The following is a 57,671-nucleotide window of genomic DNA, read 5'->3' as shown; positions in this document are numbered from 1 at the left end:
TGCGCGATGCATGCGCGCGGCCATCGAGCGATGCCGCTGCGACCCAGGCCGAGGTGGCGATATTGCAGCCCATCCTCGGCGGCGACGCGCATCTGCAGCAGGTGCTTGCGGCAAACCTGCAGGCACTGCCAGAGGCACACTTCATCTGGCTGCTGGATGCGGAGGATCGTGCAGGAAACACGGTTGCCGATGCATTGGTGATGCTGTATCCGCAGCGACGCATCGAGCGTGTGCTGGTGCCTCCGGCGCCACCTGGCATCAATCCGAAAGCATGGAAACTCGACTACGCGCTGCCGCATGTGCGCTCACCGATCAGCCTGATCCTCGACGACGATGCGCAGCTGAGCAACAGTGCGCTTGCCCGGTTGTTGCAGGATCTGACCCACGCCGATGTCGTCACTGCGCTGCCGTATTATCAGGACAGCGCAACGCTGGCTGGCCGCCTGTTGTCGCAGTTCGTCAACAACAATGCGGCGCTCGCCTATCTGGGCTGGCTGCCATTTGCCGCGCCGCTGACCATCAATGGCATGTGCTATGCCGCCCGCACCGAACAACTGCGCGCCTGGGGCGGTTTTGCCGCGTTGCTGGAGCAGCTGACCGACGATCTGGCGTTCGCAACACTGGTGCGTGAGCGCGGTGGGCGAGTGTGCCAATCCACCGCGCCGGTAGCCATGCGCACTGCGATGCCGGATCTGGCCAGTTACGCACGCCAGATGCATCGGTGGATGTTGTTCGCACTGATCCTGCTGCGCCGTCAGACGTTGGGCGTACGCAGCGCAATTTTCGTACTGCAGGGGCTGCCACCGCTGTTGCTGACGGGCTTGCTGCTGTGTGTTTGCGTGCAGCCAAGCTGGCTGGCAATGACCTGTGCGCTCACCACATTGCTGCTGCGGGCCTTGCTGCTGTGTCTGGTGCAACGGCGCGTCAGCGGAGCGATTCGTCACCGGCCATTGCTGTCGATTTGCGCCGAAGTTCTACAGCCGCTGCATCTGCTGCACGCAGCTGTGGTGCGCACGATCCGCTGGCGCACGCGTCGTTACCGCGTATTGCCGGATGGGCGTTTCCGTGCCGATTGACAGCGCTACGCTGCATATCGCCTTCCTTACCGGGCAAAGCGATCCGCAGCGCTGCGCATTGAGCATGGAACAGCAGCACTTCTTGCAGCAGCTGCAAGGCCGGGGCCGGCAACTGATCGACTGCAATTATCCGTATCGCCCTGATAGCGCTGTGCATCGACGCATGCCGCTCTGGCGCGCCAGTCTCTCCAACGCGCGGCAGTACCTGGCCGCACGCGCCGCACGTATCGTGGATGCCGATCGCATGCGTGTTATGGCGCTATTGGAGCGGGCGCCGATCACGGTAGTGCTGGCGGGCAGTTGCGGCCTGCAGTTACTCACCGCGCTGCAGCTTCCGCAGGCACTACGTACGCGCCTGGCAGTGTTTGCCTACGGTCCGGTCTGTAACGCACCTGCCTCGTTCGCACAGTTGCGCGTGTTGCAAGGGCAGCGTGATTGGATCTCGCGCGCGCTGTTCGGTGCTGCGATCGATCTGAGGCCCGCGTGCGGGCATATGGATTACCTGCGTAATGCGGCGGTGCTCGCCGATTGCCAGGCGTTCATCGCGCGGCTCGAATACGCCGTGCAGGGGAGGGCAGATGCGCATCGATCTGATCGCGCCGCCATATAGCGGACATCTGCATCCGATTCTGGCCATTGCCCGTCAGCTGGCGCCGCATCACCAGGTGCAGGTCATCAGCACGCCAGCGGCGCAGGCGCGCATCCGTGCATGCGGGCTGAGCGCAGTCAGCGTGCTGGATGCGCAAGCCGACCGGCTGTTGCTGGAGATCGCCAACCCACCGCACGCGGTGGGCCACAACCCGTTGCGCTTGCGTCGACAGCTGCACAACGCGCTTGGGTTGATGGCGCGGATGGGGGATGTGCTGAAAGCGCGCTGGCGCGAGCGCAGGCCGGACCTGGTGATCGTCGATTTCACCTTGCCCAGCGCAGGACTGGCGGCGCAGGCGATGGACATCGCGTGGTGGACCAGCATGCCGTCGCCGTGCGTGATCGAAACAGTCGACGGGCCTCCGGCGTATTTCGGCGGTCTGCTGCCGGCGACCTCAGTAACGCAGCGGATCTGGCATGCGATCGCGCGGCGTTTGACGCGTGGATTCAAACGAAGCGTGCATGTCTGTTATCGGCGCCAGATGCATGCCTGCGGATTGTCGGCGATGTATCGCAGCGATCGTAGCGAGGCGGTGTATTCGCCGCAGTGCATCCTGGCATTGGGTCTGCCGTCGTTCGAGTTGGCGCAGCGCTGGCCTGCGGCGGTGCGCTTCGTCGGGCCGCAGTTGTGTACGCCGCCATCGGCAGTTGCGTCGCCTGAGTTCGTGGCCGGGCGTCGGCATGTGCTGGTGACGCTGGGCACGCATCTGCACTGGGTCAAACACCGCATGGATGCGGTGCTGCGCGCGCTGGCGCCGCAGTTCCCGGAAGTGATCTTTCATTTCAGCGATGGCGATACCGCAGCGCCGCAGCAGCAGGCGCACGGCAACTATCAACGTCTGCCGTATGTCGACTATGCGCAGCACCTGCATCGCTACGCGCTGGTGGTGCACCATGGCGGTGCCGGCATTCTGTACGCCTGCCTCGCCGCAGGTTTGCCATCGATCGTGTATCCGCTGGACTACGACCAGTTCGACCACGCCGCACGCCTGCAGGTCGCCGGAGCAGCCTGGTGGTTGCGCGCGCTGGACGAATTGCCGGCACTGTTGCGCGAGGCGCTTGGCACGAGCGAGCTGCCGTCAGGCGTGCATCGATTGCAAACGGAGCTGCACGCCATCGATGCGCAGGCACGCATCCTGCGGCTGGTGAATGCGTTTGCGCAGACCGGTGTGGTGCCGCAGGTCTGATGCGTCGCCACGCGAGATCGGTCGCGCATTGCGTCAGCGCAGCCGCGTCAACACGACGCGTGGGTCGCGGTTGATACGGGCAGGCGAATCTCCAATCGCCTGCCGGGACTGAACATCCAAGAGTGGCTCACAAAACTGCCAAGTGTGCGCAGCCGGCTGATCTGCAGCTTGGTTGCAGGGCCCTTGCCCGCCCACCATCGCGGGACACGCCGCAAGTACGTCCGTGTAGGCGCTTACGCGGCATCCATGCCGCGTAAGGTCCCGCGCCGGTTGGCGGGCAAGGGCCAGTCGAGAGGGTCGGTGTGCGTGGTTGCGGGCAGTGCGCGCGGCGCGACCGTCCGATGCGGTCATGCTCGGCTCCTGTCGATCCGAGCAATGGCATTGCCATTGCCGAGATCGCTCCAGTGTCCAACGAAGGCGAGTGCGACCATCACGTTGTCGCCATCGATAAAGCGTTCGAGAGGTTTTGTTAGCCGCCTCAAGTCGCTCTAGCTATCGCAGGCCTCAGCCCGCAGCAGCGTTCAACGACGGCGTCTTGCTGGCCATCAGCTGCGGCCAGCGCTTGAGCACGGCGGCACGGATACCGGCCTGATCGATGCCAGCGTCGGCCAGCAGGTCTTCGCGGCTGGCGTGGTGCTGGAAGCTGTCGGGCAGGCCCAGGTGCAGCATCGGCATGGTGATCGCTTCGGCATTGAGCAGCTCTGCCACGCCCGAACCTGCGCCACCGGCAACGACGTTGTCTTCGATGGTGACGAAGCCTTCGTGGCTTTTGGCCAGTTCCAGCAGCATGGCTTTGTCGAGCGGTTTGACGAAGCGCATGTTGACCACGGTCAGGCCGAGTTCGCGCCCGACCGCTTCTGCCGCATCCACGCTCGCGCCGAAGCCCAGCAGCGCGATGCGTGCGCCGCTATGACGCAGCTGCGCCTTGCCGATCGGCAACGTGGTGAGCGATGTGTCGAGCGCACTGCCCGGGCCTGTGCCACGCGGGTAGCGCACTGCCGCCGGGCCGTCGTAACGCACGCCAGTGGTCAGCATCTGGCGGCACTCGGCTTCGTCGGCCGGCGCCATCACCACCATGTGCGGCACGCAGCGCAGGAAGCTCAGATCCAGATTGCCGGCATGGGTGGCGCCATCCGGGCCGACCACGCCGCCGCGGTCGATCGCGAACAGCACGTCGAGCTTCTGCACAGCTACGTCGTGCACCAGCTGGTCGTAGCCGCGCTGCAGGAAGGTGGAGTAGATCGCCACCACCGGTTTTGCGCCCTGGGTCGCCATGCCGGCGGCCAGCGTGACCGCGTGCTGCTCGGCAATCGCCACGTCGAAATAGCGCTGCGGATACTCCTTGCTGAAACGCACCAGGCCCGAGCCTTCGCGCATCGCCGGAGTGATCACCAGCAGCTTGGACTCGGCCGCGGCCATGTCGCAGACCCAGTCGCTGAAGACATCGGTATAGGTCGGCTTCTTGGCGCCGGCCTTGGCAATCAGCCCCTTGCTCGGATCGAACGGGCCCACCGCGTGGTAGCCGATCTGGTCGCCTTCGGCCAGCTCGTAGCCCTTGCCCTTGGTGGTGATGACGTGCAGCAACTGCGGGCCCTTGAGCGTCTGCAAGGTCTTCAGTGCGCCAACCAGGCTGGACAGGTCGTGGCCGTCGATCGGGCCGGTGTAGTGGAAGCCCATTTCCTCGAACAGCGTGGACGGCACGAACATGCCTTTCCAGTGTTCTTCCCAGCGCCGCACGAAGCGCGCGGTGGGGTTGTTCTTCTTGTCGCCGAGGATCTTCTTGCCGCCCTCGCGGATCGCGTTGAGCGTGCGGCTGCCGCTTGCGCGGCCCAGCATCTTGGTCAGCCCGCCGACCGCTTCGGAGATCGACATGCGGTTGTCGTTGAGGATCACCAGCAGGTTCGGTTCCGGGTCCATGCCGCCGGCGTGATTGAGCGCCTCGTAGACCATGCCGGCAGTCATCGCGCCGTCGCCGATCACCGCCACCACCTTGCGCTCGTCGCCGTTGCGCTGCGCGGCGATCGCCATGCCCAGCGCGGCCGAGATCGAGGTCGACGAATGGCCGACGCCGAAGGTGTCGTAGATGCTTTCTTCGCGCTTGGGAAACGGCGCCACGCCGTCCTTCTGCTTGACCGTGTGGATCTGGTCGCGACGGCCAGTGAGGATCTTGTGCGGGTAGGTCTGATGGCCCACGTCCCACACCAGCTGATCGACCGGGGTCTGATACAGGTAGTGCAGGGCGACGGTGAGTTCGATCACACCCAGGCCAGCCGCGAAGTGCCCGCCGCTCTTGCCCACCGACTCGATGAGGTAGGAACGCAGTTCTTCGGCGATCGCCGTGAGCTCGGCCTCGTCGAAGCTGCGCAGATCGTCGGGGGTCTGGATGCGCGACAGGCGCGGATAGCGGGTGGAATCGATCATCATCGTGTCAATGTTCTGAAGCCATATTGTCCTCCCCATGCGAAGGCCCGGCAAGCAAACCGGTTCAGCTGTCAGCGGGAAGTGATGGCTGCGCTCGCCGCCATTGCTGCCGGGCGCGGTGAACGCCTGCGCATGCGGCAATCTGCCGCACCCATTTGGACGTGCGAATGCACGCTGGGCGCGCGAACGCCAGGTGCTGGGAGTGCTTGGCTATAAAGACGGTGTGCTCGTCAGCCAGCATGATGGATGCCTGGCTTGCGCGTGCCCATTGCTAAGTTATCGCTCGGGCGTGGACCCAGGTCCACTTAGTCGCTCTTGTTGAGCCCGAACACCTGCAAGCCCGCGCGATCTGCGCAGGGATGGATGACACGCGCTACAGCGACAGCTTGGAGCGCTTGGGCAGCTGCGCGCGCAGGAACGCCATCTGATCGGAGAGGATATTGCGGTTGGAGAGGATCAGATGTTCGATCCAGCTCGGCCGATACGGCACCGCCAGCAGCGGCATATGCGCCTGTTGTGGCGTGCGGTTGGCCTTGCGCGAGTTGCACTGGAAGCACGCAGTGACCACGTTCTCCCAGGTGTCGCGGCCGCCCTTGGACACCGGCAAGACGTGGTCGCGGGTCAGTTGCGGGCGGCTGAAGTGCTGGCCGCAATACAGGCACAGCTGCGCATCGCGTGCGAACAACGCGGTGTTGCTGAGCGTGGGGGTCGGGTCCAGTGCGCGCGAGCGTGCGTGACCACGCGCGGCGATGATGGGATGCAATTCCAGCACGCTGCGCTCGCCGGTCAGCCGCGAGATGCCGCCATGGATCTGCATGCACGGTTCGCCCAGCGTCCAGGAGACCGCACCGCGTGCGTACAGACAGGCGGCGTCTTGCCAGTTTATCCAGTCCAGCACCCGGCCGTGCGCATCGAGCGAGAGCAGGCGCAACGCGGGAAGTTGCCGAAACGCAGCGACAGAGCTGCCCGCGACCGGGGCATCGAAGCCGCCGGGGACGATCACACCACGTGCGTGAGTGTCTGTCTCCATCGGGAAAACAGCTTATACCCGATCGTTGACAGTTTGTGTATCGCAGTGAACGGCTTTGGCGCGTGTCTTGCAACGAATAGCTCATCAAGTACTGGCTCGGCCGCAATGCCGCCGTGCTGAGTGAGCAATCTTCGGGCGCATAGAAGGCCGTAGGAGCGCACCCGGGCGCGACGTCTTTCCGTTCGATGCTGCTTCGTCGCGGCCAGGTCCGCTCCTACAACGGCGGCAGACCCCGGCTATGCGATGTCGCTCAGCCCTCGCCGAACAGCTCCGCTTCCAGTGTCATCAAGGGCGCGGCGCCGCTGCGGATGGTGGCGGCATGGGTCAGCGTGCGTGGCAGCACGCGGGCGAAGTAAAAGCGTGCGGTCTCGCGTTTGGCTCGCTTGAAGTCCTCGCTGTGCGCGGAGGCATCGGCAGCGGCCACGCTGCGCGCCCACCAGTAGGCCAGCACCACGTAGCCGGAATAGAACAGATAGTCGTAGCTGGCGGCACCGAGTTCGTCGGGGTTGCGGGCGGCGCGATCGAGCACGTCGCGGGTCAGCATCGCCCACTCGCTGGCCTTGTCGCGCAGCGGTTTGATGAACTCGGCCAGCGCCGCGTTGCCTTGCTGGGCATTGGCGAAAGTTTCCACATCGGCCAGGAACAGCTTCAAGCCCGCAGCCTGGCTGGTGGCGGTCTTGCGGCCGATCAGGTCCAGCGCCTGGATGCCGGTGGTGCCTTCGTAGATGGTGGTGATGCGGGCGTCGCGAGCCAGTTGCTCCATGCCGTATTCGCGGATATAGCCATGGCCACCGAAGCACTGCAGCGCGTGGTAGGTGTTCTCGATCGACCACTCGGTCTGGCAGGCCTTGGAGATCGGGGTGAGGAAGCTCACCAGGGTCTCGGCGTCGGCGCGTTCCTGTTCGGTCTCGCCGCGATGGGTGACATCGACCAGGCTGGCCGCGTGCAGCGCCAGCAGGCGGCTGCCTTCGGTCAGCGACTTGATGGTCAACAGCATGCGGCGCACGTCCGGGTGCACGATGATCGGGTCGGCCGGCTTGTCGGGGAACTTGGCACCGCTGAGCGCACGCGATTGCAGGCGCTCGCGGGTGTAGCGCAGCGCGTTCTGGTACGCGCGCTCGGACAGGCCGATGCCCTGAAGGCCCACGCTCAGGCGCGCGGTATTCATCATCGTAAACATGGCCTGCAGACCCTTGTGAGGCTGGCCGACCAGATAGCCTTGCGCGCCTTCGAAGTTCATCACGCAGGTCACCGAGCCCTTGATGCCCATCTTGTGCTCGATCGAGCCGCAATGCAGCGCGTTACGCTCGCCCACATTGCCGTCGCGGTCCACCTTGAACTTGGGGGTGACGAACAGCGAGATGCCCTTGGCGCCGGCCGGTGCGTCCGGCAGTTTGGCCAGTACCAGATGCACGATGTTGTCTGTGAGATCGTGCTCGCCGGCAGTGATGAAGATCTTGGTGCCGGTGATGGCGTAGCTGCCGTCGGCGTTGGGCTCGGCGCGGGTCTTGAGCAGGCCCAGGTCGGTGCCGCAATGCGGCTCGGTCAGGCACATGGTGCCGGTCCAGCGGCCATCGATCAGCGGCTTGAGGAAGACGTCCTGCTGCCAGCTTTCGCCATGCTGGCGCAGCGCTTCCATCGCGCCATGCGAGAGCAGCGGGAAGTTGCCCCAGGCCAGGTTGGCAGCGTTGATCATCTCGCTCAACGGCACGCCCAGCGTATGCGGCATGCCTTGACCACCGAATTGCGTCTCGGCGGTGAGCCCGTTCCAGCCGCCTTCGACGAACTGGTTGTACGCCGCGCGGAAGCCGGGCGGGGTAGTCACAGCGTGGGTACTCTTGTCGAACGCGCAGCCGATCTCGTCGCCGATGCTGTTGAGCGGCGCCAGCACCTGCGAGGTGAAGCGACCGGCTTCTTCGAGCACGGCGTCGATGATGTCGGTGCTGGCATCGGTGTAACCGAGCCGGGCGAACAGGGCTTGCGCACCGAGCACGTCGTGCAGGGCGAAGCGGAAATCGGTCAGCGGGGCGGTGTAGCTGCTCATGCGGAGTCCTTCAAACGAGTGCGGGAAGGCGTGCGCGTCAGCGCAGCACGCCGTTGAGGCCGGGGGCCGGGCTGAGCGTATTGCGCGACTCGACCGCGAAATCGCGCCGCTTCTTGTCCTGCGGGGTCGCCCATACCGTGCCCTTGAGCGTATACGGCAGCGAGCGGCCGCTGGCGAGCACGTCGGCGACGGTGAGGCGGCCCAGCGAGGTCGGCTGCAGGGTGACAGTCACCACGTCGGCGGTCTCCGGGCCGATCGAAATACCTACGGCCTGGTCGAGCTTGCCGGCCAGCTGGTCGCCGGCGGAGATCTCCAGCGCCACGCGCTCGAACTGCATCGGGATGCTGCTGTAGTTCTGCAGCCGCAGGTCCACCGACCAGGCGCCATCCGGGCGCACGGTCAGCTGCTGGATGCGGGCGGCCGGCTCGGACACGCGGCGCACCGCACCGCCGCAGGCGCTCAGCAGCAGGGCGCAGGTCAGCGACACAATCACAAGGCGATAGGCACGACGCATGTACTCGGATCCTTGGCTGGGTAAGGCGGCGCCAAGAATACTACGCAGTACGGTTGCTGCCTTGCTGCGGCAACGGGGACTGAGGGCGTGCGGTCAGGGCGCTGCACTCACAGCAATGGCGCCGCCACAATCAGCGGCGACAGGTCGTAGCCCATCTGCGTGGCCTGGCGCTTGAGTTGCTCGAACTGCGCGCGCTGCATCTGTGGCGAGCGCGACAGGATCCACAGGTACTTGCGATCCGGCTCGCCGACCACCGCCCATTGGTAGTCCGGGTCGAGCGCGATCACCCAATAGTCGGCCCACACCAGTGGCAGCCAGCTCAGCCATTCCGGGGCGAAGCGCACCTGCAACTGGCCGGGTTGCCCGGAGACAGGTCGCGCTACACCCTCGGCCTGGGTCAGGGCGCCTTCGGCAGTGCGGCAGCCGTTACGCACGCCGATCAAACCATCGTCGCGCAAGGTGTAGCTGGCGGTGATATCGCTGCGGCACTTCTTCTGGAACGAGACCGGCAGGTGCGCGATCTCGTGCCACTGCCCGGCGTAGCGTGAGATGTCCAGCTGCGGCACCGCGCGTATCGGCTGTTGGGCAATACCGGTCAATGGCAGCAGCAAAGCGAACGACAGCAGCAGGCGGGGCAGGCGCATGACAATCTCCTCGGGACGCGCGCAGGCTAGGCCATGCCACCCGCCGCGCGGCGTGAACCGGCGCAAGAAACCCGGCTGCCGGCACCGGCCCGCAACAAAGTTGCGCGCAAGGCTTGCCCAAACTGCGCCTGCTCGCTATGATGCGCGTCCTCGCAACGCAGGCATCGCGTTGCAGGTAGTGGCCGAGTAGCTCAGTTGGTAGAGCAGGGGATTGAAAATCCCCGTGTCGGCGGTTCGATTCCGTCCTCGGCCACCATTTCCAAGCCTTCATTCGCAAGGCTTTCCGGCAATAGCCGGGTTTTCAGACTCTTGTTGTGTTTCCTTTGAGCCAGACCTGCATACAGATTGGCGGGCGGTTTTGTCGTGTCTGTCGATGAGTGCTTTGACGATAAGGCTGTGTCGCGGATCGTGTTTGCAGATCGAATCGAATGACGCCGCGGGCCGCTCTCTCAATCAATCTGCGCACTGTCGCGATGAGTGCTTTGCTTCCACGTCGTCTTCAACTGCGCGTGGCGATACTTGCGCGCATGACGCACAAGACACTTCGACGCACGTTGATTCATGGGTACTGCGGTGAGTTCCGCGTGGAGACGTTGGAAAGCCAGGCGCCTGGCGCGACGTTGTGGCTCTCGACCGCGTTCGTCTACCACCGCGACCGCGCGTCGCCAGTGGCCACGATCGAGGGCGCCGGGCAGGGCGAGTATCGCGGCGATGCGCGTGAGCAGGCGCTGCGCGTCGGCTCCTGCCTGGCGGAGTTTCTGGATCCGAAGGAATACCGGGTTCGCGAGACCTAGCGCCACCACAACGGTGTGTGAGTTGTTGGCTGTGCGCAGGTGGTGCTCAGTCGCCTGTGGCGCTGCAGCGCGTGGTACTCCGCAACGCATCACCGGTCGAGGAGCCTGCATGGCCGGGTATCCTTGTGGCCTTGATCGGACGAAGGAACGGCAATGACGAAACACCACTGGTGGTTGGTAATGGCAATGGCACTGGCTGCGGCCGTGCCGTGTGGCGCATCCACGCTGCCTGCGAATGCGTCGAAGTTGCTGCCTGCCGGGCAGACGGTGATCGGCGTTGCCACTGCGGATCTGACTGGAGACGGCCGGCAGGATTATGTGGTGGCCCTGCGCGCCGCGTCTGAAGGCACCTTGGATGCGCTGCGCTCCAGCGGGCGCGCCGCGCCTGCACGCACCTTGCTGGTGTTGGTGGCGAACGCGGACGGTGGCTTTGTCGAAGCCGGGCGCAATACGCGGGTGATCTTCAAGGCCGACGAAGGCGGCCAGTGCGATCCGTTTCTGGATGGCGAAGAAGGCTTGGTGGCGAAGGGCGCGTATTTCACCGTACAGAATGGCGTGTCGTGCGGGCAGCATTGGACCGACTACATCACCTTCCGCTACGACCGTGCGCGCGGTGGGTTCTTTTTCCACAAGCGTGTGACGGAAAGCTGGGAAATGAATACCGATGACAGGCCTGACGCCGATGCGATGCGGATGAGTGAGCACACCGAGATCAAGGCCGACCCGCGCAAGCCGGTGTCGCTGTCGGCGTACACGCCGACGCCGTGATGGCATAGCGCTGCGATCAGCCGCCTGCCGGCCACCAGTTGTCCATGTTGCGCCGATAGACGAACAGACGCGGTGCCTTGGCCACCTGCACCGAGGCCTGGCGATCGCCGGCAATCAGCGAAAACCCGATGTCTGCGAGCATGCGCGATAGCGCATTGGCATTACCGCGGCCCGGGTCGCTGATGACGATCTCGCACGAGGGCTTGGCAAGCGCGGGGATGAGTTTTGCCAGCATGGTGGCGTGGCGGGTTTCGTAGAGCACATCGCTGGCGATGATCATGTCGAACTGGCCCATGTTCGGCGCGCCGGTATCCCAGTCCAGGCGCCGGTACGGCACCGATTCCAGCGCATTGAGCGCAGCGTTGTAGGCCAGAAACACTTCGGCCAGCGGGTGGTGATCGCTGGCGACGACGTCGGCGCCGCGCCTGCGCAGCACCAGACTCGCCAGCCCCAAGCCGCAACCGAGTTCGAGGATGCGTCTGCCTTCGATCGGGCGCGTGGCCATCGCTTCGGCCAGCAGTTGCCCGGCCGGCCAGACTTGGCCGAACAGACTCCACTGCGCGGACGAAATGCCCGCGTCAGCTGCGCTTTCATCGGGATCGGCGTACTGCTGCTTGTCGGCCAGTGCGCGAATGACGTAGGTCAGTTGCCCGAAGGTCAACTCGTGAATCTGGGTCTGGTAGCCCGGCATGGTGATATCGCATGGGTCGCCAGACGAAGGCACTGGCGCGGAAAAGAATGCGCGCAACGGTGCCAGAAAGGCCGGACGCGGCGCAGGAGCTGCTTGCTGCCCGCGCATGCTACGGCAAAACCTTGCCGATGCACGTCTGCGGACGTCTACGCATGGCAGCCTGTGGCACCACGCTTGGCTGGCTTGCAGCAAGCGACCATGTCTGCGATGGCTCACAGCTGCGCGCTTGCATGCAAGCCGGCGCTGGCGGTTATGGTCGCCGGATTGCGGACGACAAGGTGGCAGCGATGAAGAACTGGGTGTTCCTGGCGGTGGCAATCTGCGCAGAAGTCACCGCGACCTCGGCGCTCAAATCCAGCGAAGGCTTCACGCGCTTGTGGCCATCGCTGCTGACGGTGCTCGGCTACGGCATTTCGTTTTATTTTCTGGGGCTCACATTGCGTGTCATCCCGGTCGGCATCGCCTACGCCCTGTGGTCGGGCGCGGGCATCGTGCTGATTTCGCTGGTGGCGTGGGCACTCCACGGGCAACGGCTGGATGCACCGGCGATGCTGGGTATGGGGTTGATCGCGGCTGGGGCAGTGGTGATCAATGTGTTTTCCAAGGTTGCGCCACACTAGCCTGCACGGGCGAGCGCTGCGGTAGTGGCAAAACGTACGCAGTGCATGTGAGGAGTCAACTGACCGCCTCCAACTAGACTCCGGTCATGAACATTGCCCTGCGCAGAAGATGCACTTGAACGATCCCGGTCACGGAGCGCCATGTGCGCCCCACATCAGCGGATCTCGCGGTCCTCCTGTCGAGAAGCAACGCTCGGATATCTTTTTTGCCGCGGTGGAAACCACGCGGATGCCGATGACGGTGACCGACCCGCATCTGCTGGACAACCCCATCGTGTTCGCCAACCGCGCATTCCTGGAAATGACCGGGTATTCGTCGGAAGAGGTCATCGGCCACAATTGCCGTTTTCTGCAGGGGCCGGATACCGACCCGGCCAACGTCAACGAGGTTCGCGATTCCATCGCCAACCGTCGCGCATTCGCCACCGAAGTGCTGAATTACCGCAAGGACGGTTCTCCGTTCTGGAATGCGCTGTTCGTCTCGCCGGTGTTCGATGACAAGGGCGAGCTGGTGTATTTCTTCGGTTCGCAGCTGGATGTGAGCCGTCGCCGCGATGCCGAGGATGCCTTGCGTCAGGCGCAGAAGATGGAAGCGCTGGGTCAATTGACCGGCGGTATCGAGCACGATTTCAATAATCTGCTGCAGGTGATGTCCGGCCATCTGGAAGTGATTCAGATGATGGCTGCGGACGGCGGTGGCAATGCCAAACGCATTGCGTTCAGTGCCGAGCAGGCGGCCGCTGCTGCGGCCAAGGCGGCCACGCTCACTTAACAATTGCTCGCGTTTTCGCGCAAGCAGAAGTTGCGCGGCGGCGTGGTGAATCTCAACGGTCTGGTGTCGGGCATGAACAACATGGCCGAGCGCACGCTGGGCGGCGACATCAGCCTGCGGCAGTCGCTGGAAGAGGGGCTGTGGAATTGCCAGATCGACACCACCCAGGCCGAGATGGCGCTGCTGAATGTGTTGATCAACGCGCGCGATGCGATGGCCTATGCCGAGCGCAAGGAAGTCACGGTACAGACGCGATCACCAGCCACGATCTGTCCGCGTATCACCAGTTGGCACCGGGCCGCTATGTGAGCATCGCAGTGCGCGACACCGGCTCGGGCATGCCGCCGGACATCGCCAGCCGGGTGATGGAGCCGTTCTTCACCACCAAGGAAGAAGGCCAGGGCACCGGGCTGGGGTTGTCGATGGTGTACGGCTTCGTCAAGCAGTCTGGCGGCACCGTGCGCATCCATAGCGAAGTGGGCGAGGGCACCACGGTACGGCTGTATTTCCCGGCATCCAGCGAGTATGCGGACGACGTGCAGGCGGTCAAACAGCGCGTGATCGGGCAGGGCGGTAGCGAGAACATCCTGATCGTGGAAGACAAGCCGGACGTGGCGGTGGTTGCCAAGCTCTTTTTGGAAGGTGCCGGCTACCGTGTCCTGTGCGCATCCAGCGGACGCGAAGCAATTGCAGTGCTGGAGCTGCATCCGGAGGTGGATGCGTTGTTCACCTATCTGATCATGCCGGGCGGCATGAATGGTGTGGTGCTCGCACGCGAGGCCTGCCGCATGCTGCCCAACATCAAGGTTCTGCTCATTACCGGCTACGCCGATGACGGCATCCAGCGCACCGACGCGGGTGGCGCGGAGTTCGGCGTGGTCAATAAGCCGTATACGCAGAAGGAATTGCTCAAGCGTATCCGCTTGTTGCTGGACGGGCCTGTTGGTGTCTGTTGATCGGTGTTTGCCGATGCAATGCAGATGCCTGGTTGAAAGTGTTGCAGCCAAGAGCGACTAATAAAACGTAGAGAGCGGTCGCCTGGCGGTGAGCGTAGTGGTTTTGTTGGTCGCCTCTTGTTGGATGCAGCCCAGCTCAAATGCTGAGTCGGTCGAGGGCGCGGTGCCCTCACCGCTCGCGGGACACGCCGCAAGTACGTCCATGTAGGCTCGGTGGCGGCATCCATGCCGCCACACGGTCCCGCAATCGGTGAGGGCACCGCGCCAGAAAGTGAGTCGGTTGCTTTGTTGAAAGCCTGCCTGTTAATCACATTGCATTTGGGAGCTGTAGGACACGCCGTCATCCAAACAACTTGCCTCTTACCTCATGCATTGCTTGCACCACGCACACCGACCATCTCCACTGGTCCTTGCCCGCCCACCGTCGCGGGACCTTACGCGGCATGGATGCCGCGTAAGAGCCTACATGGATGTACTTGCGGCGTGTCCCGCGAGGGTGGGCGGGCAAGGGCCCTGCAGCCAAGCCGCAGCCAAGCCGCAGATCATCCGCCCTACAGCGACGACCCAAATCATCCGCTCAGCAACGGACCGGCATGAAGTCGTTTTTAGCAGTTCTAAATCAGTGCTGCATTTAGAGCGACTAACAAAACTACTGCGCGGCCGCCAGGCGTGCGCGGATGGTGCTCGGAATCCTCATGTACCACGCTTACACTCCGGCCCCTGCGCGCCGTCCACGCCCACCTGACGACCGCTCGCTACATTTTGTTAGCCGCTTTTAGTCGGCAGGCTGCGCGCCCGCCTGGCGGTGAGCACAATGGCGCCCGATGGACGCGCTTACTCTTCGCTCATCGGCGCGACATAGCCATCCGGCTTGTCGGCATTGCGCTCGAACAGGAACTTCTGCAATTCGGCTTCGAGAAACGCGCGGTGCTTGGGGTCGCGTGGCGAGAGCCGGTTTTCGTTGATCAGCATGGTCTGATGCGCCAACCATGCCTGCCATGCGGTCTTGCCGATGTGTGCGAACACACGCTGGCCGAGTTCGCCGGGATACGGCACAAAATCCAGGCCGTCGGTGTCGCATTGCTGGTACTGGCAGAACACGGTGCGTGACATGCAAATTCCCTTGGATACGCGCTCAACGTGCGCGCTTGGAGTGTGAGTGCGCCTTACAGAGCGTCGAGCAGTTTGCGGATCGGCGCCGGCAGGCCCAGCGCTGCGAGATCGGCGCGGGCCACCCAGCGCAGATCGTCATTGTCGCGCACCGCTGTACGCAGCGCGACCTTGCGGATGCGCAACGGCTGCAGATGCAGGCGGTAATGGCTGAAGGTGTGCACGATCAGCGGCATCTCATCGGCGCGCTCGTAATCACCTTGGATATGGTTGGCGAACCATGCGCGCATGCCGCTGTCGGTCTCGGCCTGTGGCAGCGTCCATAACGAGGCCCAGATACCGGTTGGCGGGCGGCGCTGCAGCAGGATCTGGTTGTCTGCGTTTTCCAGCAGCAGCGCGGTGGCTTCGCGCTCGGGTAATTGTTTGCCGGGCTTGGGCGTGGGCAGTGCTTCCACCAGGCCATCGCGACGCGCCACGCAATCGTCCTGCAACGGACACAGCACGCACGCCGGTTTCGCGCGTGTGCACAGCGTGGCGCCGAAATCCATTTGCGCCTGTGTGTAGTCGGCCAGGCGGCCGGCCGGCACATGCGCGACATGCGCTGTGGCCAGTTGCCATAACTGCTTTTCGATCACCGGCAGGCCGGGATAGCCGGCAATGCCATGGAAGCGCGTCATCACGCGTTTGACGTTGCCGTCCATGATGGCAAAGCGGTCGCTCCACGCCTGGCTGAGGATGGCGCCCGCCGTGCTGCGGCCGATGCCGGGCAGCGCGAGCAGCGCATCGAAATCACGTGGCAAATCGCCGTCATGCAAGGCGACGCATTGCTTGGCGGCTGCATGCAGATTGCGTGCGCGTGCGTAGTAGCCCAGCCCGGCCCAATGCGCCATTACAGTGTCGTTGTCGGCTGCGGCCAGGTCGGCCAGGGTCGGAAAGCTGGCGACGAACTTGTGGAAATACGGAATGACCACCGCGACCTGGGTCTGCTGCAGCATGATTTCCGACAGCCACACCCGATACGGCGCGCGCGGATGTTGCCAGGGCAGATCGTGACGACCGTGGCCGTCGAACCAGTGCAGCAGGCGGTGGACGAAAGCGTCAGCGGTGGGCGTGGCGTGGTCGGCTGGCATGGGCTCTGCTGGCGATGACTTCATAACGGCGGCAGACGCGTGCAGGCGTCTGCCGATCAGCTGCCCAATGCTTCCGGCAGCAACGCATCGACGAAGGCGACCGGGTCGAACACGCGTAGATCTTCCGGGCGCTCGCCGATGCCGGCGAAGCGGATCGGAATATTGAACTCGCGCGCCAGTGCGAACACCACGCCGCCCTTGGCGGTGCCGTCGAGCTTGGTGACCACCAGGCCGGTGACGCCGACGGCGGCATGGAACTGGCGCAGCTGCGAAATGGCGTTCTGGCCGGTGGTGCCGTCGATGACCATCAGCACTTCGTGCGGTGCGGCGGCGTCGATCTTGCCGAGCACACGGCGGATCTTGCCGAGCTCGTTCATCAGCCCGGTCTGGGTGTGCAGGCGGCCGGCGGTGTCGGCGATCAGCACTTCGGTGCCGCGCGCCTTGGCCGCCTGCAGCGCGTCGAACGCCACCGAGGCGGCATCGGCGTTTTGCCCCTGCGCGATCACGGCCACGCCGTTGCGGTCGCCCCAGGCCTGCAATTGCGCCACCGCAGCGGCGCGGAAGGTGTCGCCGGCGGCCAGCATCAAGCTGTTGCCTTCGTCCTTGAAGCGCTTGGCGAGCTTGCCGATGGTGGTGGTCTTGCCAACGCCGTTGACGCCCACGGTGAGGATCACGAACGGCTTGACCGAGCGATCAATGACCAATGGTTTGGAGACCGGCTGCAGCAGCGCGATGAGATCGGCGCGCAGCGCCTTGAACATCGCCTGCGCATCGACGAACTCGCGCGACTTCATGCGCTTGCGCAGGCCTTCGACCAATGCGGTGGTCGCGCCGATACCGACGTCGGCGGTGATCAGTGCGGTTTCGATCTCGTCGAGCAGATCGTCGTCGAGCTTGGGGTTGCGCGAGAACAAACCGCCGAAGCTGCGCGCGAAGGTGCTGTTGCGCAGACGATCGCGCCAGCCCTGCTTGCCGGCCGGGGCTGCGGGTAGCGCATCGCGCTGGCCAGCGATGCTGTCGTTGTCCTGGGTCATCGGTAGCGAGGTGCTGACGACGACCGGTGGGGTGACGACGGGCGTGGCGACGGCGGGGGTTACGGTAACGGGCGAAGCTGCAGACGCCTGTGCGGCAGCAGGTGGTGCAACGACAGCGGGTGTTGCAGCTGGCGGGGCGGCAGGTGTGGCAGTCGTCGATGGTGCGGCAGGTGCAAGCGCAGGGGTAGCAGTCTGCGACGGCGCTGCAGGCGTTGCAGGCTGCGCGGGCACGGCAGCAGGCAGCACTGGCGCGGTGTGCGGCTGCGCGACAACCGGCGCCACCACCACTGGAGTGGGGGCTGCAGGCGTGACAGGCGGTTTGGGATCAGGCAGTGCCTGCAATGCCGAAGGCGCGGGCGTTGCCGGCGGGGCAGGCGCGGTGGGCACTGCCGCGATGCTCTGCGCCTGACCGGTACGCGCGGCGATATCTTGCGCAAGCTGCTCGGCCGGAGCGGCAGCGGGCGTGGGAGTCGCCGGCTCGGCCTGTGCGGGAGCAGGTGTGGCAACCGGTACAGCAACCGGCACCGCTGCTGGCGTGCCGCTCGGCGCAGCAGCTGGCATGGCCTCAACCGGCGAAACCGGGGTGGCGGCAGAAGGTGCGGTCGGAAATGCGGCTGCCAGTTCTTCCAGGCTGTAGCGCGAGGTACGCGCGCTGTCGGGCGTGGTTGGCTTGTTGCGGCGAAAGAAGCTGGCCATTGGCAACGCAGTTGGGGAAACCCGAAATTCTACCATCCGGGCCCTGGCTCGCCTTGACGCGACCTTCAGCGCCGCCTCATCCGGGGCAGCACCCGGCGCGCTGCATGGTCGCCGCCGGGACCGTGCAAACCGCATCGCAACGGCAACCCGAATCCTGCCGAATTCGGCATTTGTGCCAGCCGTATGTCAGCACCGAGTTTTCGTTTACAACTGACCCTTGAGTGCGCGGTAATCGCGCGGCGTCATGCCGACCGTGGCCTTGAATTGGCGTGCGAACGCGCTCTGGTCGGCAAAGCCGCAACGTTGCCCGATGCTGGCGATGCTGTCGTCGCCGTACAGCAGCCGCATCGCCGATTCGATGCGCAGCTTGGTCAGCAGTTGCTGCGGCGTCACCTGGAATACGCGGCGGAAATGCCGCTCCAGCTGCGCCACCGACAAGCCGGCCAGGTCGGCCAGACTCTGCACGCGCAGGTTGTCGCCGAAGTTGGCCTGCATGTGCTCCATCACCTGGCTCAAGCGTTCGTAGGCCGAGTGGCGGCTGTCGGGCTGGCCCAGATCGCGCGAAATACCCACGATGCCGATCACTTCGTCGGCTTCACACAGCGGGCGCTTGAAGGTCAGGCACCAGCCGGGCAGGCGATTGGGGTACAGATGCACCTCCAGTTGATTGTCGATGAGCTCGCCGCACAGCACGCGGCGGTCCTGCATCATGTAGCTTCCGCCCAGCGGCAGCGGGAACACTTCCAGCGGCGAGCGGCCGATGATTTCGCTGCGCAGCTTGCGTCCCAGCCGGCGCACGAGCGTAAGGTTGCAGTGGGTGTAGCGGCCCTGCCCATCCTTGATGAAGAACACCACGTCCGGCAGTGCGTCGAACAGCGTCTGCATTTCCAGCGCGGGAAGGTTGAGGTCCATCGGCGTCATGGTGGCGGTCACGATTGACGGCTGCACGAAAGGCGCGGCCCAGCAATGATCCTAGCGCAAACGCGGGGCTGTGAACCGGGTTGTCGATTGTGCAGATTTCCGCACTTGCAACTCGCATTGGACGCTAGTCGTCTGCCAGTCCGCAGTGGGAGCATGAGCCATGCACACCATCGACGTCATCGACTCCCATACGGCCGGCGAACCTACCCGCGTGGTCCTCTCCGGCTTCCCCGATCTGGGCGATGGCGATCTGGCGCAGTGTCGCGAGCGCTTTCGCCGCGATTTCGATCAGTGGCGCAGCGCGATCGCCTGCGAACCACGCGGCTCGGACACCATGGTCGGCGCCTTGTTGCTGCCGCCACGCGACCCCAGCGCCTGCACCGGGGTGATCTTCTTCAACAACGTCGGCTACCTGGGCATGTGCGGACACGGCACCATCGGAGTGGTGCGCACGCTGGCCGCGCTGGGGCGCATCGCGCCGGGCCAGCACCGCATCGAAACCCCGGTCGGCACGGTCGGCGTGGAGCTGGCCGAAGACGGCACGGTGTCGGTCGACAATGTCGAGAGTTATCGCTTTGCGACCGGCGTGGAGGTGGACGTGCCCGGTCACGGCCGCGTGCGCGGCGATGTGGCCTGGGGCGGCAACTGGTTTTTCATCACCGAGCAGGCGCCGTGTGTGCTGGATCTGGCGCATCAGCGCGAACTGACCGCTTATACCGAAGCGATCCGGCTGGCCTTGGAAGTGGCCGGCATCACCGGTGAGGCCGGTGGCGAGATCGACCATATCGAAGTCAATGGCCCCGCGCCCGATGGCAGCGGCCTGGCGCGTAATTTCGTGCTGTGCCCGGGGCTGGCCTACGACCGCTCGCCATGCGGCACCGGCACCAGCGCCAAACTGGCCTGCCTGGCCGCCGACGGCAAGCTGGGCGAGGGCGGGCATTGGGTGCAGCAAGGCATTCTGGGCAGCACGTTCGAAGGCAGTTATCGGTTGAGTGGGCGTGGCATTGCGCCCCGCATCAGCGGCCATGCCTACATCACCGCGCGCTCGCAGTTGTCGATCGACCCGGCCGATCCTTTCGCCTGGGGCATCGTGGCCTGATGCACCAGCTGCCGCGCGCGCAGGGAAGTGCCGGCGCAGCGCCTGCTGCGTCAGCCGCCGTGTCCGCGGCCGCGCAGGCTGGTGATGCGGCAGCTGCACACTCAGCTGCACGAACAGACACGCAGACATCGCCGACCGCTGCATCCACGCGACGCAGCTACGACCTGATTGTGATTGGCGCAGGCATTGTCGGCGCGGCCTGCGCCGAGGCGGCGGCTGGCGAAGGGCTGCGCGTGGCGATCGTCGAGCCGGGGCCGATCGGCGGCGGCTCCACCGCTGCGGCGATGGGGCACCTGGTGGCGATGGATGATGACCCGGCCGAGTTGGCGTTGTCGGCGTACTCGCTGCGGCTGTGGGAGCGGTTTGCGCAACTGAGCGAGGCCGAATTCAGCCGCTGCGGCACGCTGTGGGTGGCGCGCGATGCACGCGAGCTGGCGGCGGTGCCGGCCAAGATTGCGCGCTTGGCGGCGGCCGATCTGCATGCCGAAGCCATCGACGCGACGCAGTTGTATGCATTGGAGCCGCAACTGGTGCCGGGCCTGGCCGGGGGCATGCGCGTGCCCGGTGAGGCCGTGGTGTACCCGCCGCGGGTGGCGCGGCATCTGGTGAGCCTGGCCTGCAAGGCGGGCGCGCAGCTGTTTGCCGGCCGCAAGGTGGAGCAGTTGCTGGCGCATGGGGTGCGTCTGGACGATGGCCAGCTGTTGGCCGGCCCGGTGCTGGTGGCCAGCGGTGTGGCCTTGCCGCAGTTGCTGCCCGAGCTGGCACTGCGCCCACGCAAGGGCCATCTGGTCATCACCGATCGGCATCCGGGGGTGATCCGGCATCAGTTGCTGGAGTTGGGCTACGCGGATTCGGCGCATGGCGCCGACGACACCAGCGTGGCGTTCAATGTACAGCCGCGACCGACCGGGCAGATCCTGATCGGCTCTTCGCGCCAGTTCGGCGAGCACGATCGCGCGCTGTCGATGCCGGTGCTGCAGCAGATGCTGCAACGTGCGTTCGCCTATCTGCCGGTGTTGCGCGAGTTGCAGGCGATCCGGGTGTGGACCGGGTTGCGCCCGGCCACACCGGACGGGCGGCCGTATCTGGGGGCGGTGCCCGGCCGGCGCGATGTGTGGGTGGCCGCCGGTCACGAGGGGCTGGGTGTCACCACGGCGCTGGGGAGCGCACGGGTGATCGTGGACAGCCTGCTCGGGCGTACGCCGGTCATCGACCCGGCGCCTTATGCACCGGCGCGCGCCGTGCACGGTGCAGCCGCATGAGCGCGACGGTGCGGCTGCACGTGGATGCGCAAGCGGTCGAAGTGCCGGCCGGCGCCAGTGTTGCCGCAGCGGTGGCGCTGGCAACGCTGCAGTTTCGGCAATCGTGCAGTGGCCAGCCGCGCGCGCCGTTGTGCGGCATGGGTGTGTGTTTCGAATGCAGGGTTCGCATCGACGGCATCGGCCAGCAACGCGCCTGCCTGGTGGATGCGCGCGACGGCATGCAGGTACGCACCGATGGCTGAGCGCGTGCAGCATTTCGATGTGTTGGTGATCGGCGCCGGCCCGGCCGGCCTGGCGGCGGCGCAGGCGGCGGCCAGTCATGGCGTGCGCGTGGGCGTTGTCGACATGCAGCCGCGTGCCGGTGGTCAGGTCTGGCGCAGCGATGTGCGGTACGGCGCGCCGACCGATGCGCGCGCGCTGCTGCAACAGGTGCAGGGCGATGCATCGATCACGCTGCTGACGCGCACGCAGATTCTGTTGGCGCAGCCGGGTTGGCTGTTGGCCGATGGCCCGGACGGCACGCTGCAACTGCATTACGCAGCCCTGGTGCTGGCCACCGGCGCGCGCGAATTGCTGCTGCCATTCCCGGGCTGGACCTTGCCCGGCGTGACCGGTGCCGGCGCGGCGCAGGCGCTGGCCAAACAGGGCTGGCCGCTGGCCGGCAAGCGCGTGGTCGTCGCCGGCAGCGGCCCTTTGCTGCTGGCCAGTGCGGCCACCTTGCAACGGCATGGCGCACAGGTGCTTGGCATCCACGAACAAACTTCTGCAGCTGCGTTGCGGCAGTTCGCATTGCAGTTGTGGCGCTGGCCGGGCAAGGCGGCGCAGGCGGTGTCGTTGCGCTTGCAGTTGCGCGCGGTGGCGTATCGCGCCGGCAGCTTTGTCGTATCCGCACACGGCGACACGCAACTGCGCGAAATCGAGATCGAAGGACCTGCCGGTCGTACGCGTATCGCCTGCGATCAACTGGCCGTTGGCTATGGACTGGTGCCCAATACCGAACTTGCGCAGTTGCTGGGGTGTCAGCTGGAAGCCTGCGGCGCGCATCAGCAAGTACGCGTGGATGCGTTGCTGCGCACCAGCGTCACCCAGGTCTTTGCTGCGGGCGAAGCCTGCGGCATCGGCGGGCGCGATTGCGCGCTGATCGAAGGCGCGATGGCCGGGCATATGGCCGCCGATGCACCTGATGCCGCGCTGCGCTTGCAGCCACGTCGGCGTGCCGCGCGTGCGTTCGCGGAAGCATTGCAACAGCAGTTCGCACTCAATCCACGCATCCGCACGCTGGCGCAGCCCGACACGCTGGTGTGCCGCTGCGAAGACGTGCCGCTGGGCGCGTTGGACAACTTCAACGATGCACGCGATGCCAAGCTCGCTTCGCGCTGCGGCATGGGCGCCTGCCAGGGCCGCATCTGCGGCACCGCGCTGGCCGAACTGGGGCGTTGCCCGCCCGCGCTTTCCACCGACGCCGGCCGCCGGCCGCCGTTGTTCCCGGTCCGCCTCGCGGCGCTGGCCGACCCGTTCACTTCCGACTCGCAAGGGAATCATCCATGAGTATTGCTGCGTTCTGGCACGGCGTGCTGCCGGCCATCACCACCCCGTTCACCGCCTCCGGTGAAATCGATCACGACTTCCTGGCCAAGCACGCCAATCAGCTGGTGGACGCCGGTTGCACCGCGATCGTGCCGCTGGGTTCTCTGGGCGAAGCGGCCACCTTGAGCGTGGACGACAAGCTGGCTGTGCTCAAGACGCTGATCACCGCGTTGAACGGCCGCGTGCCGGTGGTGCCGGGCATCGCCAGCCTGGTGACCGGTGAAGCGGTGGCGCTGGCGAAAGCGGCCAAGGAACTCGGTTGCGGCGGGTTGATGGTGTTGCCGCCATACGTGTATTCCACCGATTGGCGCGAGATGGGCGCGCATGTGCGCGCGGTGATCGCCGCGACCGATCTGCCGGTGATCCTGTACAACAACCCGGTGGCCTACAAGACCGATTTCGGCCCGGCGCAGATCGCCGAGCTGGCGGCCGAATTCCCCAACCTGCAGGCAGTGAAGGAATCCTCGGGCGATGTGCGCCGCTTCGCCGCGCTGCAGGAACTGCTGGGCGATCGTCTGGCGCTGCTGGTGGGCATGGACGATGCCATCGTCGAAGGCCTGAGCATGGGCGCCAAGGGCTGGATCGCCGGCCTGGTCAACGCCTACCCGAAGGAATCGGTGCGCCTGTTCGAACTTGCGCGTGACGGTGGCTACCCGGCGGCGAAGGAACTCTACGACTGGTTCCTGCCGCTGCTGCGCCTGGATACCGTGCCCAAGTTCGTGCAGTTGATCAAACTGGTGCAGGAAAAGGTCGGCCTGGGCAGCGAGCGCGTGCGCGCGCCGCGCCTGGTGGTCGACGGTGCCGAGCGCGAGGCCGCGCTCAAGGTCATCGACCACGCCATCGCCACTGCGCCCAAACTGTCCTGACGATGAGCTCGGGCTGCACGCCACCGGATGAGCGCCGCGCACGGATGCACGCGCGGACGCGGTGGCCGGCGTAGCGCGAGGTGGGTCGATGAGGATGTCGCATCAGCGCGGCATCCTCGTCGTTATTTGGTCGGCCGCTGCCGCACAGTGCGCAGGGTCTGTCCTCATGCAACCGAAGGTGCCGCAATGAACGAGACGCTCCAATCCCCGCCCATCCAGCAGGCCGAGGTATTGCTGGCCGGCCGGTGGCAACCCAGCCGCGCGGCGAGCGCCAGCTTCCGTGCCGCCGACCCGAGCACTGGCGAGGCGATCGGGCCACAGTTTCCGGTCAGCGGTGCGGAGGATGTCGAAACCGCGTTTGCGGCAGCGCAAGCAATTGCAGCGGAACTTGCAGCGGCACCGGTCGAAAAAATCGCCGCATTCCTGGACGCCTACGCCGACGCGCTGGATGCCGATGCCGACACCTTGGTGGCGCTTGCCCACGCAGAGACCGCATTGCCGGCGCCCACACGCTTGCGTGGCAACGAGCTGCCACGCACCAGCGGACAATTGCGCCAGGCCGCACAGGCGGTGCGCAGTTACAGCTGGACCCAACCCATCATCGATACCGCTGCCGATCTGCGTTCGCATCTGGCGCCGCTGGGCAAGCCGGTGTTGGTGTTTGGCCCGAACAATTTCCCGTTCGCCTTCAATGCGATTGCCGGCAGCGATTTCGCCTCGGCGATTGCCGCGCGCAACCCGGTGATCGCCAAGGCGCACCCGCTGCATCCGGCCACCAGCCAGCGCATGGCGCAGCTTGCGCATGCAGCGTTGGTCGCGGCGGGCCTGCCGGCTGCGGCAGTGCAGTTGCTGTATCACTTCGACAACGCGATAGGTGTGCGACTGGCCGGCGATGCGCGGCTGGGGGCGATCGGCTTCACCGGTAGCCGTGCCGGCGGGCTGGCGCTGAAGGCCGCCGCCGATGCGGCCGGCGTGCCGTTTTATGCGGAACTCTCCAGCGTCAACCCGGTGTTCCTGCTGCCGGGCGCACTGGCCGAACGCGGTGCCGCCTTGGCGCAGGAATTCTTTTCCTCCTGCACCTTGGGGAGCGGCCAGTTCTGCACCAATCCCGGTGTGGTGGTGGTGCCGCACGGCGAGGCAGGCGATGCGTTCGTTGCCGCGACCACGGCGCATTTCGACGCTGCCATGCCGATGGTGCTGTTTTCCAGCTCAGGCGTTGAAGGTGTGCAACGCGGTGTGGCGGCCTTGCGCGCTGCCGGCGCCGCGCTGCTGGCCGGGGGGCACACCGGCGAAGACGGGTATCGCTATGCGCCCACCCTGTTGAGTGTGGAGGCGCAGGCATTCATCGCAAACCCGCAGGCGCTGCAGACCGAGGCCTTCGGCCCGGTGAGCCTGCTGGTGCGTACGCGCGACGTTGCGCAGATGCAACAGGTCGCCGCCGCATTCGAAGGCAATCTCACAGGCACCTTGTATCGCGCGGTCGATGGCAGCGACGATGCGGCCTGGCAGGCCATCGCACCGGTGCTGCGGGCGCGGGTGGGGCGGTTGATCAATAGCAAGATGCCGACCGGCGTTGCAGTAAGCGCGGCGCAAAATCATGGCGGGCCGTTCCCCAGCACCGGGCATCCTGGGTTCACCGCGGTGGGCATGCCCGGTTCGATTCGCCGTTTCGCTGCCTTGCATAGCTACGACGCGGTGCCCGACGCGTTGCTGCCGGCCGAGTTGCGCCAGCGCAATCCGGGCGGTGTCGCACGTCTGGTGGATGGGCAGTGGAGTACTGCAGATCTCGGAGCGGGCACATGAGCAGCCAGATCGGCGGGGTGTCGTTGGAACAGGCACGCGCGCAACTGACGCCGTGGACGCAACGCGCCGCGCCGATCGCCGCCGACGAATACCAACAGCGCATCGAACGCGCACGCCGCCTGATGCGCGCGCATGGCGTGGATGCATTGCTGGTCGGTGCCGGCACTTCGCTGCGCTACTTCACCGGCGTGCCGTGGGGCGCAAGTGAGCGTCTGGTCGCGCTGCTGCTTACGCTGGATGGTGACCCGGTGTTGATCTGCCCCGCGTTCGAAGAAGGCTCGCTGGATGCGGTGCTGAAGATTCCAGTTGCCAAGTATCTGTGGGAAGAACACGAGGACCCGTACGCGCTGGTGGTGCAGGCCATGGACGAACGCCACGCGCATGCATTGGCACTGGATCCAGGGATTGCGTTTGCCGTGCACACCGGCCTGCGCGCGCACCTGGGCACGGCGATCCGTGATGCGGGATCCATCATCGATGGCTGCCGCATGTGCAAGTCGCCGGCCGAGCTGGCGCTGATGCAGCAGGCCTGCGACATGACCTTGCTGGTGCAGCGGCTGGCCGCCGGCATCGCGCAGGAAGGTATCGGGACCGATCAACTGGTGCGCTTCATCGACGAGGCGCATCGCGCGCTGGGCGCGGACAACGGCTCCACCTTCTGCATCGTGCAGTTCGGCCATGCCACCTCATTCCCGCACGGGATTCCCGGCGTGCAGCACCTGCGCGAAGGCGAGCTGGTGCTGATCGACACCGGCTGCACCGTGCAGGGCTATCACTCCGATATCACTCGCACCTGGAGTTACGGTACGCCCAATGCTGCGCAACAGCGCATCTGGGACCTGGAGCAGGCTGCGCAGGCGGCGGCATTTGCCGCGATACGCCCCGGTGTTGCGTGCGAAGCAGTGGACCAGGCGGCGCGCAAGGTACTGGAGGCGGCAGGGCTTGGCCCGGACTATCGCTTGCCCGGCCTGCCGCATCGCACCGGCCACGGCTGCGGGTTGGCGATTCATGAGGCGCCGTACCTGGTGCGCGGCAACGCGCAGCCGCTGCAGCCGGGCATGTGCGCCAGCAACGAGCCGATGATCGTGGTGCCCGGCGAGTTCGGCGTGCGCCTGGAAGACCATTTTTATGTCACCGATGCCGGCGCGCAGTGGTTTACGCCGCCATCGCTGGCGATCGACCAACCGTTTGCATAAGCCTTCACAGGCTCACGCATCCGTAGGAGCGCACCCGGGCGCGACGGGCATTCCCGATAAAAGCCGTCGCGCTCAGGCGCGCTCCTACAGTCGCCATTGCATCTTGGAGTAACTGCATGAACCACCTGCGTCCTGTCGCCATCGGCCTGCTGGCCGCCGCATTGTTCACTGCCTGCAAGCCGGCGCCGCCCGCAGCGGAGACGGCAGCTGCGGCCACGCCTGCGCCAACCGGCGAGCAAGCCGCCAAGGCCTTCGACGCGCTGCTGGACAAACAATGGCAGTACCAGCTGCAGCACAACCCGGAGTTCGCCAGCATCATCGGCGACAAACGTTACAATGATCGTTGGAGCGACTATTCGCTTGAGGCCGTGCAAGCAGAACGCACCGCCACTGCCGGGCTGCTCAAGCAGTTCGAGGCGATCGACAGCAAGGCGCTGGACGAGCAACGCCAGCTCAGCCTGCAGATGATGCTCGGCCAATTACGCGACAAGCTGGAAGGCATCGACCTGAAAACCTATGCGATGCCGCTGGAGCCGATCGGCGGCATCCAGTTGGGGTTGGCAGGCTATGGCGATGCGTTTCCGTTCGAAAACGCCAAGGATTATCAGGACTACATCAAGCGCCTGCAGACGATTCCAACGGTGATCGACCAGGTGATCGCGTTGTCGCGCCAGGGCGCGAAGGAGGGCCTGGTGCAGCCGCGATATCTGCTGGAGCGCCTGCCCGAGCAGATCGACAAGATCGCCGCGCTGACCGGCGAGCAGAGCCCGTTCGCCTCGCCGCTGAAAAAACTCGACGTCGCCGTGCCGGCCGACCAGCGCGACGCGCTGCGCAAACAATTACTCGCTGCGATCGAGCAACAGGTACGCCCGGCCTACGGCAAGTTGGCCGCGTTCGTGCGCGACGAATACGCCGCACAAGGGCGCGCGCAGGAAGGTGTGTGGTCGCTGCCCGATGGCGAGCGTCGCTATCGCTACGCGATCCATACCCAGACCACCACCGACATGGCACCGGAGGAGATCCATCAGATCGGCCTGAAGGAAGTCGCGCGCATCGAAGGCGAGATGACCGTGATCGCCAAGGCGCAGGGCTTTGCGGATCTGGCCAGCTTCCGCAAGGCGGTGGACACCGACAACCGCCACTTCGCCACTTCCAGCGAGCAGATCCTGCAGCAGTACCGCCAGTACATCGCCGCGATGCAGCCGGAGCTGCCCAAGCTGTTCGGCCACCTGCCGAAAACGCCGCTGGACGTACAGGCGATGCCGGCATTCCGGCGCAGCGCGCCCGGCGCCGAATACTGGCAGAGCAATCCGGAAGGCACCAAGCCGGCGATCGTGAAGGTCAATACCAGCGACTTCGCCAGCCGCACGCTGGTCAATATCGAAACGACCGCGTATCACGAGGGCGTGCCAGGCCATCACCTGCAGATCTCGCTTGCGCAGACGCTGCCGTTGCCGCCGTTCCGCCAGCAGGCCGGCTACAACGCCTATATCGAAGGCTGGGCGCTGTATGCCGAGCGGCTGGGCAAGGAGATCGGCTTCTTCAAGGACCCGTACAACGATTACGGTCGCCTCTCCGGCGAGTTGTTGCGGGCCAACCGCCTGGTGCTCGACACCGGCGTGCATTACAAGCATTGGAATCGCCAGCAGATGGTGGATTTTTTCCACGCGCATCCTTCCGACGACGAGCCCAGCATCCAGTCCGAAACCGACCGCTATATCGTCTGGCCGGGTCAGGCGCTTGGGTACAAACTGGGTCAGTTGCAGATTCTGGCGCTGCGTGCGGAAGCCGAAAAAGAACTCGGCGCTCGCTTCGACGTGCGCGCCTTCCATGATGCGGTGCTGGGCGGTGGCGCGATGCCGCTGGCGATGTTGCAGCAACGCGTGCGGCAGTGGATTGCACAGGCCAAAGCTGCGCCGGAGGCACGCGGATGAAGACGAGCAGCGTTTTACGCGCGAGTGCATTGAGTGTGTTGATTGCCGCAAGCGTGAGCGGCGTTGCCGCGACCGCCCAGGCTGCCGAGCCGGTCGCCGCCACGCAGAACACCGCCACGCAGAACGCAGCAGCCGCACACTTCAAAGCGCTATACACGCGCGAATGGCGTTGGCGGCAGGCGCAGTTGTCCGGCGCGGTGGATGAAGACAACCAGGCCACCCAGGACAGGCAGTCCGACCACCTGCCCAAGGTCGATGTGGCCACGCAAAACCTGCGCACCGCATACTGGCAGCAGGCGTTGAAGGAACTGGACGCGATCCCTATCGCGCAGTTGCCGGCCGAAGATCAGGTGAGTTATCAGGTGTATCGGCAACAGTTGCTGGTGCTGCTGGATCAGCAGCATTTCCGCGCCTGGGAAATGCCGTTCAACAGCGACTCGGCGTTCTGGAGCGATCTGGGCTTCAGCGCCGAGGCCAAGTTGCGCACGCGCGAGGACTACCAGCGCTATCTGAAGATGCTGGCCGATATCCCGCGCTATTTCGCCGAACACACCGACAATATGCGTGCCGGCCTGGCGCGTGGTTTCAGCCAGCCCAAGGTGACACTGACCGGACGCGATCAGTCCATCGCCGATGTGGTGCAAGCCAAGGGCGAGGCCAACCCGTTTTACGCACCGTTCAAGCAGATGCCGGCGACGCTGCCGGCCGAGGTACAGGCGCAACTGCGGCAACAAGCAGTGCAGACCATCGATGCGCAGGTGCTACCGGCCTACGCCAAGCTGCTGGACTTCATCCGTAACGAGTACCAGCCGCGCGCACGCACCACGCTGGCCGGCGAGGCATTGCCGGATGGCCAGGCCTACTACCGCGCGCAGATCCGCGAGTTCACCACGCTCGAGTTGAGCCCCGATCAGATCCATCAGATCGGTTTGCAGGAAGTGGCCAAGCTGCGCACGCAGATGGATGAGACCATCGTCGCCAGCGGCTTCAAACCGCCGGCCGGGCAGGCGGTGTTTCCTGCGTTCCTGCATTTCCTGCGCAGCGACCCGCAGTTCTATGCCAAGACGCCGGAAGAATTGCTCAAACAGGCTGCATGGATCGCCAAGCGCGTGGATGCCAAGGTGGGCGATTACATCGGCCGGCTGCCGCGCCGACGCTTTGCGATCGAGCCGGTGCCGCCGGAATTGGCGCCGTTCTATACCGGCGGCCGTGGCGGTCCCGGCATTTATCTGGTCAACACCTACAACCTGCCATCGCGGCCGTTGTACAACCTGACCGCATTGACGTTGCACGAGTCATCGCCCGGCCACGCACTGCAAATGCCGCTGGCGGCAGAAGCGCAAGGCCTACCGGAGTTCCGCCGCTATGGGTTCATCTCCGCCTATGGCGAGGGCTGGGCCTTGTACTCGGAGTATCTGGGCCAGGAAATGGGCATGTACGACACGCCCTACGACCGCTTCGGTTATCTCACTTATCAGATGTGGCGCGCCTGCCGTTTGGTGATCGACACCGGCATCCACCACAAAGGATGGACGCGCGCGCAGGCGCAGGCCTATCTGCGCGACAACACTGCCTTGAGCGAACACGAAGTCACCACCGAGGTGGATCGCTATATCGCCTGGCCGGGGCAGGCGTTGTCGTACTACCTGGGTGAACTGAAAATTCTTGAGTTGCGTCGCAAGGCCGAAGCCGCCTTGGGCGAGACATTCGACCTGCGCCATTTCCACGACGCGGTACTGCAGACCGGCTCGGTGCCGCTGCCGGTGCTGGAGGCGCGCATCGACCGGTTCATTGCCGATGGTGGTGTCTCGCCGTATGCCGCCGAAGACGCTGCCGAGTCACCGGCGGCAGATGCCAAGGTGGCTGCCAGCGACTGATCCACGCAAAACCGGCTGACGTTTTTTCGCAACAGCAACCGCGCTTTCCACTCTTCGGGGCGACGAATGACCACACACGGTGCAACCACGCAAGGCAAGTTCCACAAGCGACTCAGCCTGACCGACCTGACCTTTATCGGGCTGGGTTCGATCTTCGGGTCGGGCTGGCTGTTTTCGGCCAGCCATGTCTCTTCCATCGCCGGGCCGGCCGGCATCCTGTCGTGGATACTCGGTGGCACCGCAGTGCTGCTGCTGGGGCTGGTGTATTGCGAACTAGGCGCGGCATTACCGCGTGCCGGCGGGGTGGTGCGCTACCCGGAGTATTCGCATGGCGCCTTGCTCGGTTCGTTGACCGGCTTCATCACCTTGATCGCGTTTTCCAGTTTGATCGCGATCGAAGTGGAAGCTGCGCGCCAATATGCGGCGGCGTGGTTTCCAGTGCTCAATCAGGCCAACGGCTCGCACCCAAGCATCTGGGGTTGGTTGGTACAGCTGGCTTTGCTGCTGCTGTTTTTCCTGCTCAACTATTTCAGCGTCAAGACCTTTGCGTTGGCCAACAACATCGTCAGCGTGTTCAAGTTTCTGGTGCCGATCCTGGTGATCGTGCTGCTGATGAAGCACTTCAATCCGGGCAACCTGACTGTGCACGGGTTTGCGCCTTCGGGCATGGCCGGGGTGGAAGCGGCGATCTCGGCTGGCGGCATCATCTTCGCCTACCTGGGCTTGACGCCGATCGTGTCGGTGGCCAGCGAGGTGCGCGACCCGCAGCGCAATATTCCGATCGCGTTGATCCTGTCGGTAGCGCTGTCCACGGTGATCTACGTGCTGTTGCAGCTGGCGTTTCTGGGCAGCATTCCGGCTGCGCAATTGGCGCCGGGGTGGAGCGGTATCGACAAGGTGTTTGCACTGCCGTATCACGACATCGCGCTGGCCCTGGGCATGGCGTGGTTGGCTGCGTTGGTGATCTGCGATGCGATGGTGTCGCCCAGCGGCACCGGCAATATCTACATGAATGCCACCCCGCGCGTGGTGTACGGCTGGGCGCGTAGCGGCGGGTTCTTGCCGGTGCTGACGCGGGTGGATCCGCAATCGGGCATTCCGCGACCAGCGTTGTGGTTGAGCCTGGGTCTGTCGATCTTCTGGACGTTGCCGTTTCCCTCGTGGGAGACCTTGATCGGCGTGGTCTCGGCCGCGCTGGTGCTGAGCTATACAGTGGCGCCGGTCACCGTGGCCGCGTTGCGCCGCAGCGCGCCGGACCTGCCGCGGCCGTTCCGGGTGCGTGGTTTTGCGGTGCTGGGGCCGTTGTCGTTCATTGTCGCGGCCTTGATCATCTACTGGTCCACCTGGCCCACCTTGTCGTGGTTGCTCGGTCTGCAGGTGCTCGCGTTCGTGCTGTACGTGCTGTATCGCTTGCCCTCACGCGAGGGCCGTGCACGCTTGCTGCGGCAGGTGCGTGCATCGCTGTGGTTGATCGTGTTCTTCATGCTGGTGATGGCGGTGTCGTGGGCCGGTACGTTCGGTGGCCATGGCTGGATCGCGCATCCGTTCGATACCTTGAGCGTGGCAGTGATTGCATTCTTCATTTACCACTGGGGCGCGCGGAGTGGTTTGCGTAGCGATGAGCTGGCCTTGGAGGAGGACGATGGCGAGTGAGCTGCGCCGTGACGCGCGCGTGTCGCACTGGTTGCGTGGCTGCTTGAATGGGTTGGCTGCGTGCATCGTGGTGCTATCGACTGCTGCGCAGGCGGCGCCAAGCGTTGCCGATTACCAACGCTCGCTGGGCTTGCGCGAACAATGGAGCACGCTGACAGAGAACGTGGCGTGGCCTGCGCAATGGAAGGACAGCGGCGCGTTTTATTATCGCAAGACGGTGCCTGGCGGATTCGCCTTTGTCAGCATGGACGTCGCCACGCTGCAGAAAAAACAGGCCTTCGATCAACTGCGCGTGGCGCAGGCATTGCAGGCGGCGACCGGTAAGACCTACACGGCGCTGCAGTTGCCGTTCGAACGCTTTACGTATGCACAAGACGGCGAGGGTGACGCCGTTGCGATCCGCTTCGAGCTTGGCGAAGAGATCTGGCGTTGCACGCTGACGAGCTACCGCTGCGCACGCGATGATGCCGGTACGCAGGTACGTCCACGCGGCTTCGGTGTGGTGCGCGACCCTGGAGTGCCAGCCGACAACACGCCACGTCGTTCGCCCGATGGCCGTTGGGAAGCGCTGGCCGATGGCTGGAATCTGCTCCTGCGTCGCGTTGCCGATGGGCAGCTGACCCGGCTCAGCACCGATGGTCGTGCAGAGGATTATTTCGATCCGGAGAGCATCGCCTGGTCGCCGGATTCGCAGCGGCTGGCGGTGTATCGCGTGCGTCCCGGGCTTGCTCGCCGTGTCACGCGTGTGGAAGCGGCGCCTGCGGGCGGCGGTCAACCGGTCGTGCACACCCAGCTGTATCCCAAGCCCGGCGATGCGATGGATGTGGAGCGGCCGGTGTTGTTTGCGCTGGATGGCACGCGGGCCGATGTCGACACGGTGCTGTTCAATACGCCTTATCAGCTGTCGCCGCTGCAATGGCGTGCCGATGGCCGCAGTGTGACGTTCGAGTATGTGCAGCGCGGCTTCCAGCGCATGCGCGTGATCGCGGTCGATGCCGCCACCGGGCGTGCACATGTAGCGGTCGGCGAGGATGCACCCACCTTCGTCTACGCCGACCGCAGTTTTCGCCACGATGTTGACGCACACGGCAACGAGGTTCTGTGGATTTCCGAACGTGACGGGTGGCGACATCTGTATCTTTACGACGGCCGCAACAGCACGATCATCGAGCAGATCACCCAGGGGCCGTGGATCGTGCGCGATGTACTGCGCGTGGACGACGCGCAGCGGCGCATCTGGTTCACTGCCAGCGGCATGGATGCCGGCAAGGACCCGTACTACCGGCAGCTCTACAGCGTTGATTTCGACGGCCGCCAGTTGACCCGGCTGACCCACACCGACGCCGATCACGATGTGGCGATTGCAGACGACGGCCGGCATTACGTCGATGTCTACTCGCGGCCGGATCTGCCGCCGGTGATGGAGCTGCACGCCATCGATGGTCGACTGCTGCAGCAAGTGGAGCAGGGCAACATCGACACGTTGCTGGCAGCCGGCTGGCGCGCGCCGGAGACCTTCGTGGCCAAGGGCCGCGATGGGCGCACCGACATCTGGGGCATGGTGGTGCGCCCGCGCGATTACGATCCCAGCAAGAAATATCCGGTGATCGAGAACATCTACGCCGGACCGCACGACTCCTTTGTGCCCAAGACATTCTGGCCGTTCGGCTATCACTCCGGTGGCGACAAGCAGATCGGCATGCAGGCGCAGGCCGATCTGGGCTTTATCGTGGTGATGATCGACGGCATGGGCACCGCCAATCGCTCCAAGGCCTTTCACGATGTCGCGTGGAAAAACCTCGGCGATTCCGGCTTTCCCGATCGCATTGCCTGGCATCGCGCGTTGGCCGCAAAAGATCCGTCCTACGATATCGGCCGGGTCGGCATCTATGGCGCGTCGGCCGGCGGGCAGAGCACGCTGGGTGCGCTCGAGCGGCACCCGGATTTCTACAAGGTGGGCGTGGCATTTGCCGGTTGCTACGACAACCGCATGGACAAGATCAGCTGGAACGAGCAGTGGATGAGTTGGCCGGTGGATGCCAGCTATGCGCAGGCCTCGGGCGTGGCCAATGCGGGCAAGCTGCAGGGCGATCTGCTGCTGATCGTCGGCGAGCAGGACAGCAATGTGGACCCGGCTTCCACCGCGCAGGTGGTCGATGCGTTGATCAAGAGCGGCAAGGACTTCGACCTGCTCAACGTGCCTGGCGGCGAGCATTCGGTGGGCCGGTCCAGCGGGCCGATCGACTATGTGCAGCGCCGCCAGTACGACTTCTTCGTGCGCCATCTGCGCCATGAACTCACACCGCATTGGAACTCACTAACGTCGGAGGCGCGATGATGTGTTTGCTTGCCCTGAAGATGCCGCGGCCGCGCAGCCGCATCGCAGCCATGCTGTGGTCGCTGGCTGTGCTGACTGGTTGTGTGCCGTTGCTGGCCAGCGCGGAAGAACTGCCGCGCTTCGTTACCCAGAACGGCCGCCATGCGCTGTTCGTCGATGGCGCGCCGTACACCGTGCTGGCCGCACAGCTGCACAACTCCAGCGCCTGGCCGGCGGTGCTGCCCAAGGCGCTGGACGAGGTGGTCGCGCTGCACGCCAACACGGTGGAAGCGCCGGTGTATTGGGAGCAGTTCGAGCCATCGCCAGGCCGCTTCGATACCGCCAATGTGGATGCCTTGATTGCCGGCGCGCGCAAGCGTGGTCTGCGTGTGGCGTTGTTGTGGTTCGGCAGCTGGAAGAACGGCCAGATGCATTACGTCCCCGAATGGATCAAGCGCGACGAGGCCACCTATCCGCGCATGCGCGATGCCAATGGCGAACCGGTGGATGTTCTCTCTCCGCATGTGGCCGCCAACGTACAGGCCGATGCGCGTGCGTTCACCGCGTTGATGCAGCACCTGCGCAAGGTCGATGGCGACCGCCACACGGTGATCCTGGTGCAGGTGGAAAACGAGCCTGGTGCGATCGGCACTGTGCGCGATCATGGCCCGGCCGGCGAGGCGGCGTTCGCGCAGCCCGTGCCTGCCGCAATTGCGCAAGCGCTGGGTAAACCGCAGGGCAGCTGGCAGCAGCTGTTCGGTGCCGAAGCCGCCGAGGCTTTCAATGCGCATGCCACCGCCGCGTACATCGAACAAGTGGCCGCCGCCGGCAAGCGCGCCTACCCGCTGCCGCTCTACGTCAACACCTGGTTGCGCTACAAGGGCAAACGCTATCCTGGCCTGGATTATCCGTCCGGCGGTGCGACGGTGAACATGTTCGCGCTGTGGCGTGTTGCCACGCCGTCGATCGACTTCATCGGCACCGATATCTATACCAACGATTACACCGAATACACCAAGGTCATCGGCCAGTACGCGCGGCCGGACAATCCGGCCTGGGTGTCGGAAACCGGCTTCGAGGCGGCGACCGCGCCGTATCTGTTCCATGTGCTGGGGCAGGGCGGGATCGGTTTCTCGGTGTTCGGCATGGATGGCAACCAGGACAGCCAGGCCAACCGCGACGCGATCGCTGCACACGCCGCCAACTTCAAGCTGCTGGCGCCGCTGCAGCGCGTGATCGCCCAGGCCGCCTTCGACGGCCGGCTGCAGGCGGTGGCCGAACAGCCCGGCGCGCCGCAACGCACGCTGCGCTTCGGCGACTGGGAGGCCAAAGTGTCGTTCGGTGCGCCAATGTGGGGCGATGCGCCGGCGATCCTGCCGGGCAACGACGACCACGCAGGGCGGCTGCTGGTGGCGCAGCTGGGGCCGGAGGAGTTCCTGGTCACCGGCATGGCCGCGCGCATTGAATTTTTCCGCGAGGCGGCCGATACCCGTCATGGACAGCTGTTGCGGGTGGAGCAGGGGCGGTATGTGGACGGTCGCTGGCAGGTCGAAAGACAGCTCAACGGTGACCAGACCGACTACGGGCTCAACTTCGGTCGTGTGGATGCGGCGGGCGAGGTGCCTGTGGTGCTGCGTGTGCGGGTCGGCACGTATTGAGCGTGCGTGAGGCGACTGCGCAGCCGTGTGGCGGGTGTGGTCGGAGTCGGTGAGTGGGAGACGTGGATTGCAGTTTCTGTCCGCCGGTTGTCCTCACGTAAGGAACGCTTGCCACGCGGCTTGGATGGCGTAAGAGCGACAGCAGCACAGCGCGTTTGCCAGCAACGATTGTGCTGATTGGTCGGTAAACAAACATCATCGGTTTTTTCTCAGTTTCTGCACCGGAGCCACCATGAGCATCAGTCCCATCGCCAGTTCCGGAATGCAGGTTGCCGTGCTGCGTCAGCAGGTGGCTGCCAGCAATATGGCACGCCAGCCGGTAGACGGCAGTCCGCGTCAGGCCGTTGCGGCCAGCACGCAGGCCAATGGTGGAGTGGCGGCCAGCGTGGTCGATGCCAGCTCCGATCCTTCTGCGCCAGCCACTGATCTGGTCGAAGGGCTATCGGCACGCAACGATTTCCAGGCCAACGCCACTGCGCTACGGCGCTCCGACGAGATGCTGGGTAGCTTGTTGGACGTGTTGAGCTGAGAGCTCGGAGTGGACGACGGCCGTTGTCGATCTAATGCACGGCTGTCCGTTTGATGCCGTGCTTGGCGACACTTGTCTGCCACTTCGCTGCAGGGCCCTTGCCCGCCCACCATCGCGGGACACGCCGCAAGTACGTCCATGTAGGCTCTTACGCGGCATCCATGCCGCGTAAGGTCCCGCGACGGTGGGCGGGCAAGGGCCAGTCGAGAGTGTCGGTGTGCATGGTGCAAGCAAGGCATGACGCCCGCGTTCGGATAACGGCGCGTTTTGTCATCCTTCCAACGCAAGCAGATCAACGGCCAAGTTTGTAAGAAAGCAACCTATTAACTCTGCTTGCAAGAAAGCAACCAATGAACTCTCTGGTGCGGTGTTCTCACCGATTGCGGGACCGTGTGGCGGCATGGATGCCGCCACCGAGCCTACACGGACGTACTTGCGGCGCGTCCCGCCAGCGGTGAGGGCACCGCGCCCTCGACTGACTAGGCTTTTGACCTAGAGCGTCATGCTGAAGTCGTTGTACTCACTGCCCTTCAGTGCCTAATACCTGCGCCGCATCGACGATATCCACGCCCTGCAGTTGTGCTAGCCAGTTGTCGAACCAGGGCTTGTGCATGGCGCCGACCACTGCCAGCACGCGCGCGCCGGGTTGTTCGGCAAAACTGGCGCGCACGTTCGAGACCATGCGCATGTTGCGGATTTCCCAGCCGGACATGTAGCGGTAGCCGTAGCGTTGTGGCGAGCCCTCGCTCAATGCCGCGCGAAAATCCACTGCGATGGCCAACTGCTGGCTGGCCGGCAGGTTGATCGCGCGATAGAGCTCGAGCAATTTGCCTTCGCTGGCCAGTTGGTCTTCGCGCTCACGCATGGCGTTGGCACGCGGTGCGGCCTTGTCCCACGCCGCCTGGATGGCCTTGCCGTACGCGACAGGGTCGCCCAGGTCCACGTTGTCGCCGGTGTGATCGTCGGCCGGGTAGACGCGCTGCAAGCCGAGCCGTGCGGCCAGTCGCGCCGCGATCTGGTCGCTCTCGTTCGGGCGCGTTTCCATGGCGCGCAGTCGCGTCACCAACGCCGCATCCAGGCCATCGCCGCTGCGCTGTTCGGCCTGCGCAAGCTGCAACCATTGCACCAGTGCAGACGACGGATCGCCGGAGGCCAGAAACAGCGCGGCCAGGTGTCGACGCTGTGCCGGTGTGGGCGCGCTCGGCAAGGTGCCGAGCGCTGCGCGTACCTGGCCTAGCGCGGTGGGAACGTCCAGCCCGGTGGCACGTGCCGCGTCGCTGGTGTCGGGGCAATAGGTCGCACTGTCTTCGGGCAAATAGACTGCGCGATGGCGTCGCATCAGATCGCAGGTTTCTCCCGAAAGATTCTCTACGGTGATGATGGTCGGCTTATAGGCGGCCAACCGGTCCATCAACGGTTGCAAGCGCGCCGCACCGATGTCGCTGCCCTTGGGCAACTGCGACAAGTGCACGCTGCCGAGGACCAGCACCTGGGTGCGTGGTGCGGCCATCTCGGCATCCAGCTGCGACAGATCGACCTGCGCGTGCGCGATACAGGGCGCGATCAAGGCCAGCCACAGCCAGTAACGCGCTGACTGTTTGGAGACTTTGGCCGATGCGGCGCTGGCATCTAAGACAGGTGCTGCCGCGCGGGCAATATGCGAGAGGGGAAAGACGCGTGCCTGCATGACATTCCTTGTTGGTCTGGTCTGGCTACGCGGCCGCATCGCTTTCGAGCAGCCGGCGTTCGTGCAGCAAGTGTGGCTGGCGCCGCGCGCAGCAGCGTGGCCGAAAGGTCACTTGGCCAAATGGCAGGGGTGGTCACAAGCAGCCCTGCGCCGTGGTCGCTATGGCACTCCACCAACCTGTGCAGCCGGCATCACGCGTGCTTGAGCAATGTAGTCAAGCGCGCGCCGTCGGGGACGCCGAGCCCGGTGTTGGCATCCCATCCGGCCGACGCACGGAAGCCGCCGTTATCGCCATCGACGATATCGCGGAAGGCATCGGGTTGGCCGTACAGGCGCGGCACCACAAAGCTGGGCTGGTCGTGGTTGACCGCGTAGATGCGCGCCAGCAATGCTGCCCACAAGGGTGCGGCGGCGCTGGTGCCACCCATCACCGCCGGTTGTCCGTTGATATGCAGGTAGTAGCCGGTCTGCGCATCGGCATTGGCGGCGACATCGGGCACCCCACGCATGCGCAGTTGCTGGGAGCGATGCTGTTCATCGGTCAACAGCAGGCTCTTCTGCCAGGCCGGGCGCGCGAAGAATTTGCTCTGCCCGCCGCCACCTTGCGACCACGCCTGTTCGTTGGCGGTCTCCGCAGTGACGTTGAGACGCGTGCCACCGCAAGCGAGTACGAACGGGCTGGATGCCGGGAAGCAGACGTTCAAACCCGGTTGTCCGTCGCTGGCGCCATCGTCGCCAGCGGCGATGCAGACGGTGATGCCCAACAATGCGGCGGCTTGAAACGCACAGTCGTAGGCTTGACGCGATTGCGGGGTCCACTGCGCTTCGGTGAAGCCCCAGCTGATGGCGATCACGCCCGGGGAGTGCTCGGTGTCGTGGATGGCGGCGTTGATCGCTTCCAGAAATCCGTTGTCGGTGTTGGGCGCGAAATACACCGCCAGCTTGGCGCCCGGCGCGATCGCTCCGGCAATCTGCAGATCCATCTGCGCTTCGACATCGGCATTTTTGCTGCCTGTGCTCAGCCGGTTTTCCGCACCGGGCAGCAGCACATCCACCATGGCTGGCAGCGGCAGCTTCAATTGCGCGAAGTAGGCGGCCATCTGTTCGCGTGAATAACCGCCGCCGAGCACGATGATGCCGATGCACTGCCCGCGCCCGTCGTGTTCGGGGAAGCCATAGAGCTGCGCCAGCTGCGGCGGCGTGTACTGCGTCACCGGGCCCGCGCTGGCTGCAGTTGGCGAAGGCGTTGGTGGTGCTGCAGCTGCAGATGGCGTGAGTGCGCTCGGCAATGTCTGCGCCTGCGGACGCGCATCCAGCCCGAGCACTGCGGTGACGATGCCATCGAGTGCTTGCGGAATCGACACCGGCCCGGTGCGGCCGCGGTACCGCAGCGCACCTTGCACATACTCGCGCAGGCTGACCTGAAACGCCGCCTCGCATTGCTGCACAGTTCCTTCCAGGATCACGTTGCCGCTGTCAGCATGCGCGCGTTCCACCGTCAATCCATAGCTGGCGGCGAAGTGCGCAACCGCCCGCAGATCCGCTTCGCTGGCAGCGAAGCGTTGGCTGAATTCCTCGCGTGAAAACGCTAGTGGTGCAGTGTTCGCCTGCAGTTGCAGCAGCATTGCGGCAGCGGCATTCAATGCAGGCATGCGCACCGTTAATAGCACGCGCAGCCGTTCGTCCACCGGCGTCGGCCCAGCCTCGACGTCGGACGGTGCGGTGTGTCGCTCACTGCCTGTAAGAATGGTGTGCATGCGGGGTTGGACTCCTTCAGATGGGTCGGTGCTGCGAGGTTGGTGATGACGCGCACAATCTTGGGCTGCTGGGGCCTGTGTCGCGGTTGGATTGCACGCAGGCATGGCCTGCATGCATGCATGCATCGTATTGAGTATTGAGTATTGAGTATTGAGTATTGAGTATTGAGTATTGAGTATTGAGTATTGAGTATTGAGTATTGAGTATTGAGTATTGAAAAGCATGCGGTCACCTGGTCAGCGCCATCGACGGTTGCGATGGCTCGTCATGCGAAGCCAAGCGATGCAAAACCACGCTTTATGGAACGCCGCCATGCGCAGTGCCGTCGCTCCACTCAACATGACGGCACGCAGTTGCGTGATGCCATTGACGTTGAGCAGGGGCTGCAGCATGGCGCGGTCTCGTAGCACATCCTGCGACACTCCCCACAACGCAGGCATCGACAGATGCATGGCATCGCAGCAGGCACAACGGCAAGCCAATCGATGCGCGGTTGTGTGCAGAGTTCCGCATACGTGCCAGAGACCTGCCACAAGACGCAAGGCGCGAAGTCGCGCAGGATGCGGGAGAGATCACTCGAGGGCGCGACGATGGACCGTAGAACTTTTTTGCGTCAGGGCATGGCGGCCACTGCAGTTGTCGGCGCGGGTGGCGCGATGGCGACGCCAGCTGCCAGCGCAGCTGCAACGGTATTACCGCCGCCCGCCCGCCCCCGACTGGAAGCACTTCCGTCTGCCGCGCATGTAGGCAGCAAACTCTGCAATTTTCGGCATCTGCAGCAGGACTGGACCGTCTACGAGCATCTCGACAACCCGCAGGGCCAGCTCACGCTGTGGACCGACAGCGGCATGCTGCGCCTGGACAAACGCACCGAGCCTGCCTATCCGGCCGAGGGCAAGCCGTACTTCGGCATGTCGCTGGCCGAGGTGGCGATGGCCGAAGCGGATCTGCTTGCCGACCGCCTGCTGCGCGATGGCGACCCGGACGAGGCGCAGGTGCGCGATGTCGCGCCGCCACCGGCGTCGTTGCTGGACTCCAAGGACAACGGTGGGCGCTGGCCGTGGACCACCTTCGTCGGCACGCGCGAAAGCCTGGACACCATGCCGATCCTGCCCAATGGCCGCAGCCGCACCTCGCGTCCGGAGCAGGCCTTCGCAGAGTTGGGCGAAGAAGCGCTTATCAAACGGCGCGAGGAAGGCATGCTGGGTGGCTGGATGCCGGCAGTGCGCAAGGTCATGCGCCGCGAGGGCGAGGCCGATGCCTGGTATGACGTGCTGGTGTTTGCCGACGTACGTGCCAGCGACCGCTTTGTGGTGCAGACCTGGCATCGCACGATGCACGTGCGCGGTGGCGAGATCGTTGGCGTGCACTACACGCATAGCTATCCCGCGTTCGCACCTTCGCGAAAAGAGGCCACCGCCGAACAGTTCTACGCCGCGTTGATCGATTTCGCCGCGTACTGGCAGCAGGCCCTGGACGGTACGGTGCAGGCGCAGCTGCCCGATGCCAGCTGGAACGACATGGCGCAGTTCGCGTTCGCGCGTGAGCTGGTGGTGCGGCCCGGTGGCGATTACCCCAAGTACGGTGCGGTGGAGCGCGACTACTACGGCAACGAGTACGACGGCTTCCAGGACACGTTTACCAGTTCGTTCTACGCCAACCTGGAGTGGGGCCGCTTCGCGCAGGCTGCGGCGGTGCTGGACAATTACTTCGACGACTTCGTGCAGGACGATGGCCTGCCAAACATGCGCGGGCCGGAGGTCGGCCAGTTCGGGCTGACCCTGTCGCTGTTGGCGCGCTATCTGCGTTACACCGGCAATGCGGCGCGGCTGCGGCGCCTGTTGCCCAAGATCGCGGCCACTGCACAGGTGCTGTGCGACTTGCACGACCAGGCACTGGCGTTGCCGCGCAGCGCGCATGGTCATGGCCTGCTGCACGGCTGGAACGAATCCGACGCCTGTCTGTTTCCCGATCCATCGCTGTGGTGGAAGCCGTACTACGCCAATAGCGCACTGACGATTCGCGGTTGGGAAGACATCGCGCAGGTCTGGAGTACGCTCGGTGGCGATGCGGGTTTGGCCAACCAATGGCAGCGCCGCGCCAAACAATTGCGCACGCGCCTGGAAGCCAGCCTGCGTGCCAATGTGCGCCGCGATGTATCGCCGCCGTATGTCGGTCCGTTGCCGGGCGCCAAACTCACCTTTCGCCAATCGCTGCTGCAGGAAAAACCCAGCGAACAGCAATGGCCGCACCGCGCCTACGCTGAGCTGCTGCAGGCCGATGTGTTGCCGGACGCGTTGGCTCACCTGGTGATCGATTGCCTGCGCGGCCATGGCGGCACCAGCATTGGCGTGGTTGCCAATATCGCGCCGCCGGAGCCGGGCAGCCGCGATCTGCTTGGATTCATTTCCTACGGTTATGCGCAACAGCTGCTGCGGTTGGATCGCATCGAAGAGTATCTGTTGTTCGTCTATGCGCACCGCTACCAGGTGCATACGCGCGGCAGCTGGACAGCGGGCGAAGTCAGCGGCATCACCGGCGGCATGCCGTTGTTCTGCATTCCCGCGCAGATGACCATCCCGCTGCTGCTGCGCTGGATGCTGGTCAGCGACGACAGCGCCGGCGAGCAGTTGTTTTTGGCGCGTGCGTTGCCGCGTGCCTGGTTGGGCAGCGGTGCAACAGTCGGCATCACCGCAGCGCCGACGCGCTGGGGCAAGGTCACGCTGACGCTGCGTACGGATGTCGATGCGCGCCGTATCGATGCACAGGTGCAACTGCCGGAGCAGGCCCCCAAGCGCACCTGGCTGACGTTGCGTGCGCCACAAGGCACGCGGCTGGAGCTTGTGCTCGTGGACGGTAAGCCTGCACGCCTGCAAGGCCCGCATGCGGATCGTGTGGCGTTGTCTGGCAGCGCTGCCATGGTGAAGGTGCAGGCGTGGTACGTGTGACGCACCGTGCCGCAGTGCAGGAATCGGCACGTGGCGCGCTCTGGGTACAGCGTGGCGTCGGTGGCGTCGATCGCAGGATCTTGTGCGCTTGGTAAGCTGGTTACTTCCCATCTCAGCTGCGGTGATCGCGCCACGGTGTTGGCCGTGATGTCGACACGCCGACACAAGCACGTGAATTTCCGCATCCTCAAGCAGGGGCGCGACGAATCGGTACGCGAGGCGTATGCAGAACTGCTGGTGCCGCTATTGAAAGAGGTGCCGTTTGCCAACAGTCTGAATCTCAATCTCGGTTCGCGCTATTCCAAGTACGACGCCTGGGGCGCCACCACCAACAGCAAGGTCGGCATCGAATGGCGGCCGGTCGCCAACCTGCTGGTGCGCGCGACCGGCTCGCAGGTGTTTCGCGCGCCGGCGCTGGGGGATCTGTATGGCTCGCCGTACACGGCTGTGGTGGATAACACCGGCGATTTCCAGGACCCTTGCGAAGGCTTCACCGGTGCGCCCAATCCGGCCTGCGCGAACGTGCCCAACGATGGCAGCTTCCGCAACACTGCGCAGTTCGATGTGGTGACGTCCGGTGCGAACAACGTCGGTTTTCAGCTCAAGCCCGAGCGCGGTCGCTCCTATAACGTCGGCCTGGTGTACGACCCGGATCGGATGCCCGGCTTGTCGCTCAACGTGGACAGCTGGCGCGTGGTGCTGGACGACATGCTGTCCGGTGTCGGCCTGCAGCAGGTGGTCAACGATTGCTTCGAGGGACGCGACGCCGCGTTCTGCCCGTTGATTCAGCGCGATGCGGCGGGTCAGCTGACCCGCGTGTCGGTGCCGTTTTCCTACAATAGCGGCAAGGTGGATATCCGCGGCTACGATGCCGGCATCCACTACACGCTGGCCGATACCGCGTGGGGCGACTTCACCGCGGGGTTGGATGCGACGTTCTTTTCCGACTATCGCTTCGCGGGCGATGCGCATAACTATGTCGGCGAAAATTCCAGCTGGGGCAACATGCCGCGCTGGCGTGCGGTCGCCAATCTGGCCTGGGACAAAGGCCCGTGGCATGCGAGCTGGAACACCCGCTATCTGGGCCGCACCGTCAACGGTAGTCAGTACGAAGATTTCTGCGCCGACACCAATGCCGATGGCAGTTGCGCTTATTTCCGGATCAGCTCGGTGGTGTATCACGACGCCTCGTTGAGCCGGAAGATTGCATCGCTGCATAGCACGCTGGCGGTGGGTGTCGACAATCTGGGCGACCGTAGGCCCCCGCGGTTCTACAGCTACTCCAATGCGGCCAATACCGAAGCGAGCACGTACGACACGCTGGGGCGGTATTTCTGGAGCCGGCTACGGGTGGAGTTTTAGACGCGGCTAACAAAACAGAGCGAGCAGTCGTCGGGCGGATGTGGACGGCACGCGGAGATGTTCGCTTTGCATCGCTGCACTTCGTGTTGATGCAGGTATTGCCAGCGCAATCAATTATGGTGAGACCGGCTGCAGTACATCGGTTGCGATGCGGTGGGGGGGGGGGCAGCTATTTATTGTCCGATGCGCGCCAGCCGCCGCATCGATCGCGCTGTGTTGCACGCTAACGGGATTGATGCATGAGGGATTTACGCTGGAAGTCGTTCCTGGCTCGGCACCGGCGCTGGTTGCGCCTGACCCGGCGCTGCAGCGCTGTTGTGGACATGCATCGTGCTTGGCTGGCCACTTGCAGTCGCACAGGAAGCACCGATCGCTCAGCCCAACGCCATGATCGGCGAGCCGCTGTTTCGCGGCCTGGACCACCCGATGCCCGACAGCGCCGTGCCGTTTGCGCCGGGCGGGCAACTGGCGAGGATCTACGCTGCCGATGTTGCGCATGGGGCAGGGCAGGCGCCAGGCAATGATTTCTGGATCGACCGCATGCTGGTGCGCGAGGGAACCGGCGGCGGCTTCGAGGATCGGAACGACTGGTTGTTTACCCGTGGTCGCGCCGCATATCTGACGTATCACGAGCCTGATGCGCCGGGATTCGTGGGGCAGGTGGCGTATTGGCATTCCACCGATTACGACGCGCTGTTTCACATCTACACCACGCTGGGCAAGCGCCATGTCCAATGGAAGGAGCGTTCGCAACAGCGGCGGCAGACACCAAGTTATTTCACAACGGTGTTCGAAGATGCCGGCGTGGGCGTGCGCATGCGGCTGGTCAAGTACATCACCGAGCAGAACGTGGCGGTCGCCAGCGTCGTGCTGTCCAGTCTGGATGGCGCGGCGCACACGGTATCGTTGCAAGCGGTGTCCCCGATTGCGCAGCATGCCTATGGCAATGAGCTGACCGGTGCATTCGACGCCTATAACGCCATCACCACGGTATTCCCGCGTCTTTCCGGCGATGGATTTCATGTCGAGGGGCAACGCCTGGTTCGCGAAGTGGACATCCCCGCGAGCGGCGAAACCGCGGCAATCAAGCTGCAGCTCGGCATGCTCACCCGCGAGTTGCCCGAAGCGCGCGCCGAGTACACGCGCATTGCCGCGCAAACACCGCAGCAGGCCTACCAGCAGCACGTGGCCAGCTATAACCACTGGTGGGTGGACAACCTGCCGTACCTGGATACGCCCAACGAGAACATCAGCAAGAGCCTGTTCTATCGCTGGTGGATACTGCGCTTCAACTTTCTCGATGCCAACGTTCCCGGCAACGACTACCAGTTTCCGGTCGCCATCGAGGGCGTGCTTGGCTACGACAATGCCATCGTGTTGACCGCCGGGATGTTCCTGGACGATCTGAAATACCTGCGTAATCCGCTATACGCCTATGGTACCTGGCTCAGCGCGGGCGAAACCGCAGGCGGCGGCAAGTACACCGACAACCCCGGCTCGCCGGAGAACTGGTCCAACTCCTACGCGCAATACATCACTGCCGCCGCATGGCGGTCGATGCAGATCCACGGCGGGCCGGTGGCGCTGGCGGGCAAACTGGCACGCTATGGCAGCGGTGACGTGGATGGCGTGCTGGCCGCCTACGATCTCAATCACAACGGTTTGATCGAATACGACTGGGCGGCGATGACGGGTAACGATGCCGATGCGGTGTCGTTCGATTGGGCCGACCAGCACGGCCAGATTCGCATGGACCGCACCGAGAGCGCCTACGTCTACGCCAACGCCCAGGCGGCAGCGCAGGCCGCAACGCTCGCCGGCGATACCGCCACTGCGCAGCGCATGCAGGCCACTGCGCGCCGCATCCGCAAGGCCACGCTGGAGGTGTTGTGGCAGGATCACGGTGACACCCCCGATTCGGTCGGCCTGTATGGCGATTTGCTCAAGCATCGCCAGGCCGACGGCCCGCGGCTGGCGGTCGATTGGAAGGAAACCAACAACTACTATCCCTTCAGCGTCGGTTTGATGCCCAAGCAGGGCGATGCCGACTACGACCCCAAATATGTGCGTGCGTTGCGGCTGTTCGCGGATGCAGCGCAATACCCGCTGTTTCCGTTCTACACCGCCAACCAGGTGGACATGCAGGCGCGCGGCAGTGGCTCCGATGTGGGCAGCAATAATTTTTCCACCATCAATGCGACCGTGGCATTCCGTTTGTTCGGCTCGGCCTTGCGCGATTACCCAAGTCCGTATTTGAACGCGCAGAGCTATCGCAAATTGCTGTACTGGAACGCGTGGGCGCCCTTTATCAATGGCGACAACCGCTATCCGGATCAGAACGAATTCTGGGCCAAGGGCAGCGCCAGCCGCGGCGGCAAGATCGGTTACCGCTCGTGGATCCACCACACCCAACTGGGTGCGACCAACTTCACCATGATCGAGGATGCGATGGGCTTCCGCCCGCGCAGCGACGGTAAGATCGAGTTGTATCCGATCAATATCGGCTGGGATCATTTTGCCGCCGACAATCTGCGCTATCGCGACCGCAATCTGAGCATCGTCTGGGATCGCGATGGCAGCCACTACGGCGGGCGCATCCCGAAGGGCTATAGCGTCTATCTGGATGGCCGCCTGGCATTTCGCGTGGATCGGCTGGCACACGTGATCTACGACCCGGCCAACGGGCAGGTCAGTGCCGCGCCGGATGCGGTCAATGGCAATGGCGCCGCGCTAGTGCTCGAAGCCCATCCTGCAGCAGTGGCCTCGATGACGCAGGTGTCGTTCGCCGCCGGCACGCGGATCGCGCAGATCCTGGCCAACGCTGGTGTGGATGTGACACTGCCGCCAGCGCATGGCCGCAACCTGGCACAGGGGGGGCGTGTCAGCGCCAGTTTTGCCGCAGCGGGGTTGCCGGCAACGGCGGCGGTGGACGGCAGTACCGCCAGTACGCCGTTCTGGGGTACCGCGGGCTCGCCGTCGGCCAGCGACTGGATCGCACTGGACCTGGGCGGCGTGCGGACGTTGGATCAAGTGGTGCTGTACTTCTATCGCAGCTCGTCGCCGGGCGGCGATCAGAACGGCTTTCCGTCCGGAACGCAGCCTGGCTACGCAGCACCGTGGATCTACGCCGTGCAATATCAGGACAGCAGCGGGGCGTGGAAGAACGTTCCCGGGCAGGTGCGTGATGCCACGATGGCAGAAGGCAATCGCAATCGGGTGCGCTTTCCGGCGATCCGTAGCGCGGCGCTGCGCGTAGTGGTGACGCACGCCGGCACGGCGCGCACCGGCATCAAGGAAATCCAGCTCTTCGACAGCGGCTTGCCGGCGCCGGCGTTTGCGGGCAATACGCCGCCGCGGGTACAGGCATGGCAGTTGGACACGCCGGGCGCCGATGGGGCGGTGGTTGTGCAGGCGCGCGTCGGCGATGACGGCTTGCTCAATGGCACCCTGCAGACGCGCTGGCGCGTGCAGCAGGCACCGGAAGGCGGCGATGCGGTGTTTGCCGATGCCGCTGCGCTGCAGACGTCGGTGCGTTTCACCCGTGCCGGGCAGTACACCTTACGTCTGGTTGCCAACGATGGGGCACTGATGGGGCATGCCGATGTGCAGGTCAACGCACAGGCCTCTCGCCCACTCCAGAGCATTCCATTGCAGGCCATGGCCAGTGTCAGTGCGCAACTCACCGGGATGCAGTACCGCGTGCAAGCCTTGAACGATGGTTTCATTCCACAGGCGGGCAGTTTGCCCAGTGGCAGCCTGCGCTGGGGCAGCTATGGGCTCGACCAGCCCGCAACGGTGTGGTTGCAGTATCAGTGGCCGCGTCCGGTGCGGCTGTCGTCCAGTGCGCTGTACCTGTGGAACGACCAGCCCAACGGTGGAGTGGCCGCGCCTGCCGGCTGGAAGTTGCAGATGCTGCAGGACGGACGTTGGCAGGACATCGTCAGCAAGAGCGGGTATCCGATTGCGGCGGCGGCCACCGGCGCGGCGAGCACCGCCAGCTTTACGCCAGTGGTGACCACCGGGCTGCGCGTGGTGTTGACGACCCAGACCACGGCCGACGGACACGCCGCCATTGGCGTGGACGAATGGCAGGCGCTATCTGAGCTGCCCAAACAGATGGAGACGATCGATCTACGCACGGCCCCCGGGCAGACGCCGACGCTGCCGCAGGAGATCACCGCGTTCTTTGCCGATGGCAGCGTGCTGCCGGTGGCGGTGCAGTGGTCCGAGCTGGCCGCCAGCCGCCTGGGTCGCGAAGGTGCGGTGGAACTGCAGGGCCTGGTCGAAGGCGCGATTTCCGTCAAGGCCACCATCTGGGTACGCGCAACCCCGCCCGGGCAGATCAACACCGTGCAGCCGTTGCCGACAGTGACTGCGGTGGTCGGGCATGCACCGACGCTACCGGGCTTTGTGACGGTGCAATACAACGACGGCTCGCGTGAACGCGTTCCGGTGCAATGGCCCACATTGCCAGCCGCACGTTACGCACAGCCTGGCGAGATCCAGCTCACCGGCACGGCGCAAGGGCGTGCACCCACCCGGCAAGTGTCGGTGCCCCTGGTGTTGCAGATCAAGGCGGCTACGCCATGATGCGCCCGTTCTCACGTTTGCTGGTGCTCGCCTGCGGGTTATTGCTGGCCAGCGCTCCGGCCTGTGCCGTGCAGCCGCCGCAGGGAACGCAGCTGCACTCACCCGGTAATCCCATCCTCGCCGACGGCAGCGCATATTCCGCCGATCCTGCGCCACTGGTGGCCGACGGCAAGCTGTACATCATTGCCGGTCGCGATACTGCTGCTCCCAATCTCAATGCCTTCGTCATGCCTGGCTGGCAGATGTTCGTCGGCAGCGATCCGGGCAGCGGTGAGTGGACCCACTACCGCGATTTTCTTCGGCCCCAGCAGGTCTTTGCCTGGGCAGACAAGCGTTATGCGTACGCGTCCCAGATCGTGCAGGGCCCGGATGGGCGCTATTACCTGTATGCACCGGTGCAGCAGCGCGATTCGCCCAATGCCGACCCATTCGCGATCGGCGTGGCGGTGGCCGATAGTCCACTCGGCCCGTGGACCGATGCACACCCGCAGGGTCCGGTGATCTCGCAGTCGGTGCCGGGGTACAACGACATCCAGAACATTGACCCGACCGTGATGGTCGACGATGACGGACGGGTGTATCTGTACTGGGGCACCTTCGGCGCGTTGTACGGCGTGGAGCTGCAGCGCGACATGGTCACATTCCAGGGCAAGCCGGTCCTGGTGGACACGCTGGACGGCTATTTCGAAGCGCCCTGGCTGTTCAAGCGCAACGGCACCTACTACCTGGCGTACGCGGCCAACAACGCCGGTCGTCTTTCGCCATGCACGCCCACGCTGTATCACGCATGCATTGCCTATGCGAGCGCGCCAACCCCGCTGGGCCCGTGGACGTACCGCGGCATCGTGTTGCCGCCGGTGTCCTCCACCACCTCGCATCCGGGCATCGTTGAATTTCAACGGCGGTGGTATCTGGTGTACCACACTGCCGACGCGCAGGGCGGCGGGAATTTCCGCCGCAGTGTGGCGATCGACCGGCTGGACTGGGACGACAGCACCCAACCGGCCAGCATCCGCACCGTCGTGCCGACGCGGCGCCCCATGCCGCCGGCGCCGCCCACGCGCAATCAAGCACCATCGGCCTACGCAACCGCGTCCAATGATCCGGATATGCCGGTGCAGTACTGGATCGCCGCGCTCAACGACGGCATCGTCAAAGCCAATCCATTGCCGCCGGAGATGTGGGCCAGCTGGACGGACAACAATCCACCGCAGCAATGGCTGCAATACAGCTGGGCGCAACCGATCACCGTGGATCGCACGCGCATCGTGTTCTGGGCCGATCACCCCGCAGGTGCCGACGTCGGCGTGGCGCCGCCAGCGCGCTGGCATCTGGAATACCGGCACGCTGGGCGGTGGCAGCCGGTGCAGCCGAGCGATGGGTACGGCACGCGCACCGATCACTATGAAGCGGTGTCGTTCGCGCCGGTGACAACGCGCTGCGTGCGCGTGGTGATGGATGCCTCCGGCAACGCGGCCAGCTACGCTGCGCTGGCGGTACAGGAATGGGAAGTGCTGGCACCACAGCCACAACGCTTGCCAGCTGCTACTGCCGCCGACAGCAAGCGTTGCGATGCGCCATGAAGCAGCTGACACAGCGCAGCGTGCGGCAGTGGCACCGCTGCTGACAGTGCGCAGGCAGCGGAGTGCACTGGCGGTGTATGACGATTCGGATTTCATCGACCACACGTACGTGCGTCGCGAACGCGCACCAGTTTTTTTAACCGGCCTGACGCGCTCCACACCACCCAGCCAGCAAAGTTCCGGATGCAGGTAGCCAGCGCAGCGTTACTCCCTGGCGACCTGCCGCAACGTACATCGATTGTGTCTGTCGCAGCAATTGCAGTCAGGGGCTCGGCTGTTGTCCATCAACGCCAAGCTTTCGTGACATACATTCCATGAGGTCGCAGGTGCCACACATTCCCGCCATGCGCTTGCGCACCATCGCAGCGTGGTGTGTGTCTCTCACGCTCATGCCGATCCTGTCAGTGACTGCGGCGCCTGTGGGCGCGCCCACGCCAGCGCAATACACGCAGGCACTGGGCATGTCCGATCATTACGCCTCGCTGGTGGACCGGCAGCCCACGGCACCAGTTATGGGTAGATGCAGGACATTTTCTGTATCGACGTGGGGTGGCGCGCAGTCACCAGGCGCCGGCAGGCGATCGGTATCTCGTCCTGGGCGCTTGGGTACTGCTGACGATACCCTGGAGATGCCGATTCAGACGGTGGTTCGCCTCGGCCAGCAACAGGGCGTGTTTCCGCAGGGCTTGCGTTCGTTTGCAGATTCCATCGGGCGCGATGGCGCTCGGCTCGCCGCCTTCGACTTCGTTAGCCAGAAGGCCTTGCTCGACATCAGCAAGGATCGTGCGGCCGCCAAGCGCTATGTGCCGTTGAAGGCATTGGCCGCACGCGGCCGGTATGCCTCCTCACCGGAACGGCCATTGAACATCTATGGCACCCACGTCATTCCACTGACCCCGCAGACTGGAGCAAAGGCGATCAGTGTGAGCCTGCAGGGAAAGACCGTGGTTGATCAGGCTGCGTGGCGCTTCACCTTGGTCAGCCTGGATGCGAAGCGATGTGTCCGCGCATGCCCCTACGCATGGCAACCATGCTGTTTTCCGCATGCACTGTCGCCAAATGCGACAACACGTGGCGCGTGCGCACAGGCACATTGTGACCAGCTGATGAAACTGGAGCGCATGGGCGACTTCAGTGCGGAATTATCTCTTTAGACAACGCGCGTCGTTGCGTGGCCTCTGCTGGTCGCGCGCATCGCAGGTTGTCTGCGTGTCCACTGTATGGCCGTCGCCAAAGATGTCGCTGCGACGCCCACTGCCACTTGTCTCCACCCGCGCTGGTCCACGCCGGCACGGGCGTGTGTTGCCCGCCGTTTGTCTGTCGTTTGAATCAGGAGCCCCGCATGCCGATGTTGCTGTTGCCTTTCTCACGGACCACCGTTGCCAGTGTGCGCCCCGTGCCGAGCATGCTTGCCACTGCGCTGTTGCTGACGCTTTCGGCAACTGCAGCCGCACCCGTGTCTGCGCAGCAAGCAGGCAGCAGCGGCGATGCGCCGCAAACGCTCGATAGCGTGGTCGTCACCGGCTCGCGCCTGCGCCGCGTGGATACCGAAACCGCCAACCCGGTGATCACCGTCAGCCAGGAACAGATTGCCGCCACCGGCAAGGCCACCGTCGGCGATCTGCTGCAGGAGCTGCCATCCATTGCCGGCAACGCCACCAACCCGTACACCAACAACGGTGGCGGTACCGGTGCCTCGGCGATTTCGCTGCGCGGCCTGGGCGATAAGCGCACGCTGGTGCTGGTCAACGGCATCCGGCTCGCCTACAACGACGTCAACGCGATTCCGGCCAGCATGATCGAGCGCATCGAGGTGCTCAGCAATGGCGCCTCTGCGGTGTATGGCTCCGACGCCATCGGCGGTGTGGTCAATTTCATCCTGCGCAGCCAGTTCGACGGCGTGCAGTTCAGCAGCGACTTCGGCACCAGCAGCGAGGGCGATGGCAACCGACGCAACTTCGCCTTGACCACCGGCAAGACCTGGGAACGCGGCAGCCTGATCGGCGGCCTGTCGTACCACAACATCGACCCGGTCTCGGCAGCGGCGCGCGACTATTCCAAGGACGCGCTGGCATTGACCAGCGGCCAACCGGTGAAGCAGGGCTCATCCGCCACGCCCACCGGCACGGTCAATTTCAACGATGGCTCGGAACAATCGAATCAACTCGCGCAGGCCAACGGCTGCGGACGCGTCACCCTCAACAGCGGCGTCAGCGGTCGCGCCGGTCCGGGCGATTTCCACTGTTACAACGCCAGTGCCGACTCCTACAATTACCAACCCTTCAATCTGCTGCAGACCCCGCAAAAGCGCACCAATGCCTTTTTGCTAGGCACCTATCGCTTTACCGACAATGTCGAAGGCTACGTCAACACCTGGTTCAGTAAAACCGAATCCGCCTCGATCATTGCGCCGATTCCGATCTTCTCCAACGGCGACAACATCCTGGTGTCGTCGCAGAGTTACTACAACCCGTTCGGGGTGAACTTCGGCACCGATCGCAGCACCGGCACCTCCTACAACGACCTCAATACGCGCGCCACCGTGCTGGGCAATCGCAGCTATCAATACAACACCTACAACTTCCAGATCAGCCCGGGCTTGCGCGGTCACTTCGGCGACAGCTCCTGGCAGTGGGACGCCAACTTCAACTACGGCAAGGTCAAACAGAAGTCGATCAACAACGGTTTTCTCGACTACGCAACGTTCAATCAGGCGATCGCCCCGTCGTTCCTGGACAGCGACGGCGTGGTCAAGTGCGGCAATGCGGGTGCGGCGGTTGCCGGCTGTACACCGCTGAACTTCTTCAACCTCAACGACAGCAGCAACCTCGCCACGTTGCAGGGCATGGTGGTCAACCCGATCGTGACCAGCGTCTACACCGTCAAGCAATTCGAGGCCAATGCCAACGGTTCGTTGTTCGATTTGCCGGCCGGCACCGTCAGCCTGGCAACCGGCATCTCCTATCGCAAGGAGCGCTCGACCACCGCCTCCGATGCGCTGTGGACTGGCGATGAAGACGGCCTGTGCGGTGTGATCGAGTTCTGCGCATCCACCTTGAGCGGCAGTTTCGACGTCAAGGAAGCCTATGCCGAAGCATTGTTCCCGTTGCTCAAGGACTTGCCCGGCATCAACGCGTTGAACATCACGCTGGGCACGCGTTTTTCCGACTTCAGCTCGGTCGGCAGCAAGACCAACAGCAAGGTGTCGCTGGAATATCGCCCGATCGAAAACCTGTTGCTGCGCGGCACCGTTTCGCAGGTGTTCCGCGCGCCCAACATCAACGAGTTGTATGCCGGCGTGGCCGGCGATGCGGCTACCGTCAACGACCCGTGCAACGGTTACACCGGCGGCAACAGCGTGGCCTGCGCGAACGTGCCGACCAATGGCAGCTATCAGCAATCCGATGGTCAGGTGTCGGGCAAGGTGTCCGGCGCGGTGGTGGCCGGTTATCAACTCAAGCCGGAGACCGGCAAGTCCTACGATGTGGGGCTGGTCTACGACCCGCAGTGGATCGATGGCCTGTCGCTGAGCGCGGACTGGTGGCGCATCGATCTGGAAGACACCATCACCACGGTGTCGGCGCAGACCGTGCTCAATCAATGCTTCGCCAACTCGGCCAGCTCCTTCTGCGCGCTGATCCATCGCAACGGCAACGGCACCATCAATTACATCGCCGAGCCCACCGTCAACCTGGGCAAGCTCTGGGCCAAGGGCATCGATTTCAATCTGACCTATCGCCTGCCATCCACGCCTTGGGGCAATGTCACTGCAGGTCTCAATGGCACCTATCTCACTCGCTACGACGTGCTGCCCGATACCACCGATCCCAGCTCGGTCACCATCCACAACGTCGGCCGCTACACCCAGGCCTACGGCAATTTCCCGCGCTGGCGCGCGCTGGGGACGGTGAATTGGGCGTTGGACGATTGGAGCGCCACCTGGCGCATCCGTTATGTGGGCAATACCGCCATCGGCAATTCGGATCCGGACCAGAGCCTGTCGGCCGATTCCAGCGAGCCGACGGTGGTGCGCAAGATCGGCGCCTACGTCTACAACAACCTGCAGCTCGGTTATAACGTGGAGCCGTGGCATACGCGCTTTGAAGTGGGCGTGGACAATATCGCCAACAAGCAACCACCGTTGTATTACTCCAACAACGTGGGCAATGCGAACACCGATGTGGCGACCTACGATCTGCTTGGTCGGTTCTATTGGGCGCGTGCGACGGTGAAGTTCTGATCGCCGCCGTGTCGTCGCTGCCGCTTCAGTGCACTGGCGCGCACCACCCGATCCGGTCGGGCGCGCGCAGGCGGTGCCACGTAATCGCTTCTCTAGCGGCTATTGCCGGTGTGGGTTGTAACGGCGCGCGCAGTCTGCGCGCACCGACAGGAGCTAAGCTGATCCTATGACCGATGTCTTCGTTACCGAGCACACCACCGACCACGCGCTGAGCTTGTCGCGGCGGCGCTTTCTGGCCTGGAGCAGTCTGGCGGTTGCTGCGGGTTTTCTGCGATTTCCCGCGCAGGCCAACGCCGCACAACCCGGCAGTATCCGCGCGGTACCGTTGGCGCAGGTCAGGCTGACGCCGTCGTTGTTCCTGGATGCGCTGCAGACCAATCGACGCTATCTGATGCGGCTGGAGCCGGACCGGCTGCTGCACAATTTCGTGCTGTACGCCGGCCTCGACCCCAAGGCGCCGGCGTATGGCGGCTGGGAAGCGGACACCATCGCCGGGCATACGCTGGGGCACTATCTCAGCGCATTGGCCTTGATGCATGCGCAGACAGGCGATGCGCAATGCCGCACGCGTGCGCATTATCTGGTCGCAGAGCTGGCACGCTGCCAGGCGCATGCAGGCGATGGTTACGTGGCCGGATTCACGCGCAAGAACGCCGCAGGCAAGATCGAAAGCGGCCGCGCCGTGTTCGATGAACTGAAGAAAGGCAAGATCGACCCGGCGCCGTTCTATCTCAACGGCAGCTGGGCACCGCTGTACACCTGGCACAAGTTGTTCGCCGGCCTGCTCGACGTGCATGCGCATTGCGACAACGCGCAGGCGCTGCAGGTCGCGGTTGGTCTTGCCGGCTATCTGCAAGCGGTGTTTTCCGCACTCGACGATGCGCAGTTGCAGAAAGTGCTGTCGTGCGAATTCGGTGGCCTCAACGAATCATTCGTCGAATTGCATGTGCAAACCGGCGATGCGCAATGGTTGGCACTGGCGCAGCGGCTGCATCATCACGCCGTGCTCGATCCGCTCATCGCCCAACGCGATGAACTGGTGCACCAGCATTCCAACACCAACATCCCCAAGCTGATCGGCCTGGCACGCGAATACGAAGTGACCGGCGATGCCGCCTCGGGCGCGGCGGCGCGCTTCTTCTGGCACACCGTCACCGATCACCACACCTACGTGATCGGCGGCAATGGCGACCGCGAATATTTCCAGCAGCCCGACAGCACTTCGAAGTTTCTCACCGAGCAGACCTGCGAGCATTGCGCGAGCTACAACATGCTCAAGCTCACTCGCCATCTGTACCAGTGGGGCCCGCAGGCGGAGTTCTTCGATTACTACGAGCGCACGCTGCTCAACCACGTGATGGCGCAGCAGCATCCGCGCACCGGCATGTTCACCTACATGACACCGATGCTGGCCGGCGAAGCGCGCGGCTGGTCGTCGCCGTTCGACGATTTCTGGTGCTGCGTCGGCAGCGGCATGGAGGCGCATGCCCAGTTCGGCGATTCCATCTATTGGCAGGACGGGCAGGGCGTTTACGTCAACCTCTACGTGCCCTCCAGCGTGCGCGATGCCGCCGGGCTGGACATGACCTTACGCAGCACGATGCCGGAGCAGGGCAGCGCATCGCTCCGCGTCGATGCCGCGCCGGCAGAGCAACGCACGCTCGCACTGCGCGTGCCCGGCTGGGCGCAGTCGCCGGTGCTGCAGCTCAATGGCCAGCCTGTCGGTGCTGCCGTCAGTGACGGTTATCTGCGCATCACCCGCGTCTGGCGCGCTGGCGACACGCTCGACTTGTCGTTCGAGATGCCACTGCGCCTGGAAGCCGCAGCGGACGACCCGGCCTGGGTCTCGGTGCTGCGGGGGCCGCTGGTCTTGGCTGCGGACCTGGGCGATGCGGCAAAGCCATGGTCGGGCAAGACCCCGGCATTGATCGGCGGCGATGAGGTCTTGCAGCGTTTGCAGCCGGTGGCTGGCCAGTCCGCGTTCGACTACAGCGACGGCGCCCAGCACTGGCGGTTCTCCCCGTTCTACGCCCAGTTCGATCGCCGTAGCGCGCTCTATCTGGAACACCGCGATACCGCCGCATGGCAGCAGCAACAGGCCGAGCAGGCCGCAGCAGAAGCGAAACAACAGGCGCTCGACACGCGCGCACTGGACCGCGTCGCCCTGGGTGACGAAGCATCCGAAAAAGCCCACGGTCTGCAGAGCGAAAGCTCCTACGCGCTCAGCTACCGCCGCCGCGCCGGCCGCGACGCCCGTACCGGCGGCTTCATCGCCTTCACCCTGCGCAACACCGCGCAGGCCCGCATCCTGCGCCTGCGCTACTGGGGCGACGAAACCCGCCGCCGCTTCCGCATCCTCGCCGACGGCGAACTCATCGCCAACGAACGCCTGGGCGGCAACCGCGGCCTGGACTTCGACGATGTGGATTACGCCTTGCCGGCAGCGGTCGCCGGACGCGCCACCCTGCAGATCCGCATCGAACCGGAAATCGGCTATTCGGCCGGGCCTGCGTTTGGGTGTTGGGTGTTGGAGTCGGCGTGAGCGCAGGCGCGATTGTCGTAGCGAACACATCTTAATCATACCTGATTAGCCCTGACCATCAGCCGCCTGTCGCAGGATCTGCGCCGCGCTGGGTGGATGCTGCTGTCACCTGAAGCCAACGAGG

Annotated in this window: 37 protein-coding genes, 1 tRNA gene, 1 other RNA gene and 4 pseudogenes (1 of these 43 running past the window's edge); 30 read left to right on the top strand and 13 right to left on the bottom strand. The window is 64.6% G+C overall.

All coding sequences use genetic code 11. The annotated features are described in order from the left end of the window. The 3 genes in view from XcyCFBP4188_RS15365 to XcyCFBP4188_RS15355 are tightly spaced (each overlapping or abutting the next) and all read left to right on the top strand, a layout consistent with a single transcriptional unit that may run on beyond the window. On the top strand, positions 1 to 1,076 hold the 3' portion of the coding sequence (locus tag XcyCFBP4188_RS15365; protein WP_006449120.1) for a glycosyltransferase. It extends 79 nt beyond the left edge of the window; only the last 1,076 of its 1,155 coding nucleotides appear in the window; its start codon lies off the left edge, out of view; the stop codon is at positions 1,074 to 1,076. After that, positions 1,054 to 1,686 carry a hypothetical protein gene (locus XcyCFBP4188_RS15360; protein WP_006449119.1) on the top strand — a complete coding sequence of 211 codons (633 nt, stop codon included), beginning with the start codon at positions 1,054 to 1,056 and terminating at the stop codon, positions 1,684 to 1,686. Before XcyCFBP4188_RS15365 ends, XcyCFBP4188_RS15360 begins: the two co-directional genes overlap by 23 nt. After that, on the top strand, positions 1,655 to 2,911 hold the full coding sequence (locus XcyCFBP4188_RS15355) for a glycosyltransferase (RefSeq protein ID WP_006449118.1): 1,257 nt from the start codon (positions 1,655 to 1,657) through the stop codon (positions 2,909 to 2,911). Before XcyCFBP4188_RS15360 ends, XcyCFBP4188_RS15355 begins: the two co-directional genes overlap by 32 nt. Before the next feature lie 504 nt (positions 2,912 to 3,415). On the opposite strand, the gene dxs is transcribed toward XcyCFBP4188_RS15355, so the two are convergent. From dxs to XcyCFBP4188_RS15330, 5 genes are all read right to left on the bottom strand, one after another. Then, positions 3,416 to 5,332, bottom strand: a complete 1,917-nt coding sequence (gene dxs, locus XcyCFBP4188_RS15350) for a 1-deoxy-D-xylulose-5-phosphate synthase (RefSeq protein ID WP_043907101.1) — start codon at positions 5,330 to 5,332, stop codon at positions 3,416 to 3,418. Between the two features lie 373 nt (positions 5,333 to 5,705). Next, on the bottom strand, positions 5,706 to 6,362 hold the full coding sequence (locus tag XcyCFBP4188_RS15345; RefSeq protein WP_006448493.1) for an HNH endonuclease: 657 nt from the start codon (positions 6,360 to 6,362) through the stop codon (positions 5,706 to 5,708). Between the two features lie 250 nt (positions 6,363 to 6,612). After that, on the bottom strand, positions 6,613 to 8,406 hold the full coding sequence (locus XcyCFBP4188_RS15340; RefSeq protein WP_006448492.1) for an acyl-CoA dehydrogenase C-terminal domain-containing protein: 1,794 nt from the start codon (positions 8,404 to 8,406) through the stop codon (positions 6,613 to 6,615). Positions 8,407 to 8,443: 37 nt separating this feature from the next. Further along, positions 8,444 to 8,920, bottom strand: coding sequence for an LEA/WHy family protein (locus tag XcyCFBP4188_RS15335; protein ID WP_006448491.1), 477 nt, complete (start codon positions 8,918 to 8,920; stop codon positions 8,444 to 8,446). Between the two features lie 107 nt (positions 8,921 to 9,027). After that, entirely contained in the window at positions 9,028 to 9,564 is a 537-nt protein-coding gene (locus XcyCFBP4188_RS15330; RefSeq protein WP_006448490.1) for a lipocalin family protein, read from the bottom strand. Positions 9,565 to 9,744: 180 nt separating this feature from the next. Between XcyCFBP4188_RS15330 and XcyCFBP4188_RS15325 the strand changes: the two genes are divergently transcribed. From XcyCFBP4188_RS15325 to XcyCFBP4188_RS23105, 3 genes are all read left to right on the top strand, one after another. After that, positions 9,745 to 9,820: transfer RNA gene (locus XcyCFBP4188_RS15325), tRNA-Phe, on the top strand. Positions 9,821 to 10,091: 271 nt separating this feature from the next. Beyond that, positions 10,092 to 10,358, top strand: coding sequence for a hypothetical protein (locus XcyCFBP4188_RS15320; protein ID WP_043889283.1), 267 nt, complete (start codon positions 10,092 to 10,094; stop codon positions 10,356 to 10,358). 153 nt (positions 10,359 to 10,511) lie between these two features. After that, a complete protein-coding gene (locus XcyCFBP4188_RS23105; protein ID WP_006448488.1) occupies positions 10,512 to 11,126 on the top strand; it encodes a hypothetical protein in 615 nt (204 codons plus the stop codon). 16 nt (positions 11,127 to 11,142) lie between these two features. On the opposite strand, the gene XcyCFBP4188_RS15310 is transcribed toward XcyCFBP4188_RS23105, so the two are convergent. Continuing rightward, positions 11,143 to 11,817 carry a class I SAM-dependent methyltransferase gene (locus tag XcyCFBP4188_RS15310; protein WP_006448487.1) on the bottom strand — a complete coding sequence of 225 codons (675 nt, stop codon included), beginning with the start codon at positions 11,815 to 11,817 and terminating at the stop codon, positions 11,143 to 11,145. A 287-nt stretch (positions 11,818 to 12,104) separates the two neighbouring features. Between XcyCFBP4188_RS15310 and XcyCFBP4188_RS15305 the strand changes: the two genes are divergently transcribed. The 3 genes and pseudogenes from XcyCFBP4188_RS15305 to XcyCFBP4188_RS15290 all read left to right on the top strand — a co-directional run bounded on the left by XcyCFBP4188_RS15305 (position 12,105) and on the right by XcyCFBP4188_RS15290 (position 14,936). Further along, positions 12,105 to 12,437, top strand: coding sequence for an SMR family transporter (locus XcyCFBP4188_RS15305; protein ID WP_043889818.1), 333 nt, complete (start codon positions 12,105 to 12,107; stop codon positions 12,435 to 12,437). A gap of 115 nt (positions 12,438 to 12,552) precedes the next feature. Then, positions 12,553 to 14,165: pseudogene (locus tag XcyCFBP4188_RS15300) on the top strand (histidine kinase famiy protein). Positions 14,166 to 14,860: 695 nt separating this feature from the next. Beyond that, positions 14,861 to 14,936, top strand: a non-coding RNA gene (locus tag XcyCFBP4188_RS15290) — sX9 sRNA. 63 nt (positions 14,937 to 14,999) lie between these two features. Here the strand turns inward: XcyCFBP4188_RS15290 and XcyCFBP4188_RS15285 are convergent. From XcyCFBP4188_RS15285 to XcyCFBP4188_RS15270, 4 genes are all read right to left on the bottom strand, one after another. Continuing rightward, positions 15,000 to 15,278, bottom strand: coding sequence for an oxidative damage protection protein (locus tag XcyCFBP4188_RS15285; RefSeq protein WP_006451832.1), 279 nt, complete (start codon positions 15,276 to 15,278; stop codon positions 15,000 to 15,002). A 53-nt stretch (positions 15,279 to 15,331) separates the two neighbouring features. Then, on the bottom strand, positions 15,332 to 16,405 hold the full coding sequence (mutY, locus tag XcyCFBP4188_RS15280) for an A/G-specific adenine glycosylase (RefSeq protein WP_006451833.1): 1,074 nt from the start codon (positions 16,403 to 16,405) through the stop codon (positions 15,332 to 15,334). Positions 16,406 to 16,461: 56 nt separating this feature from the next. After that, positions 16,462 to 18,135: a signal recognition particle-docking protein FtsY gene (ftsY, locus tag XcyCFBP4188_RS15275; protein ID WP_043909969.1), complete on the bottom strand. Its 1,674-nt coding sequence runs from the start codon at positions 18,133 to 18,135 to the stop codon at positions 16,462 to 16,464. A 204-nt stretch (positions 18,136 to 18,339) separates the two neighbouring features. After that, positions 18,340 to 19,056 (bottom strand): AraC family transcriptional regulator, encoded by a 717-nt coding sequence (locus XcyCFBP4188_RS15270; protein WP_006451835.1) that lies wholly within the window; start codon positions 19,054 to 19,056, stop codon positions 18,340 to 18,342. 160 nt (positions 19,057 to 19,216) lie between these two features. Between XcyCFBP4188_RS15270 and XcyCFBP4188_RS15265 the strand changes: the two genes are divergently transcribed. The 13 genes from XcyCFBP4188_RS15265 to XcyCFBP4188_RS15205 all read left to right on the top strand — a co-directional run bounded on the left by XcyCFBP4188_RS15265 (position 19,217) and on the right by XcyCFBP4188_RS15205 (position 36,837). Then, a complete protein-coding gene (locus tag XcyCFBP4188_RS15265; RefSeq protein ID WP_006451837.1) occupies positions 19,217 to 20,155 on the top strand; it encodes a proline racemase family protein in 939 nt (312 codons plus the stop codon). Beyond that, on the top strand, positions 20,155 to 21,417 hold the full coding sequence (locus tag XcyCFBP4188_RS15260; RefSeq protein ID WP_043909971.1) for an NAD(P)/FAD-dependent oxidoreductase: 1,263 nt from the start codon (positions 20,155 to 20,157) through the stop codon (positions 21,415 to 21,417). Before XcyCFBP4188_RS15265 ends, XcyCFBP4188_RS15260 begins: the two co-directional genes overlap by 1 nt. Next, positions 21,414 to 21,659 carry a 2Fe-2S iron-sulfur cluster-binding protein gene (locus tag XcyCFBP4188_RS15255; RefSeq protein ID WP_006451839.1) on the top strand — a complete coding sequence of 82 codons (246 nt, stop codon included), beginning with the start codon at positions 21,414 to 21,416 and terminating at the stop codon, positions 21,657 to 21,659. The genes XcyCFBP4188_RS15260 and XcyCFBP4188_RS15255 overlap by 4 nt, the downstream gene beginning before the upstream one ends. Continuing rightward, positions 21,652 to 22,965 (top strand): NAD(P)/FAD-dependent oxidoreductase, encoded by a 1,314-nt coding sequence (locus XcyCFBP4188_RS15250; RefSeq protein ID WP_006451840.1) that lies wholly within the window; start codon positions 21,652 to 21,654, stop codon positions 22,963 to 22,965. Before XcyCFBP4188_RS15255 ends, XcyCFBP4188_RS15250 begins: the two co-directional genes overlap by 8 nt. Then, positions 22,962 to 23,870, top strand: coding sequence for a dihydrodipicolinate synthase family protein (locus XcyCFBP4188_RS15245; RefSeq protein ID WP_006451841.1), 909 nt, complete (start codon positions 22,962 to 22,964; stop codon positions 23,868 to 23,870). The genes XcyCFBP4188_RS15250 and XcyCFBP4188_RS15245 overlap by 4 nt, the downstream gene beginning before the upstream one ends. A gap of 186 nt (positions 23,871 to 24,056) precedes the next feature. Then, positions 24,057 to 25,673: an aldehyde dehydrogenase family protein gene (locus tag XcyCFBP4188_RS15240; protein WP_006451842.1), complete on the top strand. Its 1,617-nt coding sequence runs from the start codon at positions 24,057 to 24,059 to the stop codon at positions 25,671 to 25,673. Next, positions 25,670 to 26,869 (top strand): M24 family metallopeptidase, encoded by a 1,200-nt coding sequence (locus XcyCFBP4188_RS15235; RefSeq protein WP_006451843.1) that lies wholly within the window; start codon positions 25,670 to 25,672, stop codon positions 26,867 to 26,869. The genes XcyCFBP4188_RS15240 and XcyCFBP4188_RS15235 overlap by 4 nt, the downstream gene beginning before the upstream one ends. A gap of 116 nt (positions 26,870 to 26,985) precedes the next feature. Continuing rightward, positions 26,986 to 28,803 (top strand): DUF885 domain-containing protein, encoded by a 1,818-nt coding sequence (locus tag XcyCFBP4188_RS15230; RefSeq protein ID WP_006451844.1) that lies wholly within the window; start codon positions 26,986 to 26,988, stop codon positions 28,801 to 28,803. Then, on the top strand, positions 28,800 to 30,680 hold the full coding sequence (locus XcyCFBP4188_RS15225) for a DUF885 domain-containing protein (protein WP_104592395.1): 1,881 nt from the start codon (positions 28,800 to 28,802) through the stop codon (positions 30,678 to 30,680). Before XcyCFBP4188_RS15230 ends, XcyCFBP4188_RS15225 begins: the two co-directional genes overlap by 4 nt. A 66-nt stretch (positions 30,681 to 30,746) precedes the next feature. After that, on the top strand, positions 30,747 to 32,333 hold the full coding sequence (locus XcyCFBP4188_RS15220) for an APC family permease (protein WP_104592394.1): 1,587 nt from the start codon (positions 30,747 to 30,749) through the stop codon (positions 32,331 to 32,333). Next, on the top strand, positions 32,323 to 34,671 hold the full coding sequence (locus XcyCFBP4188_RS15215) for a S9 family peptidase (RefSeq protein ID WP_104592393.1): 2,349 nt from the start codon (positions 32,323 to 32,325) through the stop codon (positions 34,669 to 34,671). Before XcyCFBP4188_RS15220 ends, XcyCFBP4188_RS15215 begins: the two co-directional genes overlap by 11 nt. After that, the gene (locus XcyCFBP4188_RS15210) at positions 34,671 to 36,308 is read left to right on the top strand and encodes a DUF5597 domain-containing protein (RefSeq protein WP_095574830.1); all 1,638 of its coding nucleotides are present in this window, start codon (positions 34,671 to 34,673) and stop codon (positions 36,306 to 36,308) included. The genes XcyCFBP4188_RS15215 and XcyCFBP4188_RS15210 overlap by 1 nt, the downstream gene beginning before the upstream one ends. Positions 36,309 to 36,540: 232 nt before the next feature. Then, on the top strand, positions 36,541 to 36,837 hold the full coding sequence (locus XcyCFBP4188_RS15205; RefSeq protein WP_006451849.1) for a flagellar basal body rod protein FlgC: 297 nt from the start codon (positions 36,541 to 36,543) through the stop codon (positions 36,835 to 36,837). Positions 36,838 to 37,357: 520 nt separating this feature from the next. Here the strand turns inward: XcyCFBP4188_RS15205 and XcyCFBP4188_RS15195 are convergent. The 3 genes from XcyCFBP4188_RS15195 to XcyCFBP4188_RS22875 all read right to left on the bottom strand — a co-directional run bounded on the left by XcyCFBP4188_RS15195 (position 37,358) and on the right by XcyCFBP4188_RS22875 (position 40,674). Then, positions 37,358 to 38,524 (bottom strand): DUF5694 domain-containing protein, encoded by a 1,167-nt coding sequence (locus XcyCFBP4188_RS15195; protein ID WP_233397322.1) that lies wholly within the window; start codon positions 38,522 to 38,524, stop codon positions 37,358 to 37,360. Between the two features lie 191 nt (positions 38,525 to 38,715). Next, positions 38,716 to 40,281 carry a S53 family peptidase gene (locus tag XcyCFBP4188_RS15190; RefSeq protein WP_006452075.1) on the bottom strand — a complete coding sequence of 522 codons (1,566 nt, stop codon included), beginning with the start codon at positions 40,279 to 40,281 and terminating at the stop codon, positions 38,716 to 38,718. Between the two features lie 237 nt (positions 40,282 to 40,518). Then, positions 40,519 to 40,674 (bottom strand): hypothetical protein, encoded by a 156-nt coding sequence (locus XcyCFBP4188_RS22875; RefSeq protein ID WP_155767025.1) that lies wholly within the window; start codon positions 40,672 to 40,674, stop codon positions 40,519 to 40,521. A 198-nt stretch (positions 40,675 to 40,872) separates the two neighbouring features. Between XcyCFBP4188_RS22875 and XcyCFBP4188_RS15180 the strand changes: the two genes are divergently transcribed. From XcyCFBP4188_RS15180 to XcyCFBP4188_RS15140, 8 genes and pseudogenes are all read left to right on the top strand, one after another. After that, positions 40,873 to 43,230, top strand: a complete 2,358-nt coding sequence (locus XcyCFBP4188_RS15180; protein WP_104592392.1) for a glucosidase family protein — start codon at positions 40,873 to 40,875, stop codon at positions 43,228 to 43,230. 183 nt (positions 43,231 to 43,413) lie between these two features. After that, a pseudogene (locus XcyCFBP4188_RS15175) lies at positions 43,414 to 44,592 on the top strand (TonB-dependent receptor domain-containing protein); the annotation flags it as partial. Between the two features lie 239 nt (positions 44,593 to 44,831). Next, positions 44,832 to 49,182, top strand: a pseudogene (locus XcyCFBP4188_RS15165) (Ig-like domain-containing protein). After that, positions 49,179 to 50,765, top strand: coding sequence for a family 43 glycosylhydrolase (locus tag XcyCFBP4188_RS15160; RefSeq protein ID WP_006448577.1), 1,587 nt, complete (start codon positions 49,179 to 49,181; stop codon positions 50,763 to 50,765). Before XcyCFBP4188_RS15165 ends, XcyCFBP4188_RS15160 begins: the two are co-directional and overlap by 4 nt. Before the next feature lie 344 nt (positions 50,766 to 51,109). After that, a pseudogene (locus XcyCFBP4188_RS15155) lies at positions 51,110 to 51,368 on the top strand (S9 family peptidase); the annotation flags it as partial. A 26-nt stretch (positions 51,369 to 51,394) separates the two neighbouring features. Continuing rightward, the gene (locus XcyCFBP4188_RS15150) at positions 51,395 to 51,919 is read left to right on the top strand and encodes a hypothetical protein (RefSeq protein ID WP_006448576.1); all 525 of its coding nucleotides are present in this window, start codon (positions 51,395 to 51,397) and stop codon (positions 51,917 to 51,919) included. A 188-nt stretch (positions 51,920 to 52,107) separates the two neighbouring features. Beyond that, complete coding sequence (locus XcyCFBP4188_RS15145; protein ID WP_104592390.1) at positions 52,108 to 55,005, top strand: TonB-dependent receptor; 2,898 nt, start codon at positions 52,108 to 52,110, stop codon at positions 55,003 to 55,005. A gap of 166 nt (positions 55,006 to 55,171) precedes the next feature. After that, positions 55,172 to 57,547, top strand: coding sequence for a glycoside hydrolase family 127 protein (locus tag XcyCFBP4188_RS15140; protein ID WP_104592389.1), 2,376 nt, complete (start codon positions 55,172 to 55,174; stop codon positions 57,545 to 57,547). Positions 57,548 to 57,671 lie beyond the last annotated feature (124 nt).

The organism is Xanthomonas hortorum pv. cynarae (assembly GCF_002939985.1).
Taxonomy (GTDB): domain Bacteria; phylum Pseudomonadota; class Gammaproteobacteria; order Xanthomonadales; family Xanthomonadaceae; genus Xanthomonas; species Xanthomonas hortorum_D.
Note: the sequence above shows the minus strand (reverse complement) of the source record. Positions and strands in the feature narration are given on the sequence as shown.

What these genes read in the sequence shown, in the direction of transcription:
- XcyCFBP4188_RS15360 (WP_006449119.1), top strand. Translation starts at nt 1,054, where the DNA reads ATGGGCGTTTCCGTGCCGATTGACAGCGCTACGCTGCATATCGCCTTC.
- XcyCFBP4188_RS15355 (WP_006449118.1), top strand. Translation starts at nt 1,655, where the DNA reads ATGCGCATCGATCTGATCGCGCCGCCATATAGCGGACATCTGCATCCG.
- dxs (WP_043907101.1), bottom strand. Translation starts at nt 5,332, where the DNA reads ATGATCGATTCCACCCGCTATCCGCGCCTGTCGCGCATCCAGACCCCC.
- XcyCFBP4188_RS15345 (WP_006448493.1), bottom strand. Translation starts at nt 6,362, where the DNA reads ATGGAGACAGACACTCACGCACGTGGTGTGATCGTCCCCGGCGGCTTC.
- XcyCFBP4188_RS15340 (WP_006448492.1), bottom strand. Translation starts at nt 8,406, where the DNA reads ATGAGCAGCTACACCGCCCCGCTGACCGATTTCCGCTTCGCCCTGCAC.
- XcyCFBP4188_RS15335 (WP_006448491.1), bottom strand. Translation starts at nt 8,920, where the DNA reads ATGCGTCGTGCCTATCGCCTTGTGATTGTGTCGCTGACCTGCGCCCTG.
- XcyCFBP4188_RS15330 (WP_006448490.1), bottom strand. Translation starts at nt 9,564, where the DNA reads ATGCGCCTGCCCCGCCTGCTGCTGTCGTTCGCTTTGCTGCTGCCATTG.
- XcyCFBP4188_RS15320 (WP_043889283.1), top strand. Translation starts at nt 10,092, where the DNA reads ATGACGCACAAGACACTTCGACGCACGTTGATTCATGGGTACTGCGGT.
- XcyCFBP4188_RS23105 (WP_006448488.1), top strand. Translation starts at nt 10,512, where the DNA reads ATGACGAAACACCACTGGTGGTTGGTAATGGCAATGGCACTGGCTGCG.
- XcyCFBP4188_RS15310 (WP_006448487.1), bottom strand. Translation starts at nt 11,817, where the DNA reads ATGCCGGGCTACCAGACCCAGATTCACGAGTTGACCTTCGGGCAACTG.
- XcyCFBP4188_RS15305 (WP_043889818.1), top strand. Translation starts at nt 12,105, where the DNA reads ATGAAGAACTGGGTGTTCCTGGCGGTGGCAATCTGCGCAGAAGTCACC.
- XcyCFBP4188_RS15285 (WP_006451832.1), bottom strand. Translation starts at nt 15,278, where the DNA reads ATGTCACGCACCGTGTTCTGCCAGTACCAGCAATGCGACACCGACGGC.
- mutY (WP_006451833.1), bottom strand. Translation starts at nt 16,405, where the DNA reads ATGCCAGCCGACCACGCCACGCCCACCGCTGACGCTTTCGTCCACCGC.
- ftsY (WP_043909969.1), bottom strand. Translation starts at nt 18,135, where the DNA reads ATGGCCAGCTTCTTTCGCCGCAACAAGCCAACCACGCCCGACAGCGCG.
- XcyCFBP4188_RS15270 (WP_006451835.1), bottom strand. Translation starts at nt 19,056, where the DNA reads ATGACGCCGATGGACCTCAACCTTCCCGCGCTGGAAATGCAGACGCTG.
- XcyCFBP4188_RS15265 (WP_006451837.1), top strand. Translation starts at nt 19,217, where the DNA reads ATGCACACCATCGACGTCATCGACTCCCATACGGCCGGCGAACCTACC.
- XcyCFBP4188_RS15260 (WP_043909971.1), top strand. Translation starts at nt 20,155, where the DNA reads ATGCACCAGCTGCCGCGCGCGCAGGGAAGTGCCGGCGCAGCGCCTGCT.
- XcyCFBP4188_RS15255 (WP_006451839.1), top strand. Translation starts at nt 21,414, where the DNA reads ATGAGCGCGACGGTGCGGCTGCACGTGGATGCGCAAGCGGTCGAAGTG.
- XcyCFBP4188_RS15250 (WP_006451840.1), top strand. Translation starts at nt 21,652, where the DNA reads ATGGCTGAGCGCGTGCAGCATTTCGATGTGTTGGTGATCGGCGCCGGC.
- XcyCFBP4188_RS15245 (WP_006451841.1), top strand. Translation starts at nt 22,962, where the DNA reads ATGAGTATTGCTGCGTTCTGGCACGGCGTGCTGCCGGCCATCACCACC.
- XcyCFBP4188_RS15240 (WP_006451842.1), top strand. Translation starts at nt 24,057, where the DNA reads ATGAACGAGACGCTCCAATCCCCGCCCATCCAGCAGGCCGAGGTATTG.
- XcyCFBP4188_RS15235 (WP_006451843.1), top strand. Translation starts at nt 25,670, where the DNA reads ATGAGCAGCCAGATCGGCGGGGTGTCGTTGGAACAGGCACGCGCGCAA.
- XcyCFBP4188_RS15230 (WP_006451844.1), top strand. Translation starts at nt 26,986, where the DNA reads ATGAACCACCTGCGTCCTGTCGCCATCGGCCTGCTGGCCGCCGCATTG.
- XcyCFBP4188_RS15225 (WP_104592395.1), top strand. Translation starts at nt 28,800, where the DNA reads ATGAAGACGAGCAGCGTTTTACGCGCGAGTGCATTGAGTGTGTTGATT.
- XcyCFBP4188_RS15220 (WP_104592394.1), top strand. Translation starts at nt 30,747, where the DNA reads ATGACCACACACGGTGCAACCACGCAAGGCAAGTTCCACAAGCGACTC.
- XcyCFBP4188_RS15215 (WP_104592393.1), top strand. Translation starts at nt 32,323, where the DNA reads ATGGCGAGTGAGCTGCGCCGTGACGCGCGCGTGTCGCACTGGTTGCGT.
- XcyCFBP4188_RS15210 (WP_095574830.1), top strand. Translation starts at nt 34,671, where the DNA reads ATGTGTTTGCTTGCCCTGAAGATGCCGCGGCCGCGCAGCCGCATCGCA.
- XcyCFBP4188_RS15205 (WP_006451849.1), top strand. Translation starts at nt 36,541, where the DNA reads ATGAGCATCAGTCCCATCGCCAGTTCCGGAATGCAGGTTGCCGTGCTG.
- XcyCFBP4188_RS15195 (WP_233397322.1), bottom strand. Translation starts at nt 38,524, where the DNA reads ATGCAGGCACGCGTCTTTCCCCTCTCGCATATTGCCCGCGCGGCAGCA.
- XcyCFBP4188_RS15190 (WP_006452075.1), bottom strand. Translation starts at nt 40,281, where the DNA reads ATGCACACCATTCTTACAGGCAGTGAGCGACACACCGCACCGTCCGAC.
- XcyCFBP4188_RS22875 (WP_155767025.1), bottom strand. Translation starts at nt 40,674, where the DNA reads ATGCTGCAGCCCCTGCTCAACGTCAATGGCATCACGCAACTGCGTGCC.
- XcyCFBP4188_RS15180 (WP_104592392.1), top strand. Translation starts at nt 40,873, where the DNA reads ATGGACCGTAGAACTTTTTTGCGTCAGGGCATGGCGGCCACTGCAGTT.
- XcyCFBP4188_RS15160 (WP_006448577.1), top strand. Translation starts at nt 49,179, where the DNA reads ATGATGCGCCCGTTCTCACGTTTGCTGGTGCTCGCCTGCGGGTTATTG.
- XcyCFBP4188_RS15150 (WP_006448576.1), top strand. Translation starts at nt 51,395, where the DNA reads ATGCCGATTCAGACGGTGGTTCGCCTCGGCCAGCAACAGGGCGTGTTT.
- XcyCFBP4188_RS15145 (WP_104592390.1), top strand. Translation starts at nt 52,108, where the DNA reads ATGCCGATGTTGCTGTTGCCTTTCTCACGGACCACCGTTGCCAGTGTG.
- XcyCFBP4188_RS15140 (WP_104592389.1), top strand. Translation starts at nt 55,172, where the DNA reads ATGACCGATGTCTTCGTTACCGAGCACACCACCGACCACGCGCTGAGC.